Annotated in this window: 58 protein-coding genes, 1 other RNA gene, 1 pseudogene, 1 CRISPR repeat array, 1 riboswitch and 1 other annotated feature (1 of these 63 running past the window's edge); of the genes and pseudogenes, 12 read left to right on the top strand and 48 right to left on the bottom strand. The window is 36.6% G+C overall.

Going from position 1 to position 57,671, the window contains the following annotated elements; genetic code table 11:
- Positions 1–427, top strand: the end of a protein-coding gene (locus FD31_RS07830) for an isopeptide-forming domain-containing fimbrial protein (protein WP_057892213.1). 2,108 nt of this gene lie to the left of the window's left edge; only the last 427 of its 2,535 coding nucleotides appear in the window; its start codon lies off the left edge, out of view; the stop codon is at positions 425–427.
- Positions 428–486: 59 nt separating this feature from the next.
- Here the strand turns inward: FD31_RS07830 and FD31_RS07825 are convergent, their stop codons facing one another.
- The 3 genes from FD31_RS07825 to groES all read right to left on the bottom strand — a co-directional run bounded on the left by FD31_RS07825 (position 487) and on the right by groES (position 3,312).
- Positions 487–1,050, bottom strand: coding sequence for a hypothetical protein (locus tag FD31_RS07825; RefSeq protein WP_057892212.1), 564 nt, complete (start codon positions 1,048–1,050; stop codon positions 487–489).
- Between the two features lie 292 nt (positions 1,051–1,342).
- Positions 1,343–2,974 carry a chaperonin GroEL gene (groL, locus tag FD31_RS07820; protein WP_057892211.1) on the bottom strand — a complete coding sequence of 544 codons (1,632 nt, stop codon included), beginning with the start codon at positions 2,972–2,974 and terminating at the stop codon, positions 1,343–1,345.
- Positions 2,975–3,027: 53 nt separating this feature from the next.
- Complete coding sequence (groES, locus tag FD31_RS07815) at positions 3,028–3,312, bottom strand: co-chaperone GroES (RefSeq protein WP_057892210.1); 285 nt, start codon at positions 3,310–3,312, stop codon at positions 3,028–3,030.
- Between the two features lie 143 nt (positions 3,313–3,455).
- On the opposite strand from groES, the gene FD31_RS07810 reads away from it, so the two are divergent.
- Positions 3,456–4,082, top strand: coding sequence for a CPBP family intramembrane glutamic endopeptidase (locus FD31_RS07810; RefSeq protein WP_235805342.1), 627 nt, complete (start codon positions 3,456–3,458; stop codon positions 4,080–4,082).
- Between the two features lie 72 nt (positions 4,083–4,154).
- Here the strand turns inward: FD31_RS07810 and FD31_RS07805 are convergent, their stop codons facing one another.
- From FD31_RS07805 to FD31_RS07795, 3 genes are all read right to left on the bottom strand, one after another.
- On the bottom strand, positions 4,155–5,435 hold the full coding sequence (locus tag FD31_RS07805) for a cation:dicarboxylate symporter family transporter (protein WP_057892209.1): 1,281 nt from the start codon (positions 5,433–5,435) through the stop codon (positions 4,155–4,157).
- A gap of 580 nt (positions 5,436–6,015) precedes the next feature.
- Positions 6,016–6,984 carry a mannose-6-phosphate isomerase, class I gene (gene manA, locus FD31_RS07800; protein WP_057892208.1) on the bottom strand — a complete coding sequence of 323 codons (969 nt, stop codon included), beginning with the start codon at positions 6,982–6,984 and terminating at the stop codon, positions 6,016–6,018.
- A gap of 20 nt (positions 6,985–7,004) precedes the next feature.
- Entirely contained in the window at positions 7,005–7,655 is a 651-nt protein-coding gene (locus tag FD31_RS07795) for a redox-sensing transcriptional repressor Rex (protein WP_057892207.1), read from the bottom strand.
- 136 nt (positions 7,656–7,791) lie between these two features.
- Here FD31_RS07795 and FD31_RS07790 point away from each other — a divergent pair, with 136 nt between their 5' ends.
- Together FD31_RS07790 and FD31_RS07785 are read left to right on the top strand one after the other, a co-directional pair.
- Positions 7,792–9,705: an ABC-F family ATP-binding cassette domain-containing protein gene (locus FD31_RS07790; RefSeq protein WP_057892206.1), complete on the top strand. Its 1,914-nt coding sequence runs from the start codon at positions 7,792–7,794 to the stop codon at positions 9,703–9,705.
- Between the two features lie 164 nt (positions 9,706–9,869).
- Positions 9,870–10,721 carry a DUF368 domain-containing protein gene (locus FD31_RS07785; RefSeq protein WP_057892205.1) on the top strand — a complete coding sequence of 284 codons (852 nt, stop codon included), beginning with the start codon at positions 9,870–9,872 and terminating at the stop codon, positions 10,719–10,721.
- A 63-nt stretch (positions 10,722–10,784) separates the two neighbouring features.
- Here FD31_RS07785 and FD31_RS07780 read toward each other — a convergent pair whose 3' ends face one another.
- From FD31_RS07780 to tmk, 17 genes and pseudogenes are all read right to left on the bottom strand, one after another.
- The gene (locus tag FD31_RS07780; protein WP_057892204.1) at positions 10,785–11,495 is read right to left on the bottom strand and encodes a hypothetical protein; all 711 of its coding nucleotides are present in this window, start codon (positions 11,493–11,495) and stop codon (positions 10,785–10,787) included.
- A gap of 150 nt (positions 11,496–11,645) precedes the next feature.
- Positions 11,646–12,989, bottom strand: a complete 1,344-nt coding sequence (locus FD31_RS07775; RefSeq protein WP_057892203.1) for a PFL family protein — start codon at positions 12,987–12,989, stop codon at positions 11,646–11,648.
- A 14-nt stretch (positions 12,990–13,003) separates the two neighbouring features.
- The gene (locus tag FD31_RS07770; protein ID WP_057892202.1) at positions 13,004–13,270 is read right to left on the bottom strand and encodes an ACT domain-containing protein; all 267 of its coding nucleotides are present in this window, start codon (positions 13,268–13,270) and stop codon (positions 13,004–13,006) included.
- A gap of 130 nt (positions 13,271–13,400) precedes the next feature.
- Positions 13,401–14,889: direct repeats of the CRISPR family, unit length 36 nt; unit sequence GTTTTACTGTTTCTAAATCTTTGAAGGTACAAAAAC.
- Positions 14,890–14,915: 26 nt separating this feature from the next.
- On the bottom strand, positions 14,916–15,938 hold the full coding sequence (locus tag FD31_RS07765) for a P-loop NTPase family protein (RefSeq protein WP_057892201.1): 1,023 nt from the start codon (positions 15,936–15,938) through the stop codon (positions 14,916–14,918).
- Positions 15,935–16,243, bottom strand: coding sequence for a CRISPR-associated endonuclease Cas2 (gene cas2, locus FD31_RS07760; RefSeq protein ID WP_057892225.1), 309 nt, complete (start codon positions 16,241–16,243; stop codon positions 15,935–15,937). The genes FD31_RS07765 and cas2 overlap by 4 nt, the downstream gene beginning before the upstream one ends.
- An 11-nt stretch (positions 16,244–16,254) precedes the next feature.
- A complete protein-coding gene (gene cas1, locus FD31_RS07755) occupies positions 16,255–17,166 on the bottom strand; it encodes a type II CRISPR-associated endonuclease Cas1 (RefSeq protein ID WP_057892200.1) in 912 nt (303 codons plus the stop codon).
- 187 nt (positions 17,167–17,353) lie between these two features.
- Positions 17,354–20,734, bottom strand: a pseudogene (cas9, locus tag FD31_RS07750) (type II CRISPR RNA-guided endonuclease Cas9).
- A gap of 409 nt (positions 20,735–21,143) precedes the next feature.
- A complete protein-coding gene (gene tsaD / locus FD31_RS07745) occupies positions 21,144–22,163 on the bottom strand; it encodes a tRNA (adenosine(37)-N6)-threonylcarbamoyltransferase complex transferase subunit TsaD (RefSeq protein WP_057892199.1) in 1,020 nt (339 codons plus the stop codon).
- Positions 22,164–22,173: 10 nt separating this feature from the next.
- Entirely contained in the window at positions 22,174–22,713 is a 540-nt protein-coding gene (rimI, locus tag FD31_RS07740; protein ID WP_057892198.1) for a ribosomal protein S18-alanine N-acetyltransferase, read from the bottom strand.
- Positions 22,688–23,410 carry a tRNA (adenosine(37)-N6)-threonylcarbamoyltransferase complex dimerization subunit type 1 TsaB gene (gene tsaB, locus FD31_RS07735; protein WP_057892197.1) on the bottom strand — a complete coding sequence of 241 codons (723 nt, stop codon included), beginning with the start codon at positions 23,408–23,410 and terminating at the stop codon, positions 22,688–22,690. Before tsaB ends, rimI begins: the two co-directional genes overlap by 26 nt.
- Before the next feature lie 68 nt (positions 23,411–23,478).
- Positions 23,479–24,000, bottom strand: a complete 522-nt coding sequence (locus tag FD31_RS07730; RefSeq protein ID WP_057892196.1) for a folate family ECF transporter S component — start codon at positions 23,998–24,000, stop codon at positions 23,479–23,481.
- 57 nt (positions 24,001–24,057) lie between these two features.
- Positions 24,058–24,152: riboswitch (THF riboswitch) on the bottom strand.
- 63 nt (positions 24,153–24,215) lie between these two features.
- Positions 24,216–24,959 (bottom strand): acyl-[acyl-carrier-protein] thioesterase, encoded by a 744-nt coding sequence (locus FD31_RS07725; RefSeq protein WP_057892195.1) that lies wholly within the window; start codon positions 24,957–24,959, stop codon positions 24,216–24,218.
- A gap of 2 nt (positions 24,960–24,961) precedes the next feature.
- Positions 24,962–25,831 (bottom strand): 16S rRNA (cytidine(1402)-2'-O)-methyltransferase, encoded by an 870-nt coding sequence (gene rsmI, locus FD31_RS07720; RefSeq protein ID WP_057892194.1) that lies wholly within the window; start codon positions 25,829–25,831, stop codon positions 24,962–24,964.
- Positions 25,832–25,845: 14 nt separating this feature from the next.
- Positions 25,846–26,211, bottom strand: a complete 366-nt coding sequence (locus FD31_RS07715) for an initiation control protein YabA (protein WP_057892193.1) — start codon at positions 26,209–26,211, stop codon at positions 25,846–25,848.
- 11 nt (positions 26,212–26,222) lie between these two features.
- Entirely contained in the window at positions 26,223–27,176 is a 954-nt protein-coding gene (locus tag FD31_RS07710; RefSeq protein WP_057892192.1) for a DNA polymerase III subunit delta', read from the bottom strand.
- A gap of 2 nt (positions 27,177–27,178) precedes the next feature.
- Positions 27,179–27,505: a cyclic-di-AMP receptor gene (locus tag FD31_RS07705; protein WP_057892191.1), complete on the bottom strand. Its 327-nt coding sequence runs from the start codon at positions 27,503–27,505 to the stop codon at positions 27,179–27,181.
- A gap of 3 nt (positions 27,506–27,508) precedes the next feature.
- The gene (gene tmk / locus FD31_RS07700; RefSeq protein ID WP_057892190.1) at positions 27,509–28,159 is read right to left on the bottom strand and encodes a dTMP kinase; all 651 of its coding nucleotides are present in this window, start codon (positions 28,157–28,159) and stop codon (positions 27,509–27,511) included.
- 243 nt (positions 28,160–28,402) lie between these two features.
- Between tmk and FD31_RS07695 the strand changes: the two genes are divergently transcribed.
- Positions 28,403–29,614 carry a GGDEF domain-containing protein gene (locus FD31_RS07695; protein ID WP_057892189.1) on the top strand — a complete coding sequence of 404 codons (1,212 nt, stop codon included), beginning with the start codon at positions 28,403–28,405 and terminating at the stop codon, positions 29,612–29,614.
- 310 nt (positions 29,615–29,924) lie between these two features.
- Here FD31_RS07695 and FD31_RS07690 read toward each other — a convergent pair whose 3' ends face one another.
- From FD31_RS07690 to FD31_RS07590, 23 genes are all read right to left on the bottom strand, one after another.
- Entirely contained in the window at positions 29,925–30,212 is a 288-nt protein-coding gene (locus FD31_RS07690; RefSeq protein ID WP_057892188.1) for a YaaL family protein, read from the bottom strand.
- A gap of 1 nt (position 30,213) precedes the next feature.
- Positions 30,214–30,813, bottom strand: a complete 600-nt coding sequence (gene recR, locus FD31_RS07685) for a recombination mediator RecR (protein ID WP_057892187.1) — start codon at positions 30,811–30,813, stop codon at positions 30,214–30,216.
- Positions 30,813–31,121 carry a YbaB/EbfC family nucleoid-associated protein gene (locus FD31_RS07680; RefSeq protein ID WP_222592674.1) on the bottom strand — a complete coding sequence of 103 codons (309 nt, stop codon included), beginning with the start codon at positions 31,119–31,121 and terminating at the stop codon, positions 30,813–30,815. The genes recR and FD31_RS07680 overlap by 1 nt, the downstream gene beginning before the upstream one ends.
- Positions 31,122–31,154: 33 nt before the next feature.
- Positions 31,155–32,873: a DNA polymerase III subunit gamma/tau gene (gene dnaX, locus FD31_RS07675; RefSeq protein ID WP_057892185.1), complete on the bottom strand. Its 1,719-nt coding sequence runs from the start codon at positions 32,871–32,873 to the stop codon at positions 31,155–31,157.
- Positions 32,874–32,957: 84 nt separating this feature from the next.
- Positions 32,958–33,040, bottom strand: an RNA gene (gene ffs, locus FD31_RS13940) — signal recognition particle sRNA small type.
- 43 nt (positions 33,041–33,083) lie between these two features.
- Positions 33,084–33,560, bottom strand: a complete 477-nt coding sequence (locus tag FD31_RS07670; RefSeq protein WP_057892184.1) for a nucleoside deaminase — start codon at positions 33,558–33,560, stop codon at positions 33,084–33,086.
- A gap of 1 nt (position 33,561) precedes the next feature.
- Positions 33,562–33,876, bottom strand: a complete 315-nt coding sequence (locus FD31_RS07665; protein ID WP_057892183.1) for a hypothetical protein — start codon at positions 33,874–33,876, stop codon at positions 33,562–33,564.
- A gap of 43 nt (positions 33,877–33,919) precedes the next feature.
- Positions 33,920–34,522 carry a class I SAM-dependent methyltransferase gene (locus FD31_RS07660; RefSeq protein ID WP_057892182.1) on the bottom strand — a complete coding sequence of 201 codons (603 nt, stop codon included), beginning with the start codon at positions 34,520–34,522 and terminating at the stop codon, positions 33,920–33,922.
- 70 nt (positions 34,523–34,592) lie between these two features.
- Positions 34,593–34,961, bottom strand: coding sequence for a 50S ribosomal protein L7/L12 (gene rplL / locus FD31_RS07655; protein ID WP_054642519.1), 369 nt, complete (start codon positions 34,959–34,961; stop codon positions 34,593–34,595).
- A gap of 43 nt (positions 34,962–35,004) precedes the next feature.
- Entirely contained in the window at positions 35,005–35,508 is a 504-nt protein-coding gene (gene rplJ, locus FD31_RS07650) for a 50S ribosomal protein L10 (protein WP_057892181.1), read from the bottom strand.
- 51 nt (positions 35,509–35,559) lie between these two features.
- Positions 35,560–35,679: a sequence feature (ribosomal protein L10 leader region), on the bottom strand.
- Between the two features lie 34 nt (positions 35,680–35,713).
- A complete protein-coding gene (rplA, locus tag FD31_RS07645; protein WP_057892180.1) occupies positions 35,714–36,394 on the bottom strand; it encodes a 50S ribosomal protein L1 in 681 nt (226 codons plus the stop codon).
- A 103-nt stretch (positions 36,395–36,497) separates the two neighbouring features.
- On the bottom strand, positions 36,498–36,920 hold the full coding sequence (rplK, locus tag FD31_RS07640) for a 50S ribosomal protein L11 (RefSeq protein WP_041498799.1): 423 nt from the start codon (positions 36,918–36,920) through the stop codon (positions 36,498–36,500).
- 568 nt (positions 36,921–37,488) lie between these two features.
- Positions 37,489–38,034, bottom strand: coding sequence for a transcription termination/antitermination protein NusG (nusG, locus tag FD31_RS07635; protein WP_057892179.1), 546 nt, complete (start codon positions 38,032–38,034; stop codon positions 37,489–37,491).
- A 95-nt stretch (positions 38,035–38,129) separates the two neighbouring features.
- Positions 38,130–38,315, bottom strand: a complete 186-nt coding sequence (gene secE, locus FD31_RS07630; protein ID WP_057892178.1) for a preprotein translocase subunit SecE — start codon at positions 38,313–38,315, stop codon at positions 38,130–38,132.
- A 14-nt stretch (positions 38,316–38,329) separates the two neighbouring features.
- Positions 38,330–38,479 carry a 50S ribosomal protein L33 gene (gene rpmG, locus FD31_RS13935; RefSeq protein ID WP_082330626.1) on the bottom strand — a complete coding sequence of 50 codons (150 nt, stop codon included), beginning with the start codon at positions 38,477–38,479 and terminating at the stop codon, positions 38,330–38,332.
- 78 nt (positions 38,480–38,557) lie between these two features.
- Entirely contained in the window at positions 38,558–39,130 is a 573-nt protein-coding gene (locus FD31_RS07625; protein ID WP_147007313.1) for a sigma-70 family RNA polymerase sigma factor, read from the bottom strand.
- A 347-nt stretch (positions 39,131–39,477) separates the two neighbouring features.
- Complete coding sequence (gene rlmB, locus FD31_RS07620; protein ID WP_057892176.1) at positions 39,478–40,242, bottom strand: 23S rRNA (guanosine(2251)-2'-O)-methyltransferase RlmB; 765 nt, start codon at positions 40,240–40,242, stop codon at positions 39,478–39,480.
- Positions 40,223–40,636, bottom strand: coding sequence for a Mini-ribonuclease 3 (locus FD31_RS07615; protein WP_147007314.1), 414 nt, complete (start codon positions 40,634–40,636; stop codon positions 40,223–40,225). The genes rlmB and FD31_RS07615 overlap by 20 nt, the downstream gene beginning before the upstream one ends.
- Positions 40,629–42,038, bottom strand: coding sequence for a cysteine--tRNA ligase (gene cysS / locus FD31_RS07610; RefSeq protein ID WP_057892174.1), 1,410 nt, complete (start codon positions 42,036–42,038; stop codon positions 40,629–40,631). Before cysS ends, FD31_RS07615 begins: the two co-directional genes overlap by 8 nt.
- 85 nt (positions 42,039–42,123) lie before the next feature.
- Positions 42,124–43,620, bottom strand: coding sequence for a glutamate--tRNA ligase (gene gltX / locus FD31_RS07605; RefSeq protein WP_057892173.1), 1,497 nt, complete (start codon positions 43,618–43,620; stop codon positions 42,124–42,126).
- A complete protein-coding gene (locus FD31_RS07600; RefSeq protein WP_057892172.1) occupies positions 43,601–44,872 on the bottom strand; it encodes a PIN/TRAM domain-containing protein in 1,272 nt (423 codons plus the stop codon). Before FD31_RS07600 ends, gltX begins: the two co-directional genes overlap by 20 nt.
- Before the next feature lie 13 nt (positions 44,873–44,885).
- The gene (gene radA / locus FD31_RS07595) at positions 44,886–46,268 is read right to left on the bottom strand and encodes a DNA repair protein RadA (RefSeq protein WP_057892224.1); all 1,383 of its coding nucleotides are present in this window, start codon (positions 46,266–46,268) and stop codon (positions 44,886–44,888) included.
- A 19-nt stretch (positions 46,269–46,287) separates the two neighbouring features.
- Positions 46,288–46,830, bottom strand: coding sequence for a dCTP deaminase/dUTPase family protein (locus tag FD31_RS07590; RefSeq protein WP_057892171.1), 543 nt, complete (start codon positions 46,828–46,830; stop codon positions 46,288–46,290).
- Between the two features lie 644 nt (positions 46,831–47,474).
- On the opposite strand from FD31_RS07590, the gene FD31_RS07580 reads away from it, so the two are divergent.
- The 5 genes from FD31_RS07580 to FD31_RS07560 all read left to right on the top strand — a co-directional run bounded on the left by FD31_RS07580 (position 47,475) and on the right by FD31_RS07560 (position 54,824).
- The gene (locus FD31_RS07580; RefSeq protein WP_057892169.1) at positions 47,475–47,777 is read left to right on the top strand and encodes a GNAT family N-acetyltransferase; all 303 of its coding nucleotides are present in this window, start codon (positions 47,475–47,477) and stop codon (positions 47,775–47,777) included.
- Positions 47,778–48,467 (top strand): ribose-5-phosphate isomerase RpiA, encoded by a 690-nt coding sequence (gene rpiA, locus FD31_RS07575; protein ID WP_057892168.1) that lies wholly within the window; start codon positions 47,778–47,780, stop codon positions 48,465–48,467.
- A 13-nt stretch (positions 48,468–48,480) separates the two neighbouring features.
- Complete coding sequence (locus FD31_RS07570; RefSeq protein ID WP_057892167.1) at positions 48,481–49,824, top strand: C1 family peptidase; 1,344 nt, start codon at positions 48,481–48,483, stop codon at positions 49,822–49,824.
- Between the two features lie 367 nt (positions 49,825–50,191).
- Entirely contained in the window at positions 50,192–52,615 is a 2,424-nt protein-coding gene (locus tag FD31_RS07565; protein ID WP_057892166.1) for a Xaa-Pro dipeptidyl-peptidase, read from the top strand.
- Positions 52,616–52,739: 124 nt separating this feature from the next.
- The gene (locus tag FD31_RS07560; RefSeq protein ID WP_057892165.1) at positions 52,740–54,824 is read left to right on the top strand and encodes a KUP/HAK/KT family potassium transporter; all 2,085 of its coding nucleotides are present in this window, start codon (positions 52,740–52,742) and stop codon (positions 54,822–54,824) included.
- A 104-nt stretch (positions 54,825–54,928) separates the two neighbouring features.
- Here the strand turns inward: FD31_RS07560 and FD31_RS07555 are convergent, their stop codons facing one another.
- Positions 54,929–55,447, bottom strand: coding sequence for a hypothetical protein (locus FD31_RS07555; protein WP_057892164.1), 519 nt, complete (start codon positions 55,445–55,447; stop codon positions 54,929–54,931).
- A 232-nt stretch (positions 55,448–55,679) separates the two neighbouring features.
- Between FD31_RS07555 and FD31_RS07550 the strand changes: the two genes are divergently transcribed.
- The gene (locus FD31_RS07550) at positions 55,680–55,967 is read left to right on the top strand and encodes a hypothetical protein (protein ID WP_057892163.1); all 288 of its coding nucleotides are present in this window, start codon (positions 55,680–55,682) and stop codon (positions 55,965–55,967) included.
- A 173-nt stretch (positions 55,968–56,140) separates the two neighbouring features.
- Here FD31_RS07550 and FD31_RS07545 read toward each other — a convergent pair whose 3' ends face one another.
- Positions 56,141–56,950, bottom strand: coding sequence for an HAD family hydrolase (locus FD31_RS07545; RefSeq protein ID WP_057892162.1), 810 nt, complete (start codon positions 56,948–56,950; stop codon positions 56,141–56,143).
- Positions 56,951–57,084: 134 nt separating this feature from the next.
- On the opposite strand from FD31_RS07545, the gene FD31_RS07540 reads away from it, so the two are divergent.
- Entirely contained in the window at positions 57,085–57,372 is a 288-nt protein-coding gene (locus FD31_RS07540) for a hypothetical protein (RefSeq protein ID WP_057892161.1), read from the top strand.
- Positions 57,373–57,671 lie beyond the last annotated feature (299 nt).

Below are 57,671 nucleotides of genomic sequence, written 5' to 3'. Positions count from 1 at the left end.
TGAAGTTCCAACAACGATTGATTTCGGTAGTACTGTATCTATCGCGAGTGATCGACTTCTAAATAATGTTAGAACTGATGGTAAATTAATCATCAACCACAGTGCTGATACTCCATTCACCGTTTCAGTCGGCTACGATAATAATGTTGATCCAATCGAAAGTAATGGTAACAAGTTAATTACTTCCGATAGTGACAATGCAATGATGTTTGATCAAAGCAGTGACGACGGCACATCTAGTTGGCAACCAATCGTTGTAAGCCCTGGTGTCTCAATTAAAAATGGCGGTTTCAGCGGTTCATATAACAATTACGATTTGAGTGGTTATATCGGTTTGAACAAGTGGAAACTACTGGTTCCTGCTAACTCCAAGGCAGGTCAATATAATGGTAAAGTTACTTGGTCAATTTATGACACTCCACAATAAAATATATAAAAAAATGGAACCGATAATCTGAAAATGATTATTGGTTCCATTTTTTGTTATTAATTCTCTTGCTTAATAATCTCAGCCGGAATACCAGCTTCTGAACAAATCACAGCAATCACATACTCGATAGTTTCAGAATCATCCCAATCAGCTGACAAGTCCAAATTGACTTCCCGACCATCATTTAATTTCAATTCCAAATAGTATGGCGTTGGCAAGTGAAACATAATCTTCTTAGGAGCGTTAAATGAGCCTCCTAAGATGTTTGCTGGAGCATTCATGTCTTTACCCACCACAACCGTTAAACTCTTGATATCGGCAAATTTAAAGGCAAATTGGCTTTCACTGAAAGGAAGTAAAACTGATTGAAGTCTCACACTAAAATTTTGATAATTATAAGTTCTAATTCCCTCGTCGTTCACTTCCCAATAACCATAAAAATCAGTCATCGAACGAGCATAAAGTAATGCCACAATAACTAAGGCCGTAATTCCTAAAATTACAGCCAACAATACAATTTTAGTAAATATATATATTAATAAGCCAACGACTAATCCAGTCACTAAGCTCACCGTCATAGGCACATAATTGATCTTTCGACCGAATTCAATCTTATCCATTTTGACTCTCTCTTCTATTTTCTTATTCGACAATAACTTATTTTATACTTTTCGGAGACTGATAGGAAGTTTTGTATTCATACTTCGACCATATAGAGAGAACAGTCCAATTTTGCGGAATAATCAATCAGCAAGACTAAATTAACGGATTTATTTCTACATCATTAATAAAAAAATTTATTCAAAATATATTTGATTACATAAATACATTAGCCTCTGGGAACAAAAAAACGTTGATAGAATTTAATCTACCAACGTTTTAAATTTATCTCAATTTAAGATGATGTTTAAATTACATCATACCGCCCATACCACCGGCAGCTGGGTTAGCAGCTGGAGCAGCTGGAGCATTCTTGTCAGGTTTGTCAGCAACAACAGCTTCAGTTGTCAACAATAGTGAAGCAACACTAGCAGCGTTTTGTAGAGCTGAACGTGTTACCTTAGTTGGGTCGATGATTCCGGCGTCAACCATGTTTTCCCACTTGTTAGTTGCAGCATTGTAACCAATTTCGTTCTTTTCATTCTTGATATGTTCAACGATAACTGAACCTTCCATACCAGCATTTTCAGCAATTTGACGGAGTGGTTCTTCAAGAGCACGAGCAACAATATTGATACCTGTTTGAACGTCGCCTTCAGCCTTTAAAGCTGTAACTTTACCTAAAACGTTCATCAAAGCTGTACCACCACCAGCAACGTAACCTTCTTCAACAGCGGCACGTGTAGCGTTTAGAGCATCTTCAATTCTGTACTTACGTTCTTTCAATTCAGTTTCAGTAGCAGCACCAACTTTAACAACAGCCACACCACCAGCTAATTTAGCTAGACGTTCTTGTAACTTTTCCTTGTCAAAGTCTGAAGTTGTTTCACCGATTTGTTTCTTAAGTAAGTCAACACGTTCTTGGATAGCAGCCTTGTCACCAGAACCTTCAACGATTGTTGTGTTGTCCTTTGTAACAGTAACCTTACCAGCTTGACCTAATTGATCCATTGTTGTGTCTTTTAGTTCAAGACCAAGGTCTGAAGTAATAACTGTAGCACCAGTTAATGTAGCGATATCTTCAAGTTGAGCCTTACGACGGTCACCAAAACCAGGAGCCTTAACAGCAACAACGTTGAATGTACCACGAATCTTGTTCAAAACAAGTGTTGGCAATGCTTCACCATCAATATCATCAGCAATGATCAATAATGACTTACCTTGTTGAACAATCTTTTGTAGCATTGGCAAGATATCTTGAATATTTGAAATCTTCTTGTCAGTAACTAAGATATAAGGATTGTCGAGGTCAGCTTCCATCTTGTCGTTATCAGTAACCATGTATTGTGAAATGTATCCACGATCAAATTGCATACCTTCAACAACGTCTAGAGTTGTATCGATACCCTTTGATTCTTCAATTGTGATAACACCATCGTTACCAACTTTTTCCATGGCATCAGCAATTAATTTACCAGTTTCTTCACTAGCTGATGAAACTGAAGCTACTTGAGCAATATCATTCTTGCCTGAAACTTTGTGTGAAATGTTGTGAAGTTCATCAACAGCAGCATTTGTAGCCTTTTCGATACCACTTCTGATACCAACAGGGTTAGCACCGGCAGTAACGTTCTTCATACCTTCTTTGACGATTGCTTGTGTCAAAACAGTAGCTGTAGTAGTACCATCACCGGCAATGTCATTTGTCTTTGAAGCAACTTCGGAAACTAGCTTAGCACCCATATTTTCGAAGTGATCTTCTAATTCGATACTCTTAGCGATTGTAACACCATCATTAGTAATTTCTGGTGCGCCATAACTCTTTTCAAGCACAACATTTCTACCCTTAGGTCCGATTGTTGTCTTAACTGTATCAGCTAGTTTATTAACACCATCCAACATCTTTGAACGTGCATCTTCTGAAAATTTAATTTCTTTAGCCATTAATTTCCACACTCCATAATTTAAAATAAAATTTTTTATTGTTTAATTTTTAATTAGTCAACGATTGCCATGACATCTTTTTCATGAAGGATTAAATATTCATTGTCTTCGTACTTAACTGTTGAGCCTGCATATTTATCAAAAAGAATCTTGTCACCCTTTTTAATGCTCATAGGTAATTTAGTACCATTATCAGCAACTAGACCGTCACCTACGGCAACAACTTCGGCTGTTTGGGGCTTTTCCTTAGCGTTGTTTGCTAAAACAATGCCACCAACTGTCTTTTCTTCTTCTTTATCGACTGTTACAATGACTCTATCTCCAAGTGGTTTTAACAATTTAAATACCTCCAGTAATATTAATTCAATGTTTTTTGTAAGTCTTTTAGCACTCAACTATCTCTTGTGCTAATCACAAGTTTTATATTAACATTATATTGTGAAGTTGCAAGTATTTACCTTTAAAAAATATGGGGGAAATTATGTCTTATCGAACAAATCAGTTTTTCACATTACTGGCCTATATCCTATTGTTATCATTAGGATCAATTCTAACGATGTTTACTGTCACAGGGTCAGCGTACTTTATCACCATTACGATTGCCGCAATAATTGTCACTGGTCTAATGATTTATTTAGTCAAACAAAGTGGTCCATTGGAATTTGAAAAAAAATCCGATTTAAACCACGATTTACAGTGGATCATCTTGGGAACAGTCGGTGCATTGGTTGTCCAATTTGGAATTGGCTTCGCGGATAAATTGCTTTTCCACGCTAGTACTGATTCTCAAAATACGCTCAGTTTATTATTGATGGTGAAAGAATATCCATACTATTTCATCTACGTAATGATTGCGGCACCAATTATGGAAGAAATCATTTTCAGACGTGTCTTCTTCGCCAACTTGATCAAGCCAACCAATATTTATATTGCAGCAATTATTTCAGCACTCTTGTTTGCGTTCATGCACCAAGATACGAGATTTTTAGTTTACGTCTTTATGGGACTTTGGTTCTCATACGTTTACTACAAATCAGAGAACATTTATGTCAGTGCTGGTAGTCATATTTTAATGAATGCCATTGTATTAACCCTAGGAATAATGTAAAAAATAGCCTACCGATATCGGTAGGCTATTTCTGTGTGTTTAAATCGTTTTTGACTACACGGAGTGTCTTTACTAATCCCCACGTGTATATGAAGCAACGTACTTCTCTCGTTTGTCCTCATCAAATTCTTTTTCACTCTTGGCAATAATAACTGTTGCAAGTGAATTTCCGACAACGTTAACAGCAGTACGTCCCATATCTACAAGACGGTCGATTCCGGCAATGAAGGTCAAGCCTTGCATTGGCACACCGATTGTTGATACCGTGGCTAAGAGTACAACAAACGATGCTCCGGGCACTCCGGCCATCCCCTTAGATGTTAACATCAATACCACTACAAGGGTAATTTGTTGCCCAATGGATAAATGAATATTATAGGCTTGAGCTAAGAATAATGCGGCTAATGATTGATAAATGGCCGAACCATCAAGGTTAAATGTATAGCCAGTTGGAATTACGAAGGAAACAATTCCCTTTGATGATCCATAATCTTGCATTTTTTCCATCATTTTAGGTAAGGCTGCCTCAGAACTGGCAGTAGTAAAAGCTAATGTTACTTCATTTTCAATAATGCGGAATAATTCATAAAATCTGACATGGAACAAGTGTCCCACAGCTGCCATAACAACAAAAACGAAAAAGGCCATTGTTGCATAGGCAATTAAAATAAATAGTCCTAACGGTTTCAACGATTCAAAGCCCATTTCACCGACGGTAACACCAATCAAAGCACAGACACCAATTGGAGCTAAGCGCATGACCCAGTTTGTTACCTTAAACATAACGTTAGCAACGGCATTTAAAACATCAGTAATAATTTTACCTTGCTTACCGATTGAAGCCGTTCCAAGTCCAAAGAGAACTGAGAAGAAGATAATTGGTAACATATCGCCCTTACCCAATGATGCAAAAATATTGGTTGGAATAATACCCATCAAGATTGACCAAATACCCGAATGTTTAGCAGTTTTAGCAGTGGCAGTATATTGACTAATATCCGAACCTTTTAGGCTATGAATGTCAATATAGGTACCGGGGTGGGTAACATTAGCTACCACAATCCCAATAATAATCGCTAAAGTAGTCATAATTTCAAAATAAACTAAAGTCTTTAAACCAATTCGACCAAGTTTCTTAATATCACCCATATTGGCGATACCAACGGTCAAACAAGAGATAACGATTGGTAGAACAATCATTTGAATCATCGAAATAAACATGGTTCCAATGTTCTGCATTACTTGTATAGCAACCTTATTCTGGTAAAATACTTGCCCCAAAATAATTCCTAGGATCAAACCAATGATAATTTGCCATCCTAGACTAACTCGAAAAAAACGTTGTCTTTGCAATTTTAAGTCCCCTTTTGAATTAACATGTCTTTAATTATAGAAGATTTTTTAAGAAATAGGGGGATGATAGCGATTTCAAATTAAAATATTTTTCATTTTCTTAGTTACTCCGAACAAAATTTATGTGTAACGACATTATTGTTCTATTTTTACTTACTTTTGAGATAAAAAAAGTCGGAATATACGGATTTATTTTTCCGTTATCTCGACTTTTCTTAATTATTTTTGTGTTTTTGATTAGAATTGGTTCATTTTTTATGTGGAAATGGAGAAGTATATTTGCGGTTTTATTTTTTAATGACTGATTATATATTATGCAATTCCTTTTAAAAAAAGTTATATAATATGCAGCCTCATTCTAAAACTCGTTTATACATGCAGCGGCTCTGAAACGGGCTACGACAGGGCAACTCCTTCCGCTTTTCATAGCTAAGTAAATCACACGCAAAACCAGCGTGCAATTCACTTAGNGGCAACTCCTTCCGCTTTTCATAGCTAAGTAAATCACACGCAAAACCAGCGTGCAATTCACTTAGCTACGAAAATGCTCGGGAGCTGACTGCCCTGTCTCCGCCCTCTTTTATTCTTCTCCAGATTCTGAAGCGATAATATCCAAATCTCCTGACAACTTCCAAGTATTCACTGTTGCTGGAACGATTAAGTGAATACCCTTCTTCAAGTCATAATCTTTACCATCAACGGTAATCTTACCTTCTCCGCTCAAAACAGAAATCAATGTATACTTACCGATTTGGTGGTGCAATTCAACTGGTTCTTTGATTTCCCAGTGATAAACTGAGAAGAATGGTGAAACTGGTGGTTGAACGAATGTTGTGAACTTGTTCTTACCAACTTGTTTTGATTCAATATTTAGTTTTGGATCTTTATGAGGAACAGTGATTGTGTCTTCTGATTGTTTGATGTGAAGATCACGTTTCTTGCCTGTTGTCTTGTCGACACGATCATAGTCATACAAACGATATGTTGTATCACTACTTTGTTGTGTTTCAAGAGCCATGATACCCTTATTTAAAGCGTGAACTGTTCCACTTGGTACGTAGTAGAAGTCACCTGTCTTAACTGGAACTTTTCTTAACAAGTGGTCCCAGTCGCCTGATTCGATCATTTGGTCGAGTTCAGCTTTATTTTTAGCATTGTGTCCATAAATTAAGTATGAACCTGGCTCAGCATCAATGATGTACCAGCATTCTGTCTTACCTAATTCGTGTTCATGTTCGGCAGCATATTCGTTGTCTGGGTGAACTTGAACGGATAGACTTGCTTCGGCGTCCAAAATCTTTGTTAGAAGTGGGAATACTTCACCCTTAGGATTGCCAAATAATTCACGATGATTTTTCCAAAGATCATCAACGTATTGACCAGCAAATTCGCCGTTTTCAACTTCTGATCTACCATGTGGATGTCCAGAAATAGCCCAGCACTCACCAATCGAGCCATCAGGAATGTTGTAACCAAACTTTGTTTCTAGCTTTCTGCCACCCCAGATTTTTTCATGGAAGACAGGTTTCAAAAATAATGGTTCACTCATAAAAAAATTCCTCCAAAAGTTTAATTTGTTTCTTCGGTCATCGACTTATCACGGTCTAGGAAGAAGATTAGCGTCTGCAATTCATTAGCTAAATCAACATAGTGAACGCGGATACTATTTGGAACGTTGATAATAACTGGTGTAAAGTTCAAGATTCCTCGAACTCCAGCATCAGCCAACAAGTCAGCTGTTGTTTGTGCAGCGTTTGATGAAACCGTCAAAATACAGACATCAATCTGTTGTAAGTTAAGTTGTTCCTTTAATTCACTAATGTCATAAACAGGAACACCGCTCTTAACTGTACCGACAATTTCCTTATTTATATCAAAAGCTGCCGCAATTCGAACATTATTCGTTCGAGAAAAGTTATAATTTAGTAAGGCGTTACCTAAATTACCAACCCCAACTAAGGCGACATTGGTTCGTTTATCTTGATTCAGCAACTTTTTGAAGAACACTACTAAATCGTTTACATCGTAGCCGTATCCACGTTTCCCAAGTGCACCTAGATATGAGAAGTCACGTCTAATTGTAGCACTATCAATCTTGACCCCTTCTGATAATTCGCCAGAGGAGATTTTTTTTGTACCCTCATCCTTGAGAAATTGGAAGTAACGATAATAAATTGGTAAACGCTTTATCGTTGCGTTTGGAACTGTTGTTTTTGTCATAATTTACCACCATATGTGTGTCATTTCACTAACATTCATAGTAAATAAAAATCACTAAAAACGCAATACGTTAAACCTATAAAGGCATAAATTATTAATTAATGATAAAATTGTGAATACATAAAGGAGTTATATTTTGATTTTATTACAAGCACAAAGCATTACGAAAAATTTCGGAACAAAGAAACTTTTTTCCAATGTCAGTTTTGAGATACAAGACAACAGCCGTATTGGTTTGGTTGGTCGCAACGGTGTCGGAAAATCGACTTTGTTAAAGATTATCTCTGATCAAGAGAGTTATAACAGTGGCAATATTGCCCTTAAAAAAGATACTAACATCGGCTATTTAGCTCAGGATTCTGGACTAGATAGTGACAATCAAATTTTTTTGGAAATGGAAAAAGTTTTTGATTATCTCAAAGAACAAGAGAAAAAAATGCATGCTCTTGAGGAAAAACTTGCTAATCCAAATACTGATGATTACGACGATATTTTGAAGCAATATGATCAATTGCAAAACACCTTCCGTCAAGAAAACGGCTATGGTTATCAATCAGAAATCCGTAGTGTCCTAAAAGGATTCGGTTTCGATGAAGATGTCTGGGAACACCAAATCTCAACCCTTTCTGGTGGTGAAAGATCTCGTCTAGCAATGGCCAAGATGTTATTGGAACACCATGACATCTTACTTTTGGATGAACCAACGAACCATTTGGATATTAACACCGTCGAATGGTTGGAAAACTATTTGAAAGGTTATCGTGGAGCCCTAGTTATCGTTTCCCATGATCAATACTTTCTCGATAAAGTGACAACTGAAATTGTTGAAATCAATCAACATTCTTCAACTCACTATTCAGGTAACTATACTTTCTACTTACAAGAGAAGAAAAAGAATCAAGCAGTTGCTTGGAAACATTACGAAGAACAACAAGCAGAAATTAAGAAGACTGAAGAATATATTCAAAAGAATATCGTTCGTGCTTCAACTACTAAGATGGCCCAAAGTCGTCGGAAAAAGTTGGAACATATGGATATCTTGGATCGACCTGGTAGTGACCAAGGTTCCGTTCACTTCTCCTTTGATATCGATAAAGAAAGCGGCAATGACGTTTTGTTAGTAAAGGATGCTGCTATCGGATATGACGATGAAATCATGTCTGAACCAATCAACCTTGACGTCAAAAAAGGTGAACGAGTTGGTATTATCGGACCGAATGGTATTGGTAAATCAACTTTCCTTAAATCTATTCTAGGTAGAACTCCCTTGATTAAAGGAACCAGTCAATTTGGTGCCAATGTTCAAGTCGGTTACTATGATCAGAACTTAAAAGGACTTGATCCGAAAAAAGATGTTCTCCACGAAATCTGGGACCGCTATCCACGCCTTGATGAACAAATCATCCGAAAAAAGTTAGGAGCTTTCCTCTTCAGTGGTGATGACGTACTCAAGCCAGTTGCTGGGTTATCTGGTGGTGAAAAAGCTCGTTTGACATTGACCAAATTATCAATGGAAAACAACAACTTTCTTGTAATGGATGAACCTACCAACCACTTGGATATTGACAGTAAGGAAGTTTTGGAAGACGCCCTCAAGAGTTTTGCCGGCACAGTCCTCTTCGTTTCCCATGACCGTTACCTCTTAAACACACTAGCTAGTCGAATCGTTGATATCGGTAGCCAAGGCAGCACAATTTATCTTGGTGATTACGACTATTATCTTGAAAAGACAACCGATAAACCGGTTGAAGATGAAGCTGAAAAAACATCAAATGTTAGTGAAAAGAAAGTTGAATATCAACAATCAAAAGAACAACAAAAACAAGAACGAAAATTACGCCGCCAAGTTGAAGACCTTGAAAGCCAGATTGCTGAACTAGAAGACAAGAATACTGCCATTCAAAAAGAAATGACCAAAGAGGAAAACCTCACATCTTACAGTAAATTAGCTGACTTGCAAAAAGAACTTGATGAAAATAAGGCACAACAAGATAAAATTGAAGAGCAATGGACTGAAAAGTCAATTGAACTGGAAGATTTCAATAGTTAAAACAATCTACGCTAATAGCTAGAGATTCTGAAATATTAGAATTTCTAGCTTTTTTTTACCTTCAATTCGGATAATAATCAATAAGAGTCGACGATATGTTTAAATTTGCCATGACACACATTATTTGCTAATGTGAATAAAATAACTTTTTCTAATGAGGACATATGAAAACAAAACGAGATAATATCTTTATCCGCTTTTTCAAAGGCGTCATCATCGCTTTAGGGTTCATTCTCCCCGGAGTTTCTGGCGGTGTTTTGGCAGCCATTCTTGGTATTTATGAACGACTACTAAGTTTCATGGCACACGTTCGGCAAAACTTTAAACGCGACTTTCTATACTTTTTACCGATTGGAATTGGTGGCATTGTTGGTATTGGCCTTTTATCCAAGCCATTAGAATACTTACTTGCCAACTATCAAATGATTGTCCTCTGGGGCTTTGCTGGGACAATTATTGGTACATTACCGACGCTAATTCGTAAATCAACTTCCCGAACTAAGCGTGACAAAATTGACATCATTTGGTTTTTCTCCATGTTCATTGGTGGCGGACTTTTCCTATTTTTCATGAGTGAAATTCTTGGTACCATCCCTGCCAATTTCTTCAGCTTTACGATTGCTGGAATCTTGATTGCATTGGGAGTTTTAGTGCCGGGATTAAGTCCCTCCAATTTGCTAATTATCTTGGGACTATACGCTCCCATGCTAAAGGGATTTAAAACATTTGATCCACTAGTCTTCGTTCCAATTGCACTCGGTGGAATCATTTCAATTTTGACGTTTTCCAAAGCAATGGAAAGCTTAATCAAACATCATCATTCACGAGTTTATCATTTCATCTTGGGAATCGTTTTGGCTAGTACCGTCTTGATTTTGATCCCTAATCCTTACTCCAGCGAAAGCATTTCTTACCAAAACGTCACTAGTTGGGATTGGATTTTAAGTATCGGATTCTTTATTCTGGGTGGTCTGTTAGCCTTATGGATGAGCAATTTAGAAGAAAAATACAAATAATCAAATACCTATTTCAAGTGACGGAATATGTAAAAAAATAACGTTGAGATTAAATTCTCAGCGTTATTTTTTTAGATAATTATTCTTAATTTTATAAGATGTCGTCAATCGATCATCAACAATTGGTTGAATCGAATCAGAATATTGATTTTCAAAAGTTTCGTTATTGCCTGCTTTCAATGTCTCAATTCCCAACAAATCTTGATAATGAAATACTTGTTTCATCGTAAATTTATTACCTGACATTAAGCCCAAAATCGGAAAATCATTCGTTTGTTCTGTCACAAAATGCATCACATTGTCAAACGTCAATTCATCCTTATCATGTGGATTAGCAACATAATCCATCATCGCTTCATTCTCAAACTTGAAATCCACTGGATCAGTTAGTCCATTACCCCAAGTTAAATTCCAAAATTGCTTTCGATGGTCATATTTTACTCGATGCCATGACTCATAATTCAATGATGAGAAAGTGTCTTGATTTGATTCAAAAATCACTACGATATAGTTAAATGTTTGAATATTATTTTCAAAAGTTACATTGATAAACGGAATAAAGATGTGGTTTTCATCAATAAAAGTATTGAAGTCAATTACTTTTTCTAAGACATACGTTTTAATATCAGCCAACTTAGAATCTTGTTTTTGCACGTATTCAAAGGCTGGTATTTCATAAACATGGTTTTCGTTATTCGAAGTTTTTGTATAAATATTATCGGTTTGATCATCATACTTTAAAATCACGTATGAAATTTTCGTTCTGGTTTTCATGAATACACCTCTCATACTTTGTACCACAACTTAATTCATTATTTAAGCAATTTTTTAAATTTCGTCCAGAAAAATTATAATTCTTTAGTCTTGAAAAAACTATCATCAAACATAAAAAAATACCGATAGTTAATATCGATATTTTTTATTTTAATTTTTAAATGAGTGAATTGGTGCTGGAATCCGTCCACCACGATGGATAAAGTTAGCTGGACTATTAGTATTGACAGCCATTACCGGAGCTTTACCAAACAGACCACCGAATTCAACTTCATCGCCAACTTTTTTACCAGTAGCTGGGATAATTCTAACGGCAGTTGTTTTATTATTGATAACACCAATTGCAGCTTCATCCGCAATCATCCCACTAATAGTTTCAGCAGTTGTGTCTCCAGGAATTGCAATCATGTCTAATCCAACTGAACAGACTGCTGTCATTGCTTCAAGCTTTTCGATATTCAAATTTCCAGCTGTGACGGCACGAATCATTTCGGCATCTTCTGACACGGGAATAAAGGCACCCGACAAGCCACCAACATGCTCACAAGCCATGACGCCACCCTTTTTAACAGCGTCATTCAACAAAGCTAAAGCAGCTGTTGTTCCGGGAGCGCCGACACTCTCTAAACCAATTTCTTCCAAAATTTCCGCAACAGAATCACCTTCATTGGGCGTTGGAGCTAAGGACAAGTCAACGATACCAAATGGAACTCCTAAGGCCTTAGAAGCTAAATCACCGACAAATTGACCCATTCTCGTTACCTTGAAGGTTGTTTTCTTAATTGTTTCGGAAACAACGTCAATCGGCTGACCTTTAACATGCTCTAAAGCACTCTTAACTACACCAGGACCACTAATACCAACATTAATAACACAATCAGCTTCACCAACGCCATGGAAGGCCCCAGCCATAAATGGATTGTCTTCAACTGCATTGGCAAAAATAACTAAACTCATGCAATTCACTGGATCAACTTTAGCAAGGTCTTTGACAACCTGGCCCATTTGACCAACAGCATCTAAGTTAATTCCTGAACGAGTTGAACCAACATTAACTGATCCACAGACACGACTAGTCTCTGTTAAAGCCCGGGGAATTGATTGAATTAACTTAACATCACCAGATTGATAACCCTTTTGAACTAGAGCTGAGAAACCACCAATCAAATCAATACCCAGTTCAGTTGCAGCCTTGTCCATTGTTTTTGCGTAGGCAACGTAATCCTTGTCGCCAGAAGCTGCTGCAATCAAAGAAATTGGTGTCACTGAAATTCGCTTATTAACAATCGGAATCCCGTATTCTGACTCAATTTGATCAGCTACTTTAACTAAATTTTTAGCTTTAGTCATTAACTTATTATAAATTTTTTGACGAGCTTTCTCACCATCACTGTCAATACAATCAAAGAGTGAAATACCCATTGTGATTGTCCGGATGTCGAGCTTTTCTTCTGAAATCATCTGAATTGTTTCTAAAATCGAATTAGTCTCCATAGATATAGGACCTCCTAAAGTTTTTGAATCGCATCAAAAATTTCTTCACGTTGAATCCGAATATCTAAGCCAGTAGCTTTGCCAAGTTCACTGAGACTATCTTTAACCGTATCAAAATTAGTGGCATCGTCCCATGTCACCATCATCATCATCGTAAAATTGTCATGCATTAAAGTCTGAGAAATATCAATAATATTAACATCAAGTTCCGCTAACTTAGTCGAAACCTTAGCCACGATACCAACTTGATCATGACCTAAAACTGTCAGAATAGCTTTCATAGTGATCCCTCGTCTTTCGATTGTATTGAGGTTATCTTATATGATTTAGTTTGTTGGGGCAATAGTAGTTTGGTTATTATGGGTTATAAAAATAATCCTAGGCTTGTTTGTCTGGGATTATAGTTTAGATATTTTATTGTTTCTAAATCTTTGAAGGTACAAAAACCTAACGCAGTTGTAGAGATTACTGATAGTAGTTTTACTGTTTCTAAATCTTTGAAGGTACAAAAACCCTGTCGCAACAGAGGTTCAAGACCGCACAGTTTTACTGTTTCTAAATCTTTGAAGGTACAAAAACTAACAGTATTACTTTTAGCATTATCAGTATGTTTTACTGTTTCTAAATCTTTGAAGGTACAAAAACCTTTTTGAGCAAAATAAAAAGACCACCCATGTTTTACTGTTTCTAAATCTTTGAAGGTACAAAAACAGGGCCGAAATGTAGCTCTACCACTGCAAAGTTTTACTGTTTCTAAATCTTTGAAGGTACAAAAACCACGTCTTAGTTTTAAACTTCTACAAATATGTTTTACTGTTTCTAAATCTTTGAAGGTACAAAAACGAAAATTGCCTATTGATTTTCATAAGACTTGTTTTACTGTTTCTAAATCTTTGAAGGTACAAAAACACTGCCAAGAATCACTTTAGCCGGATGATTGTTTTACTGTTTCTAAATCTTTGAAGGTACAAAAACTGATTCAGTTACTAATAAGAAATATTGATGGTTTTACTGTTTCTAAATCTTTGAAGGTACAAAAACATATCGAACTAAGTGTACTTTGACCTGATTGTTTTACTGTTTCTAAATCTTTGAAGGTACAAAAACTTTTCAAAAGTTTTAAGATACCCATTATTTGTTTTACTGTTTCTAAATCTTTGAAGGTACAAAAACTAATGAGTTTTATAAACAGCAAATTGAGTAGTTTTACTGTTTCTAAATCTTTGAAGGTACAAAAACTCACAAATGGTTCAATACGAAGTATGATCTGTTTTACTGTTTCTAAATCTTTGAAGGTACAAAAACAAAAATCATTTGACATTATCAACTCGAGTTGTTTTACTGTTTCTAAATCTTTGAAGGTACAAAAACTGCGTCGGCGTCGGTTGGGTCGACCGTTTGGTTTTACTGTTTCTAAATCTTTGAAGGTACAAAAACAAACCCTTGAGTTTTTCGGAAGTGACAAAAGTTTTACTGTTTCTAAATCTTTGAAGGTACAAAAACTCATACGTATTCCAATCCCCTTTATAGTCTGGTTTTACTGTTTCTAAATCTTTGAAGGTACAAAAACATACGATGTGAGATGTATAAAATATCGTATGTTTTACTGTTTCTAAATCTTTGAAGGTACAAAAACTGCCCCTGACGGCAGGTATTTGAGCAGTGAGTTTTACTGTTTCTAAATCTTTGAAGGTACAAAAACTACCCACAGGGTCTTGACCTGTATTAGTATGTTTTACTGTTTCTAAATCTTTGAAGGTACAAAAACTTGAAGGATCAGGAGAACGTTGCTTAAATTGTTTTACTGTTTCTAAATCTTTGAAGGTACAAAAACTAGAGCAGTTGCAGACGTCAATACGATTGCGTTTTACTGTTTCTAAATCTTTGAAGGTACAAAAACCTCAAATTCAAAATGTGATTCGTCAATTAGTCTTTCAAAAATTCGGTTTCTGCATTTGATAGTAATTGACTATTTAGATCAAACGACGTCTCGTAATCCAAAATATCATTTACTACCTTTAATAATACCAAATCTTTATTGGAGATAAAGGCTTTTTGATTACTTCCTACCAAAGGTGCAATTCTTTTAATTGCATCCGCAAAATCACTACCAACTAAATCGAATTGATTAGGATAATGAAGTCTTACTGACTTAAGTAATTCAGTATACGGTAACAATTGATGAAAATTATTAGCTGAAACAACAATTTTATCAAGATCATTTATTTCAATTGGAACGGATCTCAAACTATTTCCCATATAGATTACCTTTAAATCATAATCATCTACCAGCCCCTTAACCTTCTTCAAAAAAGTATACTTGTCCTCGGAAGATATAAAACTATCTAAATTATAAAGTACCAGCCAAACAGGCCTACCATTATCTTTAAGCTTAAATTCCAAGAAATTAAAATATTCATCTAATAGGGTTTCTGTATCCATGAATTCTATTGGATAGCTATTATGATCACTCTCATAACACATCAAAAGATTATTCTTCAAAAAGTCTAAATAGTTTAAATCTTGGAACTCCACCTTCAAATTATTAGAATGCAAATCTAATATTTTTTGAACAGAGATTTCCAATTGTAAATGTTCATCGTTAATCTTCTCAATTGATCGATCAATCTCCAAATCACCACTCAAACTATTCAGTAAATCGAATAGTAAGGAATCTTTCTTATAAATCATCTGGTTATAAATACTATTTCGATTGTTAATGAAATAAAAATCATTATTTTTTTCAGACAATGGCTGTTCGTCTAAAATCAATTCAATTTTATTTTCACCATAAATATTCTCCGTTAGTTTGGGGTTTTTATTGAAGTAATAATATAAACTACGAAAGATTTTCCATAATTGTTTCTGATTGGAACCTGTGATGTATGCAATATTATCAAAATCAATATCCAAAAATTTTTGATTTTCTAGCTCTATTTTTAATATCATATGCAAACCAAATCCTTACTGCCTACGAGTTCTTCTTGTTTACTACGACTGCCAACTAAAATCTGCATATCATTAAATTGTTTTTCACTTACTGAGATTAAACGAATCTCTCCATGGACAGGTAAAAATTGTTTGAGTGCCCTCTCATATTTTTTGCCGCCAGCTCGATTTTGAATTGCTCGATAATAAACTGAATATTGCAACATGGTAAAACCATTTCGTAATAATTCCTTTCGAAAAATTCGATATTGACGTTTCTCACTAGCTGTATCAACCGGTAAATCAAACATACATAACATTCTCATATTTTGATATTTCAACTTTCCTCACCTATAAAATTATTCAATTTAATATCAACCAATAACGATGGATCTTGTTCATCCATAGCAGATACGAAACTAGCGACATACTCCTGCATTGCGTTATCAATTGTCATTTTTTTATTCTGAACTTTAATTTTTTGATTCATAAATTCAATAATCTTTAATCGTGCCTCGTAACTTAGATAATCTTGTTTATCATCAATCACATATTTATTAACCCAATAGTCCATTAAAGGTCGGTACGGCTCCATCAAATCATCAACCAAATTAAAACTATTAAATTCATTTCGGTGAAAAACACCTAGCATTGTTACTAATCCATTTCCGACAACAATTCGTGCCATACACGACCTCAAAATAGCATAACCGAAGTTCATAGCTCCATTAATCAGATTATCATCGTCCCTAGTAAATGACTTGCCATACAAAGAATCAAAGTACACCTTAGCTACGGGACCTTCTCGGTTAGTTGTATCTCCAATTTTTAAATCATCAATTAAATCTTGCATTAAAGTCAACCGATCTTCATCTACACCAAAGAAGCGAGCATAATCTACCTGATTAGTCATTTTCTGCCTGATAACATTTTGCCAAATAAGCCCTTTTTGTTCTATAGTCCATTCGGCCTGACTAATCACTCGTTTAGAGTAATGATGGTACTGACCGTACGGCAAATAAATCCCCACAGGCAAATATTTGTCATCACAAATTACTAAACCTACATTATTTTGACTAAAACTAGATAATAGTTTGGTCGTGATTGTAGTTCGATTCCCTTCCAAAACAACCATCGTTATATCTGCCAAGGGAATATAAACCTTATTCTCCTTCTTGCGAACTTCTAAGCTATCTAGCCGTAATCTTAAAACGTCACCTTCTTTGACATGGACGATTCTCCATCCCATAAACAACACCTCCAAATTTAGACAAAAAAAACCACCTATTTTTTAAAATAGGTGGTAAATTCGGAATAAATCCTTATTTTTGTAGATCTTCAAAGATTTAGAAACAGTAAAACTAAATCTAAGTCGAATGAACGTTCAAACATATAAGGCGTCCCTTACAAGAAAAATCATATCAATTTGTGATTGATTAATCAAGGATATCTTTAGGATTTTCTGACTCTTTTTCAACGTAATATGGATCACCTAATATATTTGTATTTACTTTCCAAATTTTACAATTTTTTGGTATTAAACGTTTTATTAACCTTCCCTTTCCGTATATTGGAATAGTACCATCATTTACAGTTTTACTTATTGGACGTAATTCAGCATATCCATTATTTGACATATTCCTCGACCAGAATAATAATTCAATATTTTCTTTGTTATCCATATTTTCAACTTTAATTCTATCTTTCTTATAAAGTGTAAACATGAATTCCGAATTCTTAGAAACTTTTTCACGTTCTTTAATTTCTATATATTTATCTCGTTTTATTCCATACTCTCCATTCTTATTAAATTTCAAATCAGCGTACTTAATTCCCATAATCTCATATTCACCAATCTCATGATTTAAGTAGACATCAGTTCGCCAAGGGTTCAGAGATTGTAAAACAACGTGTTTATCATTTGCATTTGCTGGGGTTATATCAATATGAGAACCTAGTTTTTTATCAAGATACTTCAACTGTTTAATCACTGGCCCGCGGTTCTTCTTAGAGAACTTCTTAACCATACCGTGATCTCGACGATAAAGTTCAAATGGACTAATATCAATCGACTTAACTTTGCCATTATTTTGTGTTTGATCAATCTTATCTGGATACATATAAAGAACCTTCTCCAACTCCGAAAAGCTTCTTTCATCATGTGTGTACAATAGGAACTTGGTCTTATCCTTATCGTAAACCTTTCTGAATTTCTTATATCCATCGACTGAATATATATCTTTAACCTTAGCAACTACATATTCCGCTACTTTTTTATCCTTGACCAATTGCCCTATTCTAGTTGAGTAAATCGTAGCATCACTAACCTTGCGATTCATTTTCTTATCAACTTGATGCGAAAACTTGATTCGATCATCAGCGTTCATTATCTCAGTCACAAACCCGTTATATGGTTGCTCATACATAATCTTATCGAACTTTTTATCATCTAAAATTTCACCGGTATCAATATCAATTGATTCTTCACCAACTTTAACTGGGAAAATACTGCCACCCTTTTTCCACATATTCAAAAATGGTGTTGCTGCGATAATTGAGGCATCGATAGCATGATGATGAAATGTCTCTCTTGTTTTATCAATGTGCCAGTGCTTACGCATATTGGAAGTAAATTTTCCTCGGATTACTGTTACCTTAGTTCCATCACTCTTTTCTGAGAAGAATTCTTGTAAACTATTCAAAACGACCCGTGAAGAATAACGAGTATCAACTAAATTTCTAGAAATAAATCTCTTTCTAGTCTCAATATCACTGACGTTTTCAGCAAACAAATAGTTTTGTTTCTTACTCTTCCCAAAACGTGGATTGCCTGATACCATCGCTTTAAATTTGGCCCAACCTTGACCGTGACCTTCATTCAAAAACTCCATGGGTGTCTTTTGTCCTTTTACCTGATTCATTGAAGCAAAGCACAAGGTTTTATTATTAATCCCATCATCAAATGAAATTGATTGAGGAATAATGTGGTCAATTTCAAATTTATCTGGATTTCGAATTAAATCCACCGCTTCAATCGTTTCACCATTATAAGGGTCAATTTCATTTTGTTGATACCAGAGTCGCATTTCCATCTGTAATTTCCGGCTCTTACTTAACGCTATTTTAACAGTCTTTTCATCGCCAACTGCAGTAACAAAAGCCCGATAAGCTTCATCCTTCGCAATTTTATTCTTCTTCTGGAAGTCTTCAATCTGTTTCTTCTCTTCATCAAGATTTTTATCACGAGGCATTTCAACCACAAGATAGTCAATATGACCATATTTCTTCAAACTAGCATTAACAATTTTTAAAGCTTCACGAACAGCTTTAGCAGCTACCGGATTATAAATGTCATTAGCAATTTCTCGATATGGCAAATACTTATTATTGGCAAAACGTTTAGAATCTTTTTTTACCAAACCTAACTCATTTAATAAGGTCATTTGTTCAATTGGTCGTTCCATCATAATTGGAATCAATTGACTCATCGTCTTAATTGAAAAACGGTGCCACTTGTTATTCGTTGATATTTCAAAACTATCTTTATGATCAATAATCTTTTGAATCAAATTATCATCTACAAAATCATAATGAGGTTTTAATTTTTTTACAATTTGTTTTCTAATTTCACCATTTTCAGTATTTAAAGTTAAAATAAAACTTAATTCATTAATAAATTCAATTGGTCACTGAGTAATATCAACGTCAGCCTTCAAGAATTCCTTATGAGTCTTTCGATAAATTGCCATTGAACTAATCTCTGGCTTATCTTTATCGTTGGTTCGATATCCTTTGATATCATCTTTTTCACAACCGCTGACCTTTTTAATTAAATTCATCATGTTAACCGTTGTCACATTACTCTTTAATTCGTTAATAATCGTTTCTTTGTCGGCCTGAGTTAACTTCTCATCTTCGTAACTCAAAATTCTCAAGTTGTTTAAGTCATTCAAGACATTGAATAATTGTGCTGTGTAAGAAGCTGCAGAAGCTCGTAATTCATCTGGATAAACCTTATCATGACCAATTAACTCTTCAAACAAATTATCCAGTGTCCGACCTTCTGTCTTATAAATACCATAATCAGTCCGAGACTTTTCATTACCCGGTCCAACAAAGTAATCACGTTTACGCGTTAGAATCGAACAATATTGCTTTTCAAATTCATCCGTTAAAATATCTGGATAAAATTCCCTTTGCGTAGCAATAATTCTTTGAGCTTCTTTTTTATATTCCTTAGTTGGGAAAACATTCAACAATACTTTCTGATTATCTAAATCATCCCCAACAACAACTTTTCCACGCACAGCTCCAAACTCATTTAACCGTTGTAATTGAATTTCGGCTGGTGTTTTATCTTCCAAAGCTTTATTATTCAAACTTAAACTACTAGAGTAGTCAGTCCCGCCATCCTCAAAATCAGCATCTTTCAAGTCATAACTAATCCCACGACGTTTAACAATTTGATATAAACTTTCAGCCAATTCATTTTTAGTTAGCTTCTCGGTCAACCCTTTAACCCGTAATTCATAGGGATTCTCATTGTTATCAAAAAATTCTGAAAAGTTATCTTTATCATAATTACTAATCAAACCAAATTCTTCAAACAATTTAGCCGTATCTTGACGGCGTTGTTTCTTTCGGTTCAATAACCTTCTAGAACCACGCATAGAACGACGATCCTGATTACCTTCAGCCACCTTGGCATTAAACAATCTAGCACCTAGTTCAACAACCTTGCCTTGATCAATATTCAATACACTAAAACCAACCGACGCAACACCAATATCTAAACCTAAACTGATTCTATCTGCCATAATTACAACCTCTGATAATCGAATTTTGAAGTAAAATTAAAAAAATCACTAATTAAAATATAGCATATTAGATTCCTTAGTTTCGCAATCTATAAAAAAAGATGTCATCGATAAAAAATTCGATAACATCTTTATTAATTTATATTCAATTACGCGTGGTACTATCTCATTTAACCTTTATTTATTAAATTTCAATAATCAAAAAATTTAAATTTTTAAAACTAGTCGGAAGAGCCGAGAAATGATTACTGGCAGTGAAAGTGGCGTTAGGTCGAGTAGTTTTCCCGGCCTTACACCACCGGGCGTGTTTGGAGACTCGCGTTCTTTGCGAGGCTTCAAACCGAGAGGCGAGACCTTGGCTCGACTCGGTCCGCACAGCCAGTGACTATTTCTCGGCTCTGGAGACGGCCTACATATCAAAATCCAAGCTAGGATCAGCATTCAAATCCAAATCAGCAAAGTCACCTTTATCATATTGAATTTGAGCCATAGCACCAATCATTGCAGCGTTATCGCCACACAAACGTAATGGTGGGAAAACTAATTCCATATCCAAATTACGTTCTTTAATTTCTTCAGCCAAACGTTTTCTCAAGCCTTGGTTAGCTGAAACGCCTCCACCAACGATCAATTGTTTAACTGGGTGTTGTTTCAAAGCCTTGAATGTCTTGTTCACCAAAATATCCAACACAGCACCTTGGAAACTAGCTGCCAAATCATCTTTGTTCAATTCTTCATGAACTTGGTCAGCGTGATGAACTGTATTGATAAATGCACTCTTCAAACCACTGAAACTGAAGTCCAAGTTATCTTCTTGCACCATTGCTCTTGGGAAATTGAAAGTATCCTTACCAACAGCAGCCATCTCATCGACTTTTTTACCTGCTGGATAGTTGATACCTAAGACACGACCAATCTTGTCATAAGCTTCACCAACAGCATCGTCACGTGTATCGCCTAAGGTGTGGAAAACTCCGGGAGCTGTTACTAAAACAAGTTCCGTATGACCACCAGAAACTAAGAGTGACATGAATGGATATTGTAAATCGGTCACAAAATTAGCTGAATAAATGTGACCAGCCAAGTGGTTGACCTTGATCAAAGGCAAATCGTGGGCAAAGGCAACTGTCTTCGCTGCCATGATTCCAATTAACAATGAGCCAACTAATCCAGGACCATAAGTTACAGCCACAGCATCCAAATCTTCATAACCAACTTGGGCCTTTTCCAAAGCTAAATTGATACATTTAGTAACTTCTTCAACGTGATGACGACTGGCAACTTCTGGTACAACTCCGCCGAAACGTTGGTGACTTTTTATTTGTGTTGCAATAATATTAGCTAAGATTTCTTTACCATTTTTAATTACAGCAACTGATGTCTCATCACAGCTACTTTCAAACGATAATATTAATGTATCTTTTTCCACAGTAATCCCCTCACAGATCAACCATCATTTCCCATGCGTCGTGATGATTTCTAAAATAGTACTTTTTATGCACAGTTCGAACTTTGAAACCAAAGGCATCGTATAAGGCCAAAGCCGATTCATTTGTAACATCAACTTCTAACGACATCTTTTGGTATTCGCGTTTCCGGCAGTAACTAAAGGCTTGGTTTAGCAATAGATGACCAATACCGATATTTTGGTAATCGGCATCGACAGCCAAATTAGTTATATGTGCTTCCTTCTTATCACCCAATGACACACCAATAAAAGCCACAACTCGGTCTTTTTCAACTAAAGACAAGTAAAGGGCATTCTTATTATCAATTTCCATCTGGACGATATCAATTGGCCATGGTACTGGAATTGGATAAATAGTTTCTTGAATCTTCATAAATTGAATGGCATCTTTTGGTGTTGCTTTTCTTAAAGTAAACTTTCGATCTTCACTTGAAACAGTTTGTTCTTCAAAATCAAATTTCGTTGTTTTATTAGAAAATAATTGCTTAAACTTCTTCAACATAGGAAACATTGCCGTCGTCCTTATGTCCTTTAGCATACCAGTCATGTTCAGCTTGTGTTAAACGCAAGTATGTTGGTACAAAATCATCAATATCAGCGACTGGTTTCTTTGATTCAGCTAATTTGGCCAGTTTGGCTGCATCTGGCAATGAATTTTCAGCAGTAATAATTTTGGCACTAGGAAATTGATTTTGAATTAACTCTTGTAATCTTGGTGTAGCGTTAATAAATTCTAATTGATCGGCATCATACTCTTTCAAAGCGTCAAACAACTTCTCCATTGACGTATGGTGATCACCGATAATGCTGACAAATTTATCCCGTGAATTTTGATAAACTCCAGCATAGGCATTGTCATTTCTGGCATCCATTAATGGCACAAGCAGATGTGCTTTATCACCATTAGCAGCTAATAGTTCCAAACTCGAAACTCCAACTAATTTCTTATTCAACGTATCGGCTAATGTTTTAGCAACCGTGACAGCAATTCTGACTCCCGTGTATGATCCAGGGCCTTTAGCCACTGCAATCAAGTCAATGTCAGTCATCGTTAAGTTAGCTTGCTGTAAAGCCTTTTTAATATCCGGCAAAATAGTTATGCTATGAGTCTTCTTTTCAGTTGACTCCAAATGAGCTAAAACCTTGCCATCAACTACAACGGCAACGGATAGCGGCTTATTAGATGTATCAAATGCTAATATTTTCATATTTATCCCTCATTCTTCATAACAACTATTTTAACACAGATTTTTTGTGCAAAAAAAAATCGGCTTTATTAGCCGATTTTATTAAATTTCGAATTATCAATCCATTTCAGGACGATGTATAAAAGACCAGTTTGATAAACCAAACTGAAAGCCTCTTTTGCAAGTCTTGGGACCAACAAAGTCATGTATGGCAAGTTAGTCATCATGTGAATCCATAAGGTGTTCAACCCGGTATTCACAATCACAGTAATCAATAGGACGGTGATCAAAGTTCTAACAACTGTCACCTTATGGTTATAAAGCATATAACCATAAATTACTCCCGCAACTAAGGCTGAGAAAGTGAATCCAATGAAGAAACCACCTGATGATGGCATCACCAAATTACTGATTACATCGGCTAACACATTAGCTATCGCAGCTTTGAAAGGTCCGAAATAATAACCTAATAACCCAATTGCAATAAAACTAAATCCGACTTTCAAGGTATTGCTACCGACTGACAATTTTGACAACACCATTTGTAATGCTATCAACAACGCCATCCAAGTAACTTCTTGAACGCTTATTACTGTACTTCTACTGTTCATAATCGACATCTCCCCAAAGGAGCTGCCACCAGATATAGGCAAAAGAGACGTATATAAAGTGGCGAATGCGGAAACAAGATCGCGAGAAAACTCTTTGTCCGATGTTCACATTCCGTTCCATCGGCACTTAACGCCTTGAATCCTACCCCAAATATTTTTAAGTACTCGTCAATAATAGCACTATTTTTTCTGTAAGCAAGTAATTTGTTTGTATTTTACTTATCTTTCCATTCAAATTTAGCAATAACGTTCAGTACGTCACCATTCTTAATCCAATGAATAGATTTATTATTCGTATTATCAAGTTTAGCATATGAAATTGGCTGACTATCCATATTTAGTTCTTTATCATATTTAATATCCATACTAGTAATCGTATGATCGGCAATAAAGTTCATATCCAACGTATCGACCATCCAATCAAAGTAATAAGAATTATTAACATGTTTATTAACATCAATATTGTAGTAACCGATATGTTGTGGTTGTTCAAAGTCATAATCGGCTGGTTCTTTGAGACGAGTAAAACGTTTGAGCTTAGTTGTTTCTTCCGCACCAAACACGTCATCAAGACGGTCACTAGCACTGACAATCTTACGTTCCTTAATATCGATCAAGACAAAAGCACTTTCTGCTTTGACGATTGTCTCACCAGATTCATCTTCAATCCAAAAATCACGGTAGAAGAAATATTTGTTATAACTAGTTGCTTGCGTCATAATCTTTAATTTTTGACCGAGCTTAGGCATCTGTTTGATATCCATATGATATTGGACAACGACCCAGCCAAGTCCCTTATTCCGAACCATCTCAGCACTATCAACATCTGATTGGTGCAATTGTTTCTCAGATGTTAACAACATCACATCAATTAAAGCTGACAAACGCATGTCGCCAGAAAAGTTAACGAAATAATATGGTACTTCCATTTCAATTGCAAAAGTTTGTTTCTCTGTCACTGTTATTCCTCTCCGATTCCGTGATAAAGATTGTAGACATCTTGTTTCTTTAACCCATTTTGGGCAGCCACTTCTTTGATGGCTTTATTAGGTTTTTGACCTTGTTTAATTAAGTTATCCACCGATGTAACTAAATCATCATCTGACTCAGCTTCGGTAACTTCAACAGGCTTACCAGCAATAATCAACACATATTCACCCTTAGGATCGTTGTCTTGATAATATTGCGCAACTTGTTCCAAACTACCACGTAAAAAGGCTTCATGAATCTTGGTTAATTCACGTGCCAAAGTAATTTGACGATCCGCACCAAAGTTATCGATTAAATCTTGAATCGTCTTTTTAACCCGATAAGGTGATTCATAGACGATAGTTGTTTCTGCACGTTGTGATAAATCATTCAAAGCTTCAGTTCTTTCTTTACCTTTACGTGGCAAGAAACCGAAGAAATAAAATGGTTGTGGTGCAATTCCTGATGCAATCAAAGCTGTCACTGAAGCTGTGGCTCCTGGTAGTGGCACAACTGGAATATCAGCTTTGATAGCTGCCTTAACTAGTTCCTTACCTGGATCACTAATTGATGGTGCTCCAGCATCACTAACTTGGGCGATTTTTAGACCGGCATTCATTTTTTCTATTAATTCTGGAATACGTTGAGCAGTATTATGCTCATGGAAGCTTATTAATTCAGTTGGTATTTCAAAATGATTTAATAAATTTTTAGTATTACGTGTATCTTCAGCTGCAACTAAATCGGCCTCTTTTAAGGTATTAACAGCTCGAAAAGTCATATCTTCCAGATTACCAATTGGTGTTGGCACTAAAAAAAGGCAGCCCTTCGAATTATCAACAAAACTCCTTTGTTCTTTCATTCAAATAGCTCCCCTTATCTAATCTTAATTTTCTTTTTCTTACCTTTATCGTTACTCCCATAAAGGACATTCGTACAGAAGATACACTCTTCTTTGTCCTTACGGTGAGTTCCGTAGAATTGTTGGCAAACATGAAATCCTTTACGATATAAACTCTCAAGATTCAATCGTGAGTAAGATAATTCATTGCCTTTAATATCTTTATCCTCATAACCCATCTTTTCTAAATGTTTACGAAGATTTTGATTTTCTATCTTCAACTCTTCTTTTTCTTCCAGAGTCTTAGATAGTTCTTCTTTCAGCAAAGAAACCTTTTTACTTATATCATTCAATTGATTTGTGATTGTCTCAAATTCATCATATAAATCCTTCTCTGCCATGATTTCACCTACTAATCCACAAATTTTAATGATAAATCTTCTAAAATAGCTTGAAACGATACATTACTTTTCCACATTTGTTCAGCTGTGAATAACTCATCGGACATGGCAACGATTTTCTTAATACTCTTTCTGTCCAAGATATCCACAGACGTTAATGTTGATTTTTCTAAATTGTACCTAATTGATAATATATCACTAAAAATTTGATTCAACATGTCGAAAACCAAATGTTGTTGATCTTTATTCTCAATTAAAGGCATGACATCAGTCTGTATGTCGACAAAACTATTTATTTTTTGGTTGTTAATTTCTTTAAGCCAATTTATGAGTGCGACACTCAATGATTGGTATTTATCACCTGTAATACTTTCCAAATACTTAATGTCTGTCACTTTTAAAGCTCGTTGTGCTTGTTCACTCTTAAAACCAACTGCTACTAAACTGGCAATCTCGTCTTCATTGCTTTGGTTAGATAGGTGAAAAATCTGTACCCGCGATTGAATCGTTGGTAATAACTGTTTAGCTGAATCAGCCAAAAGAATAATCATCAAATTACCTTCTGGTTCTTCAATTGTTTTCAACAAGTTATTCGCAGCTTGCACTGTCATTTTTTCAGCTTCATCAATGATCAAAATCCGTCGTTTACCTTGAGTTGCCGCCATATTAGCTTCTTTTTTAAAGAACTTAATATCATCGACACCAATGCTTTGCTTATCAGTCTTTACTTCTAAGACATCGGGGTTATCTCCCAAAGCGATTGTCCGACATTTTTGACACGTCTGGTCAGGCGCACCATCTTGTAAATTATCACAAAACTGGCTTTGAGCTAACCAAATTGCCATTTGTTGTCTAACTTTCGAAGAAGCACTGTCAATCAAATACGCATGAGACAACATATTAGTGGAAATAATTTTTTGAAATTCATGTACAACTCGAGGCTGTTCTTCTAATAAACTTTCCATTATTAGAATCTCACGAATTTATCAACTGGCAAAATAAAGCATGTAGCACCACCAACTTGAACTTCAACTGGTTCAGCCATACTTGAAGCTGCCTCAGGCATAAGGAATGTTGGTGTTACATATTGAGCTCTTGTATGACAAGTTTTTTTGATTATGGCCAAAGCATCGTCAATTTTATCTTCTTCTACACCAATCAAGAATGTACAGTTACCAGCCTTTAAAAAACCACCAGTTGATGATAATTGCGTTGCTCTAAAACCTTTTTTAACTAAACTTGTTTGTAATTGTTGACTATCTTTAGATTGAATAATGGCTACAATGAGTTTCATTGGTTATTCTCCCTTGTTAAAAATATTTGGAAATTGCTTAATGATCACAGCCAATGCATCTGCAACAACCTTTTCAGGAGCTTGTTCAGCATTGATTGCTTTAATTCTATCAGGATTGTCTTTGACAATTTGCATATATGAATCATAAACCCGATTGTGGAAACTGATGGCTTCCTTTTCCAATCGATCCATTGCACCCTCGTGATCCTTGCGAATGCGAGATAAACCTACTTCTGGTGATACGTCAAAGTAAATTGTCAAATCTGGTAAATGTCCATCAATGGCAAAATCATTGATCTCAGCTACTTCAGCCATCCCAATTTCACGACCACCGCCTTGATATGCAATAGAACTATCAACGAAACGATCACTCAACATAATTTTATTTTCCTTTAATGTGGGTAAAATAACATCAATCAAGTGTTGACGACGGGCAGCCGCATACAATAGTGCCTCAGTCCGAGAGTCCATCTCTTCATCATGAATATCCAAAATGATTTTTCTGATTTTTTCGGAAATAGGACTACCACCAGGCTCGCGTGAAAGCACGATTTCTTGGTTTGTCTTTGCCTGTAACAATGGCATTAGTGTTTTTAGAGCAGTTGTTTTACCTGCCCCATCTGGTCCTTCAAACGATATAAATATTCCTGACATAAATTAATCTCTCCTAGATGATTACTACTATTTTACTTGAAATCAAGCAGAAATGAAACTTTAGGTCTTGTTAAAAAGAGATAACTTTGGATGCCGCCTCCAGGAGCATGAAAATTAGGTCGATGTGAGGACCGACTTGAACTTCGAGAAGTTCAAGGTTAAAAATCATTAAATTAATTTTTAACAAATCAAATATTGATGATAAAATAAATATATTAATATTTTTTTGAAAGCCAGATAAAAATGCAAAATTTTATAAACAATTACCTGACCATTACCGATCTTGTCGTGCTGTTAATTACGATTGGATTGATAACGGTTATTACTCTTGTATCGTATTCAATCGAAAAAAGGGTCAGTGCTGCGTCGCCATTCTTTATTCGATTAGGTGTTCACATTCTTGAAAGCACAATTCTGGTTGTCAGTATTATAGTTCTCCGTGAAGTATTTGCGACCGTTAATAACGGCAAATTTATGAATGATGCATGGCTATACGCTAATGCTCAAATTGCTGTTTCCTTTTATGGTTTCTTAATACTTAACAATCGTCTGGTTGAATTAATAACTCTAGCTTTTCCGTTTATATATAATCCATCGTTCAATGTTACTAGACTGGAAAGTCCGCTATGGCCATTATTTCTGGGAACGTATTTCGTCTTACTTATCACAGTCGATTATGCGTACAGCCACAAAGACGACATGCTTATATCAGGTTATAAGTATACAATCGCCCAGACAATTTACGGAATGTCGTGGTGGATACTTCTTTGGATCGATTATCATTTCAATCCACTTCAGATGATTATTTCGATGATATTTTTCGAAATTTTTATGGCACTATTCCGTTTGACCGAAGTTAAATTACGTGCATCTTTTGCAGATTACAAGGATCTAGAAATCAAAGCCAATTATGATGCCTTAACCGGTGTTAGAAATAGAGCCAATCTCAATACTACCTCCAAGGAACTCCTGGATGAATTCAAACACAGTAGTGATGAGATAGGAACTGTCGCCATGTTTGATATCGACCACTTCAAAAAGTTCAATGACACCTATGGCCACGAAACTGGTGATGAAGTACTTCGGCATGTAGCCCATTTGGTTGAGCGTGAATTAGTGAGCCGTCAAGGCAAGCCAACTGGTCAACTATACAGATATGGTGGTGAAGAATTCATCATTATCTTCAAGAATCTTAATACCACTGAATCAGCCAATATAGCCTATGATATTCGTAAAACGCTAGCTGACATTCCTTTGTTTATCAACGGTGCTAAGCTTGACGTCACCATCTGCTTCGGTATTACTGCTATTACCAAGTCAGATGAAACTACCAAGTCAATCCTCGAACGTGTCGATCAATACCTCTATCAATCCAAGAATAGTGGTAGAAATTGTGTCACCATTGAAGGCGAGACATACAGTTATGATAATCTCAAACCTGCAGTAACTGAGTAATTTTTAGAATACAAAAAAGACTAGGTTTCCATCATCGCAATCGTGAAAAATTGATGGTGAAAGCTTAGTCTTTTTTATTTTGATTCTGTAACCAAATTTGAGAAAGAACCTCTTTGGGATTTCTGGAGCCATTTGATTTAAGCGGAAAAAACTATGTTTTATTCCACGTTTATACTGAATGTTTAAGTTTTGTCCCAAACTCACGGGACGACTTTTGATACTTGCGCTTCCTACAAGAATCAAAATCGAGGGACCAGACCGCTCCTTGAATCAATCTAGTCCCTCCAATTTATTGTTTCCGTAGGCAGGTTTACCAGTGCTTCTCAGCCCGACTAGGTTGTTTCAAAAATGTATCTTCATCGCCAAAAATAATATTAGTCGTAGCTTTAGCCTTGGCTTTTCTTCTTCTGGCTTCTAAATACAAAAATTGATACTTCAACTGATCCAATTTTAAATGGATTCTAGTTGTATCGTCAACGTCCACTGAATTGTTGATCATTCTTTGCGTATTCCCAATTCTTTGTTGAATTTGGTGAATATTGTCTAAGAGACGATCATCTTCCATTTTTTGGACGGTAACTTTTTTTCTACCAAACATGTTAAATCTCCCTGCGTCCTAGCACGGCACTCTTCAAGGTCATTTCATCGGCATATTCGATATCAGAACCGACGGCCAATCCGTGTGCTAGTCTAGTTACTTTTATTCCTGCTGGCTTAACTAATTTGGCTAAATATTGTGCTGTTGCTTCTCCTTCTGGAGTGGCGTTTGTGGCAATAATCAATTCTTTAACACTTTGATTTTCCTTCAAACGATTCAACAACAACTTGATATTCAAATCTTCAGGGCCTACTCCATCAACTGGGGATAGGACTCCTCCTAGCACGTGATACAATCCGTTATAACCATTCATATCGTCAAGTGACATGATATCTTTCGCTTGTTCAACAACTAAAATAGTTGATTGATCACGACTTTTATCACTACAAATCGAACAAATTTCGTCGGTTGTAATATTTCCACAGATACGGCATGACTTTAAGTCTGTCTTTGCGGAAACTAAATTTTCAGCAAACTCCTGCACTTGGTCTTTGTCCATCCCAAGGGTAAAGAATGCCATTCGGGTAGCAGTCTTACGACCGATACCTGGTAACATCATATAACTATCAATTAATTTCGATATTGGTTCTGGATATTTCATTACATCAACCCGTTTGTGTATTTACCTAGTTTAGCTTGTTTGTCTTTATCAACCGCATCAAAGGCATTATTCAATGCGTCAATTAACATATCTTGCAATGTATCAGGATCATCTGGATCAATAATTTTTTCACTGATTGTTAAATCAGCAATCTTCTTTTCACCAGTAACCTTAACTGTGACAAAGTCATCAACTGAACTTCCAGTATATTCTGTCTTGTTCAATTCTTCAGTAGCTGATTGAACTTCTTTTTGCATCTTTTGGGCTTGGCGCATAATGTTGGCCATGTTGCCGCCCATTCCACCCATATTTGGCATTCCTTTACTCATTACAAATTCCTCCTAGTCATCTTTAACATCAACTATATCGTCACCAAACAATTTGACAGCTTCATCAACGGTGGGATTAGTCTTTTTAGTTTCTTCTTTAGATTTTACATTTGTTGGCTTATTAGAATCAATATTATTATCAATATATTCTTTCCGAATCGTAGGCCAATCTTTCTTTGGTACTAAGACAATCTGACAGTCTTTCTTCAACAAGCGACCGGCATTGTCAGTCAATTCTTGTAGGAACTCACTGTCATCTTGTGCTTGTTCAAACCACATCATATAGTCAAAGGCCACAACAACACCTGCTGGTGAGGCTGCAACTGGATCTGAGACTTTCATCATAGCACGTTGTGAGATTGAAAGCATACTCATTAAATCAGGCCAGATATCCTTAGCTGCATTCAAGTCATCCTTGGTTGCACTACCCAAAACTTTGTAAATAGCGGTCTTATTCAAGCGCGTATTGTTGTTAGCTCGACGATGAGTTTTAGGTTTGGCTGGCTCTGCTTTTTGAACACCAGTTGATAAACCTTTAATTTCATTTTGTAAGTGAGAAATTTCATCACGTAATTTGTCGAATTCGACACTCTCAACTTGGCTGTCATTCGCTGACGTTGTCTCTGGTTGGGTTTGTTGTTGTGCGACTTGTGGTTCACTAATTTTGACGGTTAAAATTTCCATATAAATATCGGTTTGGTTGGAATTTTTAATATTCTTCTGTGTGGCGCTAACTTGATCGACAATATAAAACAAGCGGTTATTATCAAACTTATTTGCAATAGCCAACAATTCATCAGTCATCACTGATTTATCCATTTGATTCGATAAATCTGAATTAGAGTTATATAAAATCAAATTCCGACAAACGCGGATAATCATTTCGGTAAAACGTAAAGCTGAACGACCACTAGCCAAGATCTGATACAAACTTGTCAAAGCTTCTGCTGGCTTATCGTCCGCAATGGCTGTCATATAAGAAACGATTTGTTCATTACTCAAGGCACCCGTAACTTCTTGGGCATTCTTGAGTGTCAATTCATCATCACCATACGATAAAGCTTGATCCAAAATACTCAAGGCATCACGCATTCCCCCTTCAGCAGAGGCAGCAATGATGTTTAGACCTTCTTCATCGTACTTGATTTTTTTATCATCTAAGATAAAAGTCATTCGCTTTAAAATATCTTGGCGAGAAATCCGACGAAAATTAAAACTTTGTGTTCGCGAAATAATTGTTGCAGGAATCTTTTGTGGTTCCGTTGTTGCCAAAATAAACATCACATTAGCTGGTGGTTCTTCCAATGTTTTCAACAATGCATTAAAAGCACCTTGCGAAAGCATATGAACTTCATCAATGATGTAAACTTTGAACTTAGCTTCTGTTGGTGCATATTTAACTTTATCACGTATATCACGGATCTCTTCAACACCATTGTTAGAAGCAGCATCGATTTCAATCACATCATTTAAACGATTTTCGTTCGCAGCTTTACAAATTTCACATTCATTGCAAGGTTCACCATCATGTGGATTTAAACAGTTAACTGCTTTGGCTAAAATTTTGGCACAAGATGTCTTCCCGGTACCACGTGGGCCACTGAACAAATAGGCATGGCTGGTCATATGACTAGCCACGGCATTGCGCAATGTTTGGGTGATGACATCTTGTCCGATTACATCAGAAAAAGTTTGGGGTCGCCAAACTCGATAAAGTGCTTGATATGCCATGTTTACTCCTTCAAAAAAAACTGATACATAAATTTTAACACAAAAAAACTCCTAATCCTGAACAGATTAGGAGGCTAATATACATAACAAAAGGCACATGGCACACCTTACTTAGTGCTGCTTTCTTCCGAACCTGACACGATTCACAAGAGCACCATTGCCCTAAGGCCTTACGGCAATAACTATAATACTATAAATTAGCGAATTATGCTACTTTTTGCGTCTAATTTCTCGAAAGAAATTCCGTAACAGTTGTGCTGATTCGTCTGCTTTGACCTCACTCAACACTGTTGGTTGGTGATTGTAACGCGTCTCAGCCAAGAGATTATTTATTGAACCCACTGATCCAGCTTTAGGATCTTTGGCACCATAAATAACTTCCTCGATACGACTATTAATAATCGCGCCAGCACACATTGGACAAGGTTCAAGTGTCACAAAAAGACTCGTATGTTCCAACCGCCAACTACCAACTTTGGCACAGGCAGCTTCAATTGCAATAATTTCGGCATGCTTGATGGCATTTTGGGTCTCTTCACGTTCATTTGAACCTTCAGCGATAACTTCACCCGTATTATTGTCGACAATAATACAGCCAATCGGAACTTCACGTCTTGTTTCAGCTTTTTTTGCTTCAGCAAGTGCTAGATCCATGTATTCATTGATTTGATTTTCTGAAAATATCATTTTAACTAATTAAGTTGGTTACTTTCTTCTCTAAGTATTTTGGAAAAATTGGTTCTTTAAGTTTCAATTGTTTTTGTTCACGTTGGATTTTTTCAAGGATATCAAGTAATTCTTTGACTTGATCATCTGATAAAGTTCCAATAAATTGCATTATTTTTTCATTACCATGTAAATATTTTTCAACGTATTCTTCGAGCTTTTTGCGATCTTTATTGATCATTTTATTCTTTAAAAACTTCACCATTGAATAGCCCGCAAAAAATACTCCTGCAGAAAGAACCGATAAAATACCGACAATAAAAATTTTCTTTTTCATGTGCAAACGCCTCCAACATGAATATACCACATTGAGGAATTTTTTAAATCAATTTACTTTTTAAAATGTAATAGCCTTTATCACGTGTAACAACTTCAACATTGCCGAAGGTTTGATCCATCAACTTCTTAGCTGACGGAGCACCTTGCTTCTTTTGTAGAACAATCCAAAGTTCACCATTAGGTTCTAAATAATCCTTTGAATCAGCCAAAATTGATGTCACAACCTCTTTTCCAGCACGAACTGGAGGATTGGAAACAATCATGGCGTACTTACCAGAAACAGCCTTATAAGTATCAGATTCAAAAATTTCAACATTGTTGATTTGATTATTATTAGCATTTTGTTTTGCCAATCCTAATGCACGTAAGTTAACGTCAACCATGGTTACTTGGCGCTTAGGTTGATCTTTAGCCAAAGCTAAACCAATTGGCCCATATCCACAACCAACATCCAAGATATTGCCATTTGGCACATTTTGGAAATCAATCGCATCAATCAAAACACGTGAACCATAATCGATTGTTTGTCGTGAAAAAACGCCACTATCTGATGTGAAATCTAGTCCATGACCACGTAATGTGAAGTTAAAATTTTTGACCTCATGTTCCAAATTAGGATCATTTTCAAAATATTGATTAGCCATATACTCACCTTTCCTTTTAAAGGGTAAAAAAAAATCCTCTTACGAGGATTAATTTTATCATTAAAATGAATTACTTCAATGTAACTGTTGCACCAACAGCTTCAAGTTTTGTCTTCATTTCGTCAGCGTCAGCCTTAGCAACGCCTTCCTTGATAACCTTAGGAGCGCCATCAACTAGGTCCTTTGAGTCCTTCAAGCCAAGTCCTGTGATACCACGAACTTCCTTGATAACCTTAACCTTTTCTTGACCTGCTTCTGTAAGTTCAACGTCAAATGAGTCCTTTTCTGCAGCAGCGTCGCCACCAGCAGCACCGGCAGCAGCAACTGGAGCAGCAGCCTTAACGTCAAATTCTTCTTCAATAGCCTTAACAAGGTCGTTAAGTTCTAGAATTGAAGCTTCTTTTAAATCATCAATAATCTTTTGTGTATCTAAAGCCATTATAGTATCCTCCAAATATTATGAGTTATATTTTTTTAATTAATTAAGCGGCAGGTTCGTCGTTTTTGTCTGCAACGGCCTTAACAACCATAGCAAAGTCGCGAACTGGAGCTTGTAATACAGATACCAACATTGATAGCAAGCCATCTCTGTCTGGTAATGTTGCAAGTTCTTGAATTTGTTCAAGAGTTGCTGCTTTACCTTCGATGATACCACCCTTGATTTCAACGGCGTCAACATCTTTGGCAAATTTAGCTGCTACTTTAGCAGGTCCAACAGGATCTGTTTCTGAGTAAGCAATGGCTGTTGGTCCAACGAAGAATTCTTCTAGACCTTCAACACCGGCTTTTTCAGCTGCACGTCTCAAGATTGTATTCTTGATAACTTGCATTGTAGCACCTTGTTCACGTAATTCAGCACGCATTTCAGTTGCTTGTTCAACTGTAAGACCTAAGTAATCAACAACGATTACTGACTTTGCACCTGTAAGTTGTTTAGCAATTTCATCAACTTGTGCTTGTTTTGCTGCTAATACATCTTGCTTCATTATTACGTTTCACCTCCACAATTTTTTAGTTAATTATCTACAAATTTCGGCTTAAAAATAATAAAATCTCTGTGCCCTAAGGACACAGAGATTAAGTGAAATAATCTTCTGGCCTCGGCAGGATATTAAGACTTTCATCACCTGAGTCTTCGGTAGAAATCAACTATATTAATCTATCATTATTTTGGTAGTTAGTCAACACTAATTAAGCGTTGATTTTTAGACCAGGTCCAAATGTAGATGTCATGTTAACACTTGTTACGTAGCTACCCTTCAATGATGCAGGGCGTGCCTTCAAGATTGCATTGTACAAAGTACTGAAGTTTTCTGTAATCTTGTTTGTATCAAATGAGATCTTACCGATTGGTGCGTGAATAAGACCATTTGAATCAACACGGTATGTAACTTGTCCGGCTTTAATATTATTAACAGCCTTTGTAACATCCATTGTAACAGTACCTGTCTTAGGGTTAGGCATCAAACCTTTAGGTCCAAGAACACGACCTAAACGACCTACTTTAGCCATCATTGGTGGTGTTGCAACAGCAACGTCAAAGTCTAGCCAGCCGTCTTGAATTTTTTCAACAAGGTCGTCAGAACCAACAACATCAGCGCCGGCTGCTTCAGCATCCTTAGCTTGTTGTCCTTCAGCGAAGACGATAACCTTTTGTGTCTTACCAGTACCATTAGGTAGTACGATAGCACCACGAATTTGTTGATCAGCTTGTTTAGGATCTACATCCAAGTTAATAGCAACTTCAACAGTTGCGTCGAATTTAGCGAAGTCAACCTTCTTTAATAATTCGACAGCTTCTTCAGCAGTATAAGTTTTGTTTTTATCTACTTGTTTTAATGCTTCTGTATATTTCTTTCCATGCTTAGCCATGCTAAGTTCCTCCTTGCTTTGTGGTCTTTCGGAGAATTATATTTTCTCCTCCCACTTGTTAAGAATGCTTTCACATTCCTGTAAACTGCTTAAATCTAGTCTTTTACTTTACTTCAAAGCCCATACTTCTTGCAGTACCAGCAACCATACGCATTGCAGCTTCAACACTAGCAGCGTTTAGGTCTTTCATCTTGGTTTCAGCAATTTCGCGAACTTGGTCTTCAGTAACTGTGGCAACCTTGTTAGTGTTAGGTTCGCCAGAGCCCTTTTCAACGCCAGCAGCTTTCTTCAAAAGAACAGCAGCTGGTGGTGTCTTAGTAACGAAATCGAATGAACGGTCTTCATATACTGAGATAACAACAGGGATAATCATACCCTTTTGATCTTGTGTACGTGCATTGAAGTCCTTTGTAAAGGCAACAATGTTAATACCAGCTTGTCCTAAAGCAGGACCAACTGGAGGAGCTGGAGTAGCCTGTCCAGCAGGGATTTGTAATTTTACTACGTTAGCAACTTTTTTAGCCACGGTGCATACCTCCTTGTTCCGTGATGTGGTCATGATGAGAATCAGAATTTTCTCTCCCACATGTATGTCTCAAAAACATACCGTTATATAGTAGCACGGTCTACTAGGGTTTACAATAAATAATTTAAATTTTGTTCACTGCCGTCGGGGACCGCAAGCTGATTAACCTGCTGTGGGACCGGGCCGAGCCAAGGTCTCGTCCCTCGATTTTGAGCCTTGCACAAATCGCAAGTCTCAAAATACGTCCTGTGGTACAAGAATGACTTCGTCATCCTTATTTCCACCTGCACTGCTGGTTATCAGCTTGCAGTCCCCGACTATTTCTTTGGTGATTGGCTAGGATTTTTTTTGATTCAAAAAAAATATATATCCAACCAACTAGTCGGAGGAGATGAGAACTATTTTTGCTGCTGTGAAAGTGCTGTTATGACTTTAGCCATTACAGCACCGGGCGTGTTTAGAGACTTGCCGAACTTGCAAGGCTTCAAACCGAGAGGCGAGACCTTGGCTCGACTCGGTCCGCACAGTAGCATAAAATAGCTCTCATCTCCGTAGACGGCAATATTAACTAAGCTTGTTTTTCAACTGATGTAAAGTCTACTTCAGCAGATGTCATACGACCAAACATATCAACATCAACTTTAAGTTTTCTGTGTTCGTCATCAATGTCAGTGATCTTACCTGTCATATCTGAGAAAGCACCATCAGTGATTTTAACTGTTTCGCCAACTTCGAAGTCTGATGGTTTTTGTGAATTCATACCAAATTGACTAAGAATGTTATCAATTTCTTCAGGTAATAGAGGTGCTGGTTTACTACCAGAACCGTGACTGCCGACAAATCCGGTAACACCTGGTGTATTACGAACGATAAACCATGATTCATCGGACATAACCATTTCTACTAAAACGTATCCAGGGAAAGTTTTTTCCATTTCTTTCTTTTCTTTACCGTTTTTAACTTTTGTTTCTTCTTCTTCAGGTACTACTGCACGGAAAATGTAATCTTCCATACCCATTGATTGAGCACGTGATTCGAGATTTTCCTTAACTTTGTTTTCATATCCTGAATAAGTATGTAATACATACCATTGTTTTGCGCCAGCTTCAGCCATAATTTCCTCCAAAAATTCAAAATAAAAAAACTCCGAACCATGTCGAAGTTTTTCTCGTTACAAACATAATAGCAAATTTTTCGTTGTCTTACAATCTATTTACCCATTACAAAGTGTTGTAATAGTGCAATCAAGCCCCAGTCAACTAGAGCAAAGAAGATTGCATACATTAATGATGTTGCGATAACAGTCCATGTATCACGTCTGTTTTCTTTAAATGTAGGCCAAACAACTAATTTCATTTCTTTGTTGACACTACCAAAAAATTTAAATAGTTTCATTTGTTCCTCCAGAGTTATCTTGTTTCTTTATGTAACGTATGTTTACCACAGTGCTTACAAAACTTCTTTACTTCAAGACGTTCTGTTCTGCTAGGGTTCTCAGTAATTGTGTAGTTTCTTGAGCCACAGACAGTACAAGCAAGGGCTACTTTTCTTAATCCCATTATATTCTCCAAAAAATCCAATTTATATCTTAATCTTACTAATTGTAAACTTTAGAGTTTTGTTTGTCCATTGCAATCTCATGACAAATCATCACCAAACAATTCATCACAATGTTCCTTGATTTTCTTTTTGCAACGATAAGTAATTATCAACAAGCCCTTATGATCACACCCTGCCAAGCGACAAGCCTCTTTTAATGACAGTTTTCCCAAGGAAAAACGTAATCCAATTAATTCCTTACGTGTCATTTCTTTTGCTGCACGTTTAATATGGTCAAGGTATTCGATTGTTTCTATATGACTAGGCGTTGTTAGTCTAGCTTCTTCAACATCATGAATTGGTTCGGTAAAATTATTAGCCTTACGCTTGGCGGCATTCTCATATCTAATTAAATCAATCACACGATGCTTAAATTTCATCTTAAAAAAACTGCCAAACTTTGACCCAGTCGATCCATCAAATAGGTCACAGGATTCCTGACAAATCACGCTTGCCTCCTGATACCAATCACTTCGTTCGTAACTTCTGACATAGTATTGACTGAGCATATTGTCAATCATCGGATTATATCTATCTACTAAATTAAATAACGCGGTTGAATCTCGAGCATCTCTTACTTGTTCGATCCACAGTGCTTCTAAATTAGACATCTGATAAATTTATTACGGACAATAACTTTACAATAATACGATAACATGGGGGATTTCCGATATTCTAGCGAACATTTGTTTACAAAAAAAACGAATGAAATTTAATCATTCGTTTTATATGCCGCCTCCGGTTGCAAGGAAGTTTTGCCTGCTGTGGGACCGATTCGAGCCAAGGTCTCGAACCTCGATTTTGAGCCTTGCATAAACCGCAAGTCTCAAAATACGTCCGTGGTGTAAGGGCTAAAGCCCTAACGCCACCTTCACTGCTGGCAAACTTCCTTGCAACCTCCGGCTAGGGTGACTGTCATAGTACTTGATTAATAAAGATTCAAATACCTATTTTTTATCTAAGCATGACGTGAAGCAAATGCTTGATACAACAATACTCCTGTTGCCACACTAGCATTCAAACTTTGAACATGTCCGACCATTGGGATATTCAATGTTTGGTCTGCTTGTTTTAGAACTAATGGTGAAATACCTTTACCTTCGTTTCCGATGATAAGTGCTACTGCACCTTTGGCATTCCAATTACGGTAATTGTCGCCTTCCATGGCTGTTCCAAAGACCCAAACGTTTTTCTTCTTTAAATCTTTGATGGTATTAACTAAGTTTGTTACTCGTACAACTGGCACGTGTTCAATCGCACCAGTTGAAGTCTTTGCAACTACGGATGTTAATCCTGTTGAACGATGCTTTGGCACGATAATTCCGTGAACTCCTACGGCATCAGCTGTTCTCATGATTGAGCCTAAGTTATGGGGATCTTCAATTTTATCTAAGATCAAGATGAATGGGTCTTCACCTTTTTCTTCAGCTTTCTTGAAAATATCATCCATTTCCGCGTATTGATATGAGGCAATATAAGCGGCCATTCCTTGGTGATTGCCGCCTTCACTAATATCATCTAGCTTATTCTTTGGTACTTCTTGAACAATCAAACGGTCTCTTTTAGCTAGCTTAATTGCTTCAGCAATATGTTCACTTGAGAGTCCCTTTTGAACTAAAACTTTGTTAACTCGTTGATTAGCTGTTGCCGATTTCAATAATTCGATTACTGAATGGACACCATAAACTAATTCAATGTCATTATTATTTGAATTGTCTGTCATCTGCTTCACCTGTCTCTACTTCATTTATGCACCATTGTGCTAGTTCTTTCACGCGTTCTTTGTTGCCAGTAATATCTAAATAGCCAAAAACTGCTTCAAAACCAGTGGACATGTGATACGTGACGACACTCGTATTCTTTGCTTTTGTTTGTTTCTTCGCGTTACGGCCGTTCTTGTAAACACGAATCTCTTGTTCAGATAAAACATCTTTATCAAGCATCAATGTAATTAGTGATGCTTGTGCTTTTGCGGAAACGTAATGTTTCGCTTGGTGCTGTAATTCGTTAACTTTAACAATATTTTTCTCGAGTAAATGTTCACGAACAAAAACTTCATAAACAGCATCCCCTAAATATGCCAAAGTTACGCCATTAAATTTCTTAACATCAGTCATTAATATGCCACCGTGTTCCCTGTGGTGTATCCTCTAAGATCACACCCATATCCTTTAGTTGGTCACGTAATTTATCACTTGTGGCAAAATCTTTATTTGCACGAGCTTCATCACGTTGATCGACCATTTGTTGGATTTCTTCAGAAAGATCTTGTTGATCATCTAATTTAACACCCAAAATACTAGTCAATTTAACCATAGCTTCTAGGATAACATTTGCAGCATTTTTCGCAACCGTCTCGCCAGCAGCATAATTGTTAGCCAAGCTGACCAAATTAAAGATTTCTGTCAAGCCGTTTTGAACGTTAAAGTCATCATTCATAGCAGTCTTAAAATCATCCACAATCTTCGTAACTTGCGTTTGAATATCGTTGATATCACTAGCATCTTCAGCACCATCAAGTCTAAACTTCAAGTTATTGTAAGCTGTTTTAATTTTATCCAAATTATCGGCAGCCTTTTGTAAATTATCTTGTGAATATTCAAGCGGACGACGATAGTGTGTTGATGAAAGGAAGAAACGTAAAACTTGCGGATTAGTTGTTTTAACAAGATCATGAACTGTTACAAAGTTACCGAGTGACTTACTCATCTTCTCGTTATTTTCAACCGTTACAAAGCCATTGTGCATCCAATAGTTAACAAATTTCTTACCTGTCTTAGCTTCACTTTGAGCAATTTCATTTTCGTGATGAGGGAATTCCAAATCTTGACCACCACCATGAATATCAAACGTATCACCTAAGTACTTTGTTGACATAACTGAACATTCGATGTGCCAGCCTGGACGACCTTCACCCCAAGGAGAGTCCCATTTGATTTCACCTGGTTTAGCTTTTTTCCAAAGCGCAAAATCGATTGGATCTTGTTTCTTAGCAAACTCAGTGTCACCAACGTGTTCACTAGCACCTTCGACTAATTGATCAATATTTTGATCTGACAATTCACCATAATGTTTAAACTTCCGGGCACGATAGAACACATCCCCTTGTGATTCATAAGCATAGTCTTTGGCAACTAAGTCTTTAATAAAGTCGATAATCTCAGTAATGTTGTCTGTCGCACGAGGATTAATTGTTGCCTTTTGAACATTGATTTGGGCAATATCTTCGTAAAATGCTTTGATGAAACGGTCAGCCACTTCGGGTACGGTAATGCCTTCTTTATTAGCTTCCTTAATCATCTTGTCGTCAACATCGGTAAAGTTAGAAACAAATTTAACATCGTAGCCTAAGAATTCTAAGTAACGACGCACAGTATCAAACGCTACGATCGAACGCGCATTACCAATGTGAATATAGTTATACACAGTGGGTCCACAGACATACATATTTACTTGCTTAGGTGTTATTGGTTTAAATTCTTCTTTTTCTCGCGTTAAGGTATTAAAAATTTTCAACATAATCTTCACCTATATAAAAAAGGGGTTGAGGCAAACTAAGTTTTCCTTCAACCTCTTTTTCTGTTTTATTTTTGTTTGAAATGAATTAGTTCATTTCCTTCAAAGTCTTGTCGATATTAGCAAGAGCCTTGTCTTTACCAAACAATTCAATTGTTTCAGCAATAGCTGGACCATGCATTGTTCTAGTAGTAGCAATTCTAGCTGGCATGTAAAGTTTTCTACCCTTAACACCAGTATCAGCTCTAACTGATTGGATTGCTGCCATGATTTGTGTAGCTGTGAAACGAGTAAGTTTTTCTAACTTGCCCTTCAAATCTTCAATTGCAGCCTTTGAATCATCATCAACAAGTTCTTGTTGTTCGTCGTCTGTTAGATGTTCTGGTTGGTTAAAGAAGACATCTGACAACTCAACGATTTGTTGTGTATAACTCATTTGTGGCATATAAAGTTCTGTTAAGTGTCTTACCCATTGAATTTCATCTGTGCTTGGTTCAGCATCGATGCGTTTTGCTTCAATCAAGTTAGCCAAAACTAAGTCAGTGATTTCACTAACATCAGCTGTCTTAACATATTGGTTATTAACCCATTCAAGTTTCTTTTGATCAAATTTAGCAGGTGATCTACTCAAACGATGTTCATCAAAAATCTTGATAAATTGTTTGCGTGTGAATAATTCATCTTCACCAACTGGAGACCAGCCAAGTAAAGTAATGAAGTTAAACATAGCTTCTGGTAGATAACCTAATTCACGATATTGTTCGATAAATTGGAGAATTGATTCATCACGTTTACTTAACTTCTTACCAGTTTCAGTATTGATAATAAGTGTCATGTGACCGAACTTAGGTGCTTCCCAGCCAAGTGCTTCATAAATCATCAATTGTTTTGGTGTGTTAGCAACGTGATCATCACCACGAAGAACATGAGAGATTTCCATCAAGTGGTCATCAATAACAACGGCAAAGTTGTATGTAGGCATACCGTCACGTTTTTGGATAACCCAATCGCCACCGATAGTGTCTGAACCGATTGAAACTTTACCCTTAACGATATCGTCCCATTCGTAGTTTTTAGCATGTGGTACGTGGAATCTGACAACTGGTTGTAGTCCAGCATCTTCAGCTTCTTTAATCTTAGCAGCTTTTTCGTCTTCAGTCATACCAGCGAATTCATATTCGTAGTGTGGCATTTGACCATTGGCTTCTTGATCTTCACGCATCTTTGTTAGTTGTTCTTCAGTCAGATATGATTTGTAAGCTAAGCCCTTTTCAAGTAATTCATCAATATATTTTTGATAAATATCTTTTCTTTCTGATTGACGGTATGGACCATAATCTCCACCGACATCTGGACCTTCATCCCAATCAACACCAAGCCATTTAAGGTTTTCTAGTTGACTCTTTGTTCCACCTTCAACGTTACGCTTTGTATCTGTATCTTCGATACGGATTACGAAAGTTCCCTTGTGACTACGTGCGAACAAGTAGTTAAAGATAGCGGTTCTAGCATTCCCAATGTGCAAGTGACCTGTTGGACTTGGTGCATATCTTACACGAATTTTGTTATCTGACTTTTTTGCCATTTCTGTGTTCTCCCCTTTTATTTCTCGAGTTGTTTCGATTTGAATTCCGGTTGCCATTATTATTGTGGTTGCTATTGGTACCACCGGCATTATGGCTGTTGGTATTCTCTTTGACACTACTCTTTTCTTGGATACCATGCATTGAATGTTTAGGTTTTGCAAAAATCATTTTACCAGCATCAGTTTGCAATGCACTAGTTACAACGACATCGACGTCCTTATTAATGAAGTATTTACCTTCTTCAACAACAACCATCGTACCATCTTCTAGGTATGCGACACCTTGCTCTCTTTCAGTACCCTCTTTAATAACTTTAACAGTCATCGTTTCTCCTGGCAAAACCATTGGTTTCAAAACTTTGGCTAATTCGTTAATGTTAAGTACTTGAACATTTTGAAATTCACTGACCTTACTTAAATTATAATCATTTGTGATGACAGCACCACCGATTTCTTTAGCTAATTTAAGCAATTTCATATCCACTTCTGGAATATTATCATAATCACGCGTTGTTGTTTCATAATTTATCGTTTGATCCATCTTGATTTCGTTCAAGATATCTAATCCACGACGTCCACGTTCACGCTTTTGATTATCACTGGAATCGGAAATTAATTGTAATTCATGGACAACGAAGTCCGGAATCATCAACTTACCTTCCAAAAATCCTGTTTGAGCCAATTGATGGATTCGACCATCGATTACAACAGATGTATCCAAAATTTTGTATGGATAATAATCTTTTTTAGCTGAACGACGTGTTACTTCACCTTCGGAAGCAATTTCATTGTTCTTTTCAGCTGTTGTCTTGTTAGTATTTCGCTTGGAAATCGAAAAGTTATTCCAGTCGTTACGACGACTCGTTCCCATTCGAAAACCGATCCAACCAAAGACGATCATTAAGATAACTGGAATCACATTTGAAAACATGTTGTGCATCATATAGAACGGAATCGAAATGATATTGGCTAAAACTAAGCCACCAATTAAAAATCCTGATCCGTAAATGATCCAACCTGGTGATCTCGAATTAAGATATTTTTCAATCTGTTGGTTCAAATCTAAAATTGGTTTAACAAACAAGAACGACACAAAATAAAATATAATACATCCAATAAGTCCATCAAAATAGCCGTTATTGATAAAAGCAATTCCTGCTAAACCTGACACTTCCCACAAGCTAGGTAAAACTGTAATTCCGACAGCAATACCCAACAATGCAAAAATTATATTTACTACAATTTTTCGCATAAAAACCTCCTCATTAGAAAATTTTGTTCATTGCATCTGATACTGTACTGACACCGATTATTTGAATTTTATTGTTCTTCGACCAGTCACCCAGATTATTTTTAGGCACAAAAATTCGTTTGAAGCCAAGTTTTTCAGCTTCATTGACCCGTTGGTCAATTCGATTAACTCGGCGAACTTCACCTGTCAAACCGACTTCACCAACAAAACAATCTGTGTCCGGAATTCCGGTATTTTTGTAACTGGATGCGATGGACATTGCTAAAGCTAAATCAATCGCTGGCTCATCCAATTTTACGCCACCAGTGGATTTCAAGTAAGCATCTTGATTTTGAAGCATCAAGTTACCACGTTTTTCCAAAACTGCCATGATCACAGATACGCGGTTGTGATCTAAACCTGTAGCAGTTCTCTTAGCATTCCCAAAAACTGTCGGCGTAATTAATGATTGGATTTCTACCAAAATTGGTCTCGTACCTTCCATGGAAACAACCACAGCAGAACCATTGGCATCAGCTAAACGTTCTTCCAAAAAGATTTCCGAAGGATTAGCCACTTCGACCAAACCTTTCGTCCGCATTTCAAAAATACCGATTTCATTCGTCGAACCAAATCGGTTCTTAACTGAACGCAAAATTCGGTAACTGTGGTGGGTGTCCCCCTCAAAGTATAGAACAGTATCCACCATATGTTCCAAAATCTTTGGTCCGGCAATTGCACCACCTTTGGTCACATGACCAACAACAAAAACTGTAATGTTTTGTTGCTTGGCAATGTTCATCAATTCAGCTGTAACCTCTCGAATTTGTGAAACACTACCAACAGCTGATGTAATCTCAGGTTCATCCATTGTTTGGACAGAATCAATAATCAAATAATCAGGATGCATCTCATCGATGGTCTGACGAATGTAGCTCATATCAGTCTGTGGATAAAGATACAAATTGTCACCCGTCACACCGATTCGATCAGCACGCATCTTAATTTGTGAAGCACTCTCTTCACCAGAAACATATAAAACTTTGCTACCATCTTTAGCTAATTGACCAGACACTTGTGTTAACAGTGTTGATTTACCAATACCAGGATCACCACCAATTAAGATCAATGAGCCTGGAACAATTCCACCACCAAGCACACGGTTTAGTTCACCCAAATCAGTCTCAACACGCGGTTCCTTTTCAAAAGAAACTTCGCCTAGTTTAACAGGCTTAGCTTCAACATCGCTGACACGACGACTTGGTGTAGCATTGGCTTTACTGATTTTAGCAATTTCTGGTTGATCGATTTCTTCAACCATTTGATTCCAGACACCGCAATTAGGACAACGTCCTAAGTACTTTGGGGAAACATAGCCACAATTTTGACATACAAATTTCGTTTTAGCTTTTGCCAATAAAATAGTTCCTTTCTTATTATATTCCTGAAGAACCAAATCCTCCATGACGTTTCGTTAATCCACCTTCATCATCATCCGTTGTTAGATAATTGATAAAAATACCTTGGGCCAAACGTTCGCCTTTTTTAACTGTGTAATCAACAGGGAAAAAGTTGATCAATTGAACAAACAATTCACCCTCATTACTGTCATTATTATAATAATCAGCATCAACAACACCAATCCCATTAGGAATCGATAAGCCACGTTTCAATGGATTACTAGAACGACTAGCGATAATTAACACTTCATCATCTTGCATATATGCTTTGATACCGGTTGGTACTAAGACTGGCTTAATTGACTTTTGAACTTCAGCAATTTTGTCATCATCCATTTTGCCTTTATTGAGCAAAAATTTCAAAACATTGAGCACACCGAACTTCCAAATAGAAGGAACAACAAAATCTTCAGCACTCTCAATATCATACCCTGCAGCATTTTTAGTTTGACGAACAGGTAAATTGATACCTTTACCCTCGTATTTTTTTACAATTTCAAATCCACGTTTTTTAGTCAAATCGAAAACTCCTTAAGCATTAGATATCTAAAATAATAGCATTTTAGAAGCTATAAAACTATTCATTACACTGACTTTCTTCTTATAATAGAGTAGTATTATATTAAATTTAACTAAGGAACGGATTTTTTTGCTGCCGCCTCCAGTCGTGAGCAAATGAGTCTGCCATGGGGACCGGCGAAAGCCAAGGTCTTTCGCCTCGATTTTGAGCTTTGCAAAATACGCAAATCTCAAAACTCGTCCCGTGCTGTAAGAACGGAAAATCACCGTCCTAACACCACCTCCACAGCTGACTCATTTGCTCACGACCTCCGGCTAATTTATTTTTTAATTAGATGATTATGAATTGACAAATATAATAACGGATTTAATATTATCGACTTTCAATTCATTAAAATCAATAACTAAGCAATTAAATCCAATAATATTTTAGCTGGAGGGAGCAAGGAAGAATGTCCAGCAGTGATAGTGGTGTTAGAGCTTTAGCTCTTACTCCACGGACGTATTTTGAGATTCGTGAACTTTGCGAAGCTCAAAATCGAGCTTCGAGACCCTGGCTCGAAGCGGTCCCACAGCAGGACAATTCTTCCTTGCTCCCGGAGGCGACATTACCTTAGTAAATTAAACAAGCAGGAGGTAATTTTATGGAAATGAAACATGAGGATGGTCGTTTCTTTCTTGAAGACAACGACGAAATGATTGGTGAAATTACTTATTCAACCGTTAAAGACGGCGTAATTTCACTTGACCACACTTACGTTAACGATTCGTATCGTGGTCAAGGACTTGCTGGTAAACTTTTGAATGCGGCTTTAGATTATTCTGACTTGAAGGGTCTCAAGATTGTACCCGTTTGTGAATACTCAAAAGCAGCTTTTGAAAGAAAGCCTGAAATCAGATTTTTGTTAGCTGAAAATTACCAAGAGCTATTAAAGGGGGAAAATTAGTTGGATCAAAATGAATTAAAGAAAGCCGTTGGTACTAAGTCTGTTGACTTTATTAAAAGTGATTCTGTTGTCGGACTAGGTACTGGTTCTACTGTTTATTACATGATTGAAGAACTTGGCAAGCGTTACCAAGCTGGCGAGATCAAAAATATCGTTGCGGTAACAACATCTTCTCGTTCTGAAAAACAAGCTAAGTCACTTGGCATCCCAACCAAGGATTTAAACGATGTCGATCACATTGACTTAACCATTGATGGTGCCGATCAAATCGACAAAAATTATCAAGGTATCAAAGGTGGCGGTGCTGCCCACTTGCTTGAAAAAATGGTTGCAACTAATTCCACCAAAAACATTTGGATCGTCGACCAATCAAAAATGGCTGACACATTAGGTAGTTTCCCATTACCACTTGAAGTTATTCCTTTTGGCTGTGAAAAAACTTTTAACGACCTTCAAAAGGAAAATCTTCAACCAGAATTTCGATTGGATGAAAACGGCGACCGTGTCTTAACACATAATAAAAATTACGTTATCGATTTAAAGATGGGCGAAATTAAACACCCTCACCTATTAGCTGACTGGCTTGACCATCAAGTGGGAATAGTTGCACATGGACTATTTCTTGATATAGTTAATACTATTATCGTCGGCTATGACGATGGACCTAAAGTAATTGAGAATATCAGATAGAGGAGAGAATTGTATGACTAAAGAAATCACATCATCAGAATTAGATAAATTTAAAACTGCTTTTGAAAACACACCAGGTTCTTCAGCAATCAAAAATGCTGTTGCTAACAATGGTTTGTTCAAATCAAGTGAAACAATTGCGTCAAAAGTTGCTATGGACCCTACTTTCTCAGTTGAAATTGATACTGGTAAAGTTGCCGATCAAAAACAATCTGGTTTATGCTGGGTTTTCGCAGCTCTAAACACAATGAGACACCCTCTTCAAGATAACTTCAAGATCAAGGGCTTCGAATTATCACAAGGTTACATGCTTTTCTGGGATAAGCTTGAGAAATCAAACTACTTCTTCGAAAATGTTATCAACACAGCTGCCCTACCAACAGGCGACCGTAAAGTTGACTTCCTAATGGCTACACCTCAACAAGATGGTGGCCAATGGGATATGGTCATGGCACTTGTTCAAAAATATGGTGTCGTTCCTAAGGCAGTTATGCCAGATACATTCAGTCGTACAAACTCATCTGAATTAAACAACGTTCTTAACAAGAAATTACGTAAAGATGCAATTATCTTGCGTGAACTTGTTAATGCTAATAAGTCTGAAGAAGACATTGAACGTAAGAAGAATGAACTATTAAGCGAAATTTACAAAATTTTAGTTTACACAGTTGGTGTTCCACCTACTAAGTTCGACTGGGCTTACCGTGACGATGACAAGAACTATCACAAAGAAACAGGCATCACACCTCAAGAATTCTTCAAGAAGTATGTTGGCTGGGACTTAGATAGTTATATTTCAACAATCAACGCTCCAACAGCTGACAAGCCATACAACCACGTTTATACAGTTGAAATGTTAGGTAACGTCGTTGGTGGTCGCCAAGTCCGTCACTTGAATCTAGAAAACAGTGACTTCAAGAAGTTAGCTGTTAAACAACTCCAAGCTGGCGAAACAGTTTGGTTTGGTAGTGATGTTGGTCAAAGTTCAGACCGTAAGATTGGTATCATGGACACAAACATCTATGACCTTGAAGGCCTACTAAACACTGATTTAACAATGACAAAGGCACAACGCCTCGACTATATCGAAAGTATGATGACACATGCTATGGTTATCACCGGAGTAGATCTAGACGAAAATGGTAATCCATTGAAGTGGAAAGTTGAAAACTCATGGGGTGAAAAAGTCGGAACTAAAGGTTACTTCGTAATGAGCGACTCATGGTTCGACGAATTCGTTTATCAACTAGTTATCAACAAGAAATACCTATCAGACGATCTCAAGAATACCTTTGAAACAGAATCAAAAGAACCAAAGGTACTAGCACCATGGGATCCAATGGGAGCATTAGCTTAAAAATCATTGTCCATTAAAAACACAAAATTAAGAAGTCCCAGAAACTAGCGAACAGAAAATTCTAGTTTCTGGGGCTTCTTTTAGAATTTCTGACTATTAATGCATCATTATAATCAATTTAAATATTTAAAATAATAATCAAATCACCCCAAAATACACTAGTCTCTGGGAGTATGAAAGCCCACCACGGACGTCTTTTGAAATTCGCGTATTTTGCGAAGTTCAAAAGCGAGTCTGGAGACCTTGGCTCCATGCGGTCCCACAGCAGGTGGACTTTCGTACTCCCAGAGGCGGCACCCCAATAAACAAGTAAAAGTTACCCCACTGCTCTATAATAAAATTAATATCTAATAAAGGAGTTGTTTATATGAAAAATAACCAATTTGCAATTCGTCCAACAGACTTTAAAGATCAATTAAAAGAACTTACAGAAATAGGCTTTCTAGATAAAGACAACGAAGCTGAAACCAATCCGATCCAATTATGGATCAGCTTTTTGAGTAAAAGCTTTTTAGAAGCCAAAACTTCATCAACTTTTGAAGAAGAGTTAAAAACATATATGGCTACACCTGAACAAAATTTAGGTGAATATCTTGATTCTGCCACACACGTTTCGGTAGCCGCTTTTTATAATGTAGCTTTACAACTATTAAAGTTTAACCCTGACGTGGACTTTTCATTTTCTGAACCTTTAGAAGCAATGAAAAAAATTCAACTGATGATTGCTGACCATAACGGCGATTCATTCACTGTTGATGAATTAAAATCTGCATGGTATTGGTTATTAGCAACTCACAATAAAGTTGGTCAAACTTACCTTGATTCACTTGCTAGCAAAGGTTATTTCACTAAGTTTTATGGCAAAATAACTAAGCCTTTATTATTCAACGGTAAAACTTTGCCCGTCTTTGATCCCCATGAATTAATTCGTGAAGTCGTTTACGTTGAGTCCCCTCAAGATAGTGACCATGATGGTAAACGTGACCTTTTGAAAGCTGAAATTTTACGTCCTCGTGAAACCGAAAATGGTTTAAAAGTACCGGTACTTTATACAGCCAGTCCATACAATCAAGGGACTAACGATGAAACCGGTGAAAGGTTGACCCATAACGTCAATGTACCTTTGAAACACAAGACACCAAACAAGCTTCAATATTCCGATATCGAATATCATGGTGACAATCAAACAATTCCTGAACCAAGAACTACCAATGGCGAAACTAAACGAGCTGAACAAACATTCTCCCGTGAAAGTTCATATACTCTAAACGACTACTTCTTAGCTCGTGGCTTTGCGGTTATTTACATGTCTGGTATTGGTACTAAAGACTCCGACGGTTTCAGAACAACTGGTGACCCCGAAGAAACAATTTCCACTGTTTCTATTATCAAATGGTTAACTGGTCAATTACCTGCCTTCACCAATCGGACTGACAACATTGAAATCAAAGCTTGGTGGTCTAATAAAAAAGTGGCTATGACAGGTCGTTCATACTTAGGGACTTTGGCAACGGCTGCTGCTTCAACGGGTGTCTCTGGACTGAAAACAGTCATTAGTGAAGCTGCCATTTCTAGTTGGTACGATTACTATCGTGACGGTGGTTTAGTCATCGCTCCCGGTGGCTTCCCTGGTGAAGATGCTGATGTCTTAGCTGAGGAAACATTCAGTCGTCGTTTACAACCAGGTGATTTCCATAACATTAAGAATCAATGGGACGACCAAGTGAAGGCTATTGCTGATGGTCAAGATCGTACAACTGGTGATTACAATACTTTCTGGGACGCTCGTAACTACCATAAAGATTTCAAGAATATCACAGCTGATGTCTTCATGGTTCATGGTTTGAATGACTGGAATGTCAAGCCTCGTAACGTTGAGCGTCTGTGGAACGGCATTAAGCATAACGGCGTTACACAAAAAATCATTTTGCACCAAGGCCAACACATTTACATCAATGCCTTTCGTTCTATCGACTATAACGATATTATCAACCTCTGGTTAACTCATGAATTACTTGGTGTTGAAAACCAGGCTAAAGAAATCATCCATAATGTGATCGTTCAAGATAATACGCAACCAGAAAATTGGACAGCTCATCAAGACTGGTCTAGCAATGATAATAACCAGATTAAATACAATTTATCATATGATAAACTAGTCACAAATAGTGTTTCTGAAACAACGCAATCATTCCAAGACCACCTAGATCAAACAACCTTTGATAATTATGCTAAGCATAACGACACTTGGGAACATGATCTCGTCGCTGCTGACGAAAAGTTAGCTTCCAATCAACTAATTTATAAGACAGCACCATTAGATGACGATTTAACGATTGACGGTAAGGTTAATGTAAATCTCAAAGTTAGTTCAAGTGATAACATCGGACTCTTAAGCTTTCAATTAATTGACTATGGTACAGCCAAGCGTTTGACCGTCTCACCAACGTTATTGGCAAAAAATAGTCTAGCTGAAACATACGATTGGCGCGAAGATGATTTACGTGAATTTACCTCCGCTGCACCTACACCATTTAAGATGATCACTAAAGGACACTTAAATTTACAGAATCGTGAAAATAACTATAAAGTTGATGAACTAAAGCCAAATGTTTTCTATAATATTGGTGTCGAACTACAACCGACATTTTATAAATTACTCAAAGGACATCAATTAGGTTTGATCGTCTATGCAACTGATTTTGGTATGACAGTTCGTGGTAATCAAAATATTAAATACACTGTTCAAACTAACGATTCTTCATTGGTAGTTCCAATTTTTACAAATTAATACCAGTAACGATTGATTGCTTTGATATATAGCGAAACCCACTAGACCAAAATTAAGTGGTTTCATACTAGCAATTCTAATGTTATAATCGCGGTTGAACTGTTTATTTTTGGAGATTATTTATATGGAAAAGACACAACTAAATTCATTGAAGAATAACCCCCATTCAAAGAAGAGTGTCGCAGGGTTCCTAATTGCTTTAGGAATTGTATACGGGGACATTGGTACTTCTCCTCTATACGTTATGCACTCTTTAATGGTTGGGAATGGTGGACTTGAAAAAATGTCCACCAACTTTATTCTAGGCAGTGTTTCCTTAATTTTTTGGACACTGACTTTAGTCACGACAATTAAATATGTTTTAATTGCCCTACGTGCTGATAACCGTGGTGAAGGTGGAATTTTCGCCCTCTATACATTGGTTAGAAAGCGTGCCAAGTGGCTGATTATTCCGGCTATGGTCGGTGGGGCAACCTTCTTAGCCGACGGTATGATGACACCTGCTGTTACTGTTACCGCAGCGATTGAAGGTTTGAAAGGCATTGCCATTCACAATACCGTCTTAATCAGCACACAGAGCCAAGTAATCATTGTGACACTGATTATCTTATCGACCCTCTTCTTTATCCAAAGATTTGGGACTCAACTAATTGGTCGTGCCTTTGGGCCAATCATGTTAGTTTGGTTCGCTTTCCTTGGTTTCATAGGAATCATGAACCTCTCATCCGATTGGACAATGATCAGAGCTTTGAACCCATATTACGCTTTTGAATTACTCAGAAGCCCTATCAATATTCGTGGTGTCTTCATCCTTGGTAGTATTTTCCTTGCTACTACTGGTGCTGAAGCCCTTTATTCTGATATGGGACACGTTGGTCGACCTAATATTTATACTAGTTGGCCATTCGTTAAAATTTGTTTGTTACTAAGTTATTTAGGACAAGCAACTTGGATTTTAAGTGCAAAAGATAATCATGCACTTCAAAACATGGGCTCAGCAATGAATCCATTTTACCAATCCATTCCTGCAGACTTCAGACTCTTCGGAATCTTCCTCTCAGCCATGGCAGCTATCATCGCTTCCCAAGCCTTGATTTCTGGCTCATATACATTGGTATCTGAAGCCACTAAGTTGAAGATTTTCCCAAGATTGAAAACATACTATCCAACTAACTTTAAGGGACAACTTTATATCCCAACAGTTAATTCAATCATCTGGGTCGTTTGTTTGTTCATCGTTTTCTATTTCAAAACTTCCGAAAACATGTCAAACGCCTACGGTCTAGAAATTACCATCACTATGTTAATGACAACAATTTTGCTCCATCAATGGTTGCTGATGAAACGTGCTAACCGCCTCTTTACAACGGTTATTATTAGTTTCTTCTTCATTATCGAAAGTATTTTCTTCGTAACTAACAGTAGTAAGTTCATTCACGGTGCTTACATTACTATGTTTATCGCCGCATTACTTATTGCCGTTATGTTCATCTGGAGATACGGTGAACGTCTCAAAGACGACAACACATATCGGAGCCACTTTGTTTCATTACTAGCTTTCAAGCACCAACTAAATGATTTAAGAAAAGATCCAAGTTACCCACTTTATACAACTAACTTGGTTTATCTAACAAAGATTCACGACGGTTATCGTATTAAGAAGAATATTCTTTATTCAATCCTTGATAAACGTCCAAAACGAGCTCAAGTTTATTGGTTCGTAACAGTCAATGTTACTGATGAACCTTATACAGCAGCTTATAGTGTCGAGACATTTGATACTGACTACATGGTCAGCGTTCAACTTTACTTAGGTTTCCGTGTTGACCAAAAGGTTAACGTCTACTTACGTCAAGTTGTTAATGATATGATGTCAAACGGTGAAATCAAACCACAACCACAGAAATATACAACGATTCCTGATCGTGATGTTGGTGACTTCTCATTCGTTATTATCAAAGAGGTACTCTCACCTGATACGAAGATTAGTAGTTTGAAGAAGAGTGTTATTCACATGCGTTTCTTCTTACAAAAATTCATTTCACCAGCCAACTGGTTCGGACTTTCCTACAGTGATGTAGTTGAAGAACGTGTGCCACTGGTACTTGGTAAAGTTTCACTCAATCGTTTACGTCTAGTCAGAAAAGATCGTTCAGCTTTGAAAGATATCAAAGTTGATGACGAAATTGATGATGACGACGAAGATTAAATAGATAAAATCTAATTAAATTAATAGGACACGCATCCAATTTTTGGATTGCGTGTCCTATTTGTTTACTCTAAGCAAACGAATCATACATGCCGGTTAATCATTTAAACTTGTAAAACTTGAACTGTCTTTTGATGTAGCTTATTTGTTATGTAGTCAACGACCCATTCAACATCCTTACCAGGTGCCCCTGATTTCAGCAAATTCCACGACAAATCCAATGCAACGTTATGACCATTATCTAATTTCAAAAGAATATAATGTGGTGTCCATTTGTCAGACTTTTTTGAAACAACTAAGGAATAAGACATAATATTTTCAAACGAAACTGACTTTTGTTTCTTACTTACAGGTAAAAAGATAGCCTTGATACGTTTACTCCAAGTACTGTAATCGTAATATGATACCGAGCCTTCATTTATTTTCCAGCAGCCATAAAGACTTGGTAAATAACGTGGATAAATGACGATACTTTGAATTAGAAAAGCAATGATTCCAAACATAATTCCCAGAGCTATATCACGTTTCAACAAGATATAAACAAAGGTTCCTATTGCGGCACCAAAAATCAAACTGTTAAACAGTGGCTTCCAATTTAGCTTTCTTGCAAAACTTCTCTCCATCTTCATCGCCTACTTTTTAATTTTAATTTCTAATTATTAGTAGCTTAATAAATTTCAAATTAAAAATAGTCTGTCTGAATCTTTTTAGCAACGATAAAGCTTGCTAGTAGACATTTTGTCAGAACAAAGTGCCGTATTCCCGTTCATTCAGAACTAGCGCATATAATTCAAAACAACCAATTTGAATTTTTTAAAATTGATTAATGAATTATAGAAAGAAGGCTTAAATATTATGTATACTTACATACAAATTATCGATGCTGGTGGAAAAGCTTTCAAAGGTTATGTTGTTTACGAAATAAAAGACGGCATACTGTCCATGACGCTCGTTAGAGGCATGAAGGCATTGCATCACATCGACATCCCCTTTTCCAAAATGATTGACTTAAAAATCGACCAATTTTACGGTGAAGACCGCATCAGTTTTATTTACCAAGCCAAAAAATACTCATTTATTTACACTGGGTATGGCGAAGAACAATACTTGGAACATCATTTACTTAAAGCTGTTAATGCCTGATAATACACAAAAACACCGAGAAAATAATAATTCTCAGTGTTTTTTTATTTTTCATCACATTATGCTTAAATTCAAAGCTCTCTAAGCGTTTTAAGAAATACACAGTTTCTCTGTAACATGATGATATATTTTACCTGACAGCTGATTTTTAAGCCATCTATCGATAACTGAACCTATTTTGTAGTTAAATATGTCTGGATTCCGTACGCTACTCCATCATGATCATTATCTTTCGTAACAAATTTGGCATAATTCTTTACACCTGGTAAGGCATTATCCATGACAATTGGCGTTCCAACTTGCTCTAACATGACTAAATCATTATAACCATCACCAAACGCAGCCATGTCCTCTTTAGCCAAACTTTCCAATTCTTTAATATATTGAACACCACGAGATTTTTTAGCCAAATGATCCGTAATTTCTAAATAGTTCTCTGCCGACTGTGTGACATTCAAATCAGCTTCATTGAGCTGTTTTAATTTTTCATTCAGCATTTTCATTTCCTGTGCTTCAAACGAAATCAGCATAATTTTAAATATCTTTAAATCAGTTTGTTTCAATAAAGAAACAAAATCAACGATTATCGGATCAAAATCACAGACTTGAGCTTCATATTCGATTCCTTTATCAATTTTTTCAATATACCAATGATCTAGATCATACAATGAACAACTAACGTCTGGAAATTCTTGTTTCAAAACACGCAAAACTTGTTTGATTCCGTCCAGACTAATTGGGGATTCCTGCAGAACTTTCTTACCTTGAGCAGTTTGTTGAAAAATCAATCCCCCGTTGAAAGCAATTTGTGGCTCTCTCAGGTCAAGGCTATCAATGGTTTCAACCATCTCCAACGGTGATCGTGCGGAAACTAATGTAAATGGAATTTGACTATCCTTAATTGTCTTCACGTTGTTTTCACTAATCTTACAGTTACTTTGTAACAACGTTCCATCCATGTCAGAAAATATGTGCTTAATCAAATTATTCTCCTCCCAAATCTCGTTAATTATCGAACTGGTTCGACAACAAACAACTTTTTTCACACGATACCCTTGCCCTAAAACGCGTTCGATAACCTATGGTAAAGGTGAATTAAGAAAGGGACGTGAAAATCATGTTTGCATACATTCAAATTATCGATCAAAACTCAGGTGTTAATTATGGCTATGTTAGTTTCAAATTCTCAAACCACAATCTCTATATCTCAGCCTTGAAAGGTATCGTCAATACTGACAAAATTACTGTTCCCATTTCAGAAATTACCAATGTTGATGAAGATACTTATTATGGCTGGAACAGAATTAAGTTTAATTATAACGGAAAGCGCTTTATTTTCCTATATAGTGGTTATGGCGAATTTGATTATCTCAAAGAAAACATGCTAGAAGCTGTAATGGATTAATTGCACTGCCGCCGAAGGTTGGGGGTGATGAAGCCTGCTGTGAGGACCGTCTCGAGCCAAGGTCTCGAGACTCGATTTTGAACTTCGCATAAACCGCGAATTTCAAAATACGTCCTGTGCTGTAAGAACGGGAAAACACCGTCCTAACACCACTGCCACTGCTGGTTTCATCACCCCCAACCTTCAGCTAATCTATTTTCAAGATAAGATATAACCAAATATTTTATCTAAATTCATAAAACTATATCTACTAAATTATTCCTCAAATAATTTAGTAATCGAGTAGGAGGTAACTTTTA

It is taken from the genome of Companilactobacillus nantensis DSM 16982, assembly GCF_001435815.1.
Taxonomy (GTDB): Bacteria; Bacillota; Bacilli; order Lactobacillales; family Lactobacillaceae; genus Companilactobacillus; species Companilactobacillus nantensis.
This window is presented reverse-complemented; position numbering and strand designations above follow the sequence as displayed.

Coding starts and splice junctions, on each gene's coding strand:
- FD31_RS07670 (WP_057892184.1), bottom strand. CDS start 33,560: ATGATATTTTCAGAAAATCAAATCAATGAATACATGGATCTAGCACTT.
- FD31_RS07550 (WP_057892163.1), top strand. CDS start 55,680: ATGTATACTTACATACAAATTATCGATGCTGGTGGAAAAGCTTTCAAA.
- FD31_RS07780 (WP_057892204.1), bottom strand. CDS start 11,495: ATGAAAACCAGAACGAAAATTTCATACGTGATTTTAAAGTATGATGAT.
- FD31_RS07770 (WP_057892202.1), bottom strand. CDS start 13,270: ATGAAAGCTATTCTGACAGTTTTAGGTCATGATCAAGTTGGTATCGTG.
- FD31_RS07540 (WP_057892161.1), top strand. CDS start 57,085: ATGTTTGCATACATTCAAATTATCGATCAAAACTCAGGTGTTAATTAT.
- cas1 (WP_057892200.1), bottom strand. CDS start 17,166: ATGGGATGGAGAATCGTCCATGTCAAAGAAGGTGACGTTTTAAGATTA.
- recR (WP_057892187.1), bottom strand. CDS start 30,813: ATGAAATATCCAGAACCAATATCGAAATTAATTGATAGTTATATGATG.
- FD31_RS07680 (WP_222592674.1), bottom strand. CDS start 31,121: ATGGGTGGAATGGGCGGCAACATGGCCAACATTATGCGCCAAGCCCAA.
- FD31_RS07695 (WP_057892189.1), top strand. CDS start 28,403: ATGCAAAATTTTATAAACAATTACCTGACCATTACCGATCTTGTCGTG.
- rplA (WP_057892180.1), bottom strand. CDS start 36,394: ATGGCTAAGCATGGAAAGAAATATACAGAAGCATTAAAACAAGTAGAT.
- cysS (WP_057892174.1), bottom strand. CDS start 42,038: ATGTTGAAAATTTTTAATACCTTAACGCGAGAAAAAGAAGAATTTAAA.
- manA (WP_057892208.1), bottom strand. CDS start 6,984: ATGAGTGAACCATTATTTTTGAAACCTGTCTTCCATGAAAAAATCTGG.
- rimI (WP_057892198.1), bottom strand. CDS start 22,713: ATGTTTCCTATGTTGAAGAAGTTTAAGCAATTATTTTCTAATAAAACA.
- FD31_RS07580 (WP_057892169.1), top strand. CDS start 47,475: ATGGAAATGAAACATGAGGATGGTCGTTTCTTTCTTGAAGACAACGAC.
- cas2 (WP_057892225.1), bottom strand. CDS start 16,243: ATGAGAATGTTATGTATGTTTGATTTACCGGTTGATACAGCTAGTGAG.
- FD31_RS07565 (WP_057892166.1), top strand. CDS start 50,192: ATGAAAAATAACCAATTTGCAATTCGTCCAACAGACTTTAAAGATCAA.
- rlmB (WP_057892176.1), bottom strand. CDS start 40,242: ATGACAGACAATTCAAATAATAATGACATTGAATTAGTTTATGGTGTC.
- FD31_RS07625 (WP_147007313.1), bottom strand. CDS start 39,130: ATGTCTAATTTAGAAGCACTGTGGATCGAACAAGTAAGAGATGCTCGA.
- FD31_RS07710 (WP_057892192.1), bottom strand. CDS start 27,176: ATGGAAAGTTTATTAGAAGAACAGCCTCGAGTTGTACATGAATTTCAA.
- FD31_RS07795 (WP_057892207.1), bottom strand. CDS start 7,655: ATGACAAAAACAACAGTTCCAAACGCAACGATAAAGCGTTTACCAATT.
- FD31_RS07560 (WP_057892165.1), top strand. CDS start 52,740: ATGGAAAAGACACAACTAAATTCATTGAAGAATAACCCCCATTCAAAG.
- rplL (WP_054642519.1), bottom strand. CDS start 34,961: ATGGCTTTAGATACACAAAAGATTATTGATGATTTAAAAGAAGCTTCA.
- rplJ (WP_057892181.1), bottom strand. CDS start 35,508: ATGAAGCAAGATGTATTAGCAGCAAAACAAGCACAAGTTGATGAAATT.
- rsmI (WP_057892194.1), bottom strand. CDS start 25,831: ATGAAAGAACAAAGGAGTTTTGTTGATAATTCGAAGGGCTGCCTTTTT.
- FD31_RS07570 (WP_057892167.1), top strand. CDS start 48,481: ATGACTAAAGAAATCACATCATCAGAATTAGATAAATTTAAAACTGCT.
- FD31_RS07665 (WP_057892183.1), bottom strand. CDS start 33,876: ATGAAAAAGAAAATTTTTATTGTCGGTATTTTATCGGTTCTTTCTGCA.
- FD31_RS07615 (WP_147007314.1), bottom strand. CDS start 40,636: ATGACTGATGTTAAGAAATTTAATGGCGTAACTTTGGCATATTTAGGG.
- FD31_RS07660 (WP_057892182.1), bottom strand. CDS start 34,522: ATGGCTAATCAATATTTTGAAAATGATCCTAATTTGGAACATGAGGTC.
- tsaB (WP_057892197.1), bottom strand. CDS start 23,410: ATGAAAATATTAGCATTTGATACATCTAATAAGCCGCTATCCGTTGCC.
- FD31_RS07555 (WP_057892164.1), bottom strand. CDS start 55,447: ATGGAGAGAAGTTTTGCAAGAAAGCTAAATTGGAAGCCACTGTTTAAC.
- FD31_RS07690 (WP_057892188.1), bottom strand. CDS start 30,212: ATGTTTGGTAGAAAAAAAGTTACCGTCCAAAAAATGGAAGATGATCGT.
- FD31_RS07765 (WP_057892201.1), bottom strand. CDS start 15,938: ATGATATTAAAAATAGAGCTAGAAAATCAAAAATTTTTGGATATTGAT.
- FD31_RS07825 (WP_057892212.1), bottom strand. CDS start 1,050: ATGGATAAGATTGAATTCGGTCGAAAGATCAATTATGTGCCTATGACG.
- FD31_RS07810 (WP_235805342.1), top strand. CDS start 3,456: ATGTCTTATCGAACAAATCAGTTTTTCACATTACTGGCCTATATCCTA.
- groL (WP_057892211.1), bottom strand. CDS start 2,974: ATGGCTAAAGAAATTAAATTTTCAGAAGATGCACGTTCAAAGATGTTG.
- rpmG (WP_082330626.1), bottom strand. CDS start 38,479: ATGGGATTAAGAAAAGTAGCCCTTGCTTGTACTGTCTGTGGCTCAAGA.
- dnaX (WP_057892185.1), bottom strand. CDS start 32,873: ATGGCATATCAAGCACTTTATCGAGTTTGGCGACCCCAAACTTTTTCT.
- gltX (WP_057892173.1), bottom strand. CDS start 43,620: ATGGCAAAAAAGTCAGATAACAAAATTCGTGTAAGATATGCACCAAGT.
- FD31_RS07775 (WP_057892203.1), bottom strand. CDS start 12,989: ATGGAGACTAATTCGATTTTAGAAACAATTCAGATGATTTCAGAAGAA.
- tmk (WP_057892190.1), bottom strand. CDS start 28,159: ATGTCAGGAATATTTATATCGTTTGAAGGACCAGATGGGGCAGGTAAA.
- FD31_RS07730 (WP_057892196.1), bottom strand. CDS start 24,000: ATGAACAGTAGAAGTACAGTAATAAGCGTTCAAGAAGTTACTTGGATG.
- secE (WP_057892178.1), bottom strand. CDS start 38,315: ATGAAACTATTTAAATTTTTTGGTAGTGTCAACAAAGAAATGAAATTA.
- FD31_RS07600 (WP_057892172.1), bottom strand. CDS start 44,872: ATGCGAAAAATTGTAGTAAATATAATTTTTGCATTGTTGGGTATTGCT.
- FD31_RS07705 (WP_057892191.1), bottom strand. CDS start 27,505: ATGAAACTCATTGTAGCCATTATTCAATCTAAAGATAGTCAACAATTA.
- nusG (WP_057892179.1), bottom strand. CDS start 38,034: ATGGCTGAAGCTGGCGCAAAACAATGGTATGTATTACATACTTATTCA.
- FD31_RS07715 (WP_057892193.1), bottom strand. CDS start 26,211: ATGGCAGAGAAGGATTTATATGATGAATTTGAGACAATCACAAATCAA.
- FD31_RS07785 (WP_057892205.1), top strand. CDS start 9,870: ATGAAAACAAAACGAGATAATATCTTTATCCGCTTTTTCAAAGGCGTC.